Origin of the sequence: Streptomyces sp. NPDC058051 (assembly GCF_042885475.1) — a bacterium.
Classification (GTDB): domain Bacteria; phylum Actinomycetota; class Actinomycetes; order Streptomycetales; family Streptomycetaceae; genus Streptomyces.
On sequence record NZ_JBHVRW010000039.1, the window covers coordinates 1 to 49,111 of the forward strand.

Annotated in this window: 29 protein-coding genes and 3 pseudogenes; 17 read left to right on the top strand and 15 right to left on the bottom strand. The window is 70.9% G+C overall.

Translation table 11 applies throughout. From position 1 onward, the window contains the following. From ACFVUT_RS35200 to ACFVUT_RS35245, 10 genes are all read right to left on the bottom strand, one after another. Positions 1-1,745, bottom strand: a 1,745-nt coding sequence (locus ACFVUT_RS35200; protein WP_389671115.1) for a type I polyketide synthase, incomplete at its 3' end; no start/stop codon positions are given. A gap of 7 nt (positions 1,746-1,752) precedes the next feature. Next, positions 1,753-18,375, bottom strand: coding sequence for a type I polyketide synthase (locus tag ACFVUT_RS35205; protein WP_389659959.1), 16,623 nt, complete (start codon positions 18,373-18,375; stop codon positions 1,753-1,755). Positions 18,376-18,485: 110 nt separating this feature from the next. Then, entirely contained in the window at positions 18,486-19,874 is a 1,389-nt protein-coding gene (locus ACFVUT_RS35210; protein ID WP_389659956.1) for a methylaspartate mutase, read from the bottom strand. Beyond that, complete coding sequence (locus tag ACFVUT_RS35215) at positions 19,871-20,377, bottom strand: cobalamin B12-binding domain-containing protein (protein WP_389659953.1); 507 nt, start codon at positions 20,375-20,377, stop codon at positions 19,871-19,873. The genes ACFVUT_RS35210 and ACFVUT_RS35215 overlap by 4 nt, the downstream gene beginning before the upstream one ends. Further along, positions 20,374-21,633 (bottom strand): type III PLP-dependent enzyme, encoded by a 1,260-nt coding sequence (locus ACFVUT_RS35220; RefSeq protein WP_389659950.1) that lies wholly within the window; start codon positions 21,631-21,633, stop codon positions 20,374-20,376. The genes ACFVUT_RS35215 and ACFVUT_RS35220 overlap by 4 nt, the downstream gene beginning before the upstream one ends. Next, positions 21,630-23,165 (bottom strand): AMP-binding protein, encoded by a 1,536-nt coding sequence (locus tag ACFVUT_RS35225; protein ID WP_389659947.1) that lies wholly within the window; start codon positions 23,163-23,165, stop codon positions 21,630-21,632. The genes ACFVUT_RS35220 and ACFVUT_RS35225 overlap by 4 nt, the downstream gene beginning before the upstream one ends. A 179-nt stretch (positions 23,166-23,344) precedes the next feature. Further along, positions 23,345-23,539, bottom strand: a complete 195-nt coding sequence (locus ACFVUT_RS35230) for a ferredoxin (protein ID WP_266354939.1) — start codon at positions 23,537-23,539, stop codon at positions 23,345-23,347. 11 nt (positions 23,540-23,550) lie between these two features. Next, positions 23,551-24,780: a cytochrome P450 gene (locus ACFVUT_RS35235; protein ID WP_389659944.1), complete on the bottom strand. Its 1,230-nt coding sequence runs from the start codon at positions 24,778-24,780 to the stop codon at positions 23,551-23,553. Between the two features lie 59 nt (positions 24,781-24,839). Next, positions 24,840-25,703: a sugar phosphate isomerase/epimerase family protein gene (locus ACFVUT_RS35240; RefSeq protein ID WP_389659942.1), complete on the bottom strand. Its 864-nt coding sequence runs from the start codon at positions 25,701-25,703 to the stop codon at positions 24,840-24,842. Between the two features lie 117 nt (positions 25,704-25,820). Continuing rightward, complete coding sequence (locus tag ACFVUT_RS35245; RefSeq protein WP_389659965.1) at positions 25,821-26,687, bottom strand: ACP S-malonyltransferase; 867 nt, start codon at positions 26,685-26,687, stop codon at positions 25,821-25,823. Positions 26,688-27,277: 590 nt separating this feature from the next. Here ACFVUT_RS35245 and ACFVUT_RS35250 point away from each other — a divergent pair. From ACFVUT_RS35250 to ACFVUT_RS35265, 4 genes are all read left to right on the top strand, one after another. After that, positions 27,278-28,888 (top strand): acyl-CoA carboxylase subunit beta, encoded by a 1,611-nt coding sequence (locus ACFVUT_RS35250; RefSeq protein ID WP_389659939.1) that lies wholly within the window; start codon positions 27,278-27,280, stop codon positions 28,886-28,888. A gap of 140 nt (positions 28,889-29,028) precedes the next feature. After that, positions 29,029-29,259 carry an acyl-CoA carboxylase epsilon subunit gene (locus ACFVUT_RS35255; RefSeq protein WP_389659936.1) on the top strand — a complete coding sequence of 77 codons (231 nt, stop codon included), beginning with the start codon at positions 29,029-29,031 and terminating at the stop codon, positions 29,257-29,259. A gap of 118 nt (positions 29,260-29,377) precedes the next feature. Then, a complete protein-coding gene (locus ACFVUT_RS35260; protein WP_389659933.1) occupies positions 29,378-30,142 on the top strand; it encodes a thioesterase II family protein in 765 nt (254 codons plus the stop codon). A 389-nt stretch (positions 30,143-30,531) separates the two neighbouring features. Further along, positions 30,532-30,801 (top strand): PqqD family protein, encoded by a 270-nt coding sequence (locus ACFVUT_RS35265; RefSeq protein ID WP_389659930.1) that lies wholly within the window; start codon positions 30,532-30,534, stop codon positions 30,799-30,801. Between the two features lie 17 nt (positions 30,802-30,818). Here the strand turns inward: ACFVUT_RS35265 and ACFVUT_RS35270 are convergent, their stop codons facing one another. Next, positions 30,819-31,433 carry a TetR/AcrR family transcriptional regulator gene (locus tag ACFVUT_RS35270; RefSeq protein ID WP_389659927.1) on the bottom strand — a complete coding sequence of 205 codons (615 nt, stop codon included), beginning with the start codon at positions 31,431-31,433 and terminating at the stop codon, positions 30,819-30,821. Positions 31,434-31,921: 488 nt separating this feature from the next. Between ACFVUT_RS35270 and ACFVUT_RS35275 the strand changes: the two genes are divergently transcribed. Continuing rightward, complete coding sequence (locus tag ACFVUT_RS35275; protein WP_389671117.1) at positions 31,922-34,855, top strand: AAA family ATPase; 2,934 nt, start codon at positions 31,922-31,924, stop codon at positions 34,853-34,855. Positions 34,856-35,586: 731 nt separating this feature from the next. Continuing rightward, positions 35,587-36,264 carry a LuxR C-terminal-related transcriptional regulator gene (locus ACFVUT_RS35280; protein ID WP_389659921.1) on the top strand — a complete coding sequence of 226 codons (678 nt, stop codon included), beginning with the start codon at positions 35,587-35,589 and terminating at the stop codon, positions 36,262-36,264. Positions 36,265-36,480: 216 nt separating this feature from the next. Here ACFVUT_RS35280 and ACFVUT_RS35285 read toward each other — a convergent pair whose 3' ends face one another. Then, positions 36,481-37,440 carry an SDR family NAD(P)-dependent oxidoreductase gene (locus ACFVUT_RS35285; RefSeq protein ID WP_389659918.1) on the bottom strand — a complete coding sequence of 320 codons (960 nt, stop codon included), beginning with the start codon at positions 37,438-37,440 and terminating at the stop codon, positions 36,481-36,483. Positions 37,441-37,989: 549 nt separating this feature from the next. Here ACFVUT_RS35285 and ACFVUT_RS35290 point away from each other — a divergent pair. The 8 genes from ACFVUT_RS35290 to ACFVUT_RS35325 all read left to right on the top strand — a co-directional run bounded on the left by ACFVUT_RS35290 (position 37,990) and on the right by ACFVUT_RS35325 (position 44,274). Beyond that, entirely contained in the window at positions 37,990-38,607 is a 618-nt protein-coding gene (locus ACFVUT_RS35290; protein WP_389659916.1) for a hypothetical protein, read from the top strand. Next, entirely contained in the window at positions 38,604-39,293 is a 690-nt protein-coding gene (locus tag ACFVUT_RS35295) for a cupin domain-containing protein (RefSeq protein ID WP_389659914.1), read from the top strand. Before ACFVUT_RS35290 ends, ACFVUT_RS35295 begins: the two co-directional genes overlap by 4 nt. Next, positions 39,290-40,057, top strand: a complete 768-nt coding sequence (locus tag ACFVUT_RS35300) for an SDR family oxidoreductase (RefSeq protein WP_389659911.1) — start codon at positions 39,290-39,292, stop codon at positions 40,055-40,057. Before ACFVUT_RS35295 ends, ACFVUT_RS35300 begins: the two co-directional genes overlap by 4 nt. A 144-nt stretch (positions 40,058-40,201) precedes the next feature. Beyond that, positions 40,202-40,951, top strand: coding sequence for an SDR family NAD(P)-dependent oxidoreductase (locus ACFVUT_RS35305; protein ID WP_389659908.1), 750 nt, complete (start codon positions 40,202-40,204; stop codon positions 40,949-40,951). A gap of 166 nt (positions 40,952-41,117) precedes the next feature. After that, entirely contained in the window at positions 41,118-42,404 is a 1,287-nt protein-coding gene (locus ACFVUT_RS35310; protein WP_389659904.1) for an MFS transporter, read from the top strand. Beyond that, positions 42,401-43,561: an aminotransferase class I/II-fold pyridoxal phosphate-dependent enzyme gene (locus ACFVUT_RS35315; protein WP_389659901.1), complete on the top strand. Its 1,161-nt coding sequence runs from the start codon at positions 42,401-42,403 to the stop codon at positions 43,559-43,561. Before ACFVUT_RS35310 ends, ACFVUT_RS35315 begins: the two co-directional genes overlap by 4 nt. Before the next feature lie 129 nt (positions 43,562-43,690). After that, entirely contained in the window at positions 43,691-43,984 is a 294-nt protein-coding gene (locus ACFVUT_RS35320; protein ID WP_389659898.1) for a chorismate mutase, read from the top strand. Continuing rightward, positions 43,981-44,274, top strand: a complete 294-nt coding sequence (locus ACFVUT_RS35325) for a Dabb family protein (protein ID WP_389659895.1) — start codon at positions 43,981-43,983, stop codon at positions 44,272-44,274. Before ACFVUT_RS35320 ends, ACFVUT_RS35325 begins: the two co-directional genes overlap by 4 nt. 115 nt (positions 44,275-44,389) lie before the next feature. Here ACFVUT_RS35325 and ACFVUT_RS35330 read toward each other — a convergent pair whose 3' ends face one another. After that, complete coding sequence (locus ACFVUT_RS35330) at positions 44,390-45,019, bottom strand: TetR/AcrR family transcriptional regulator (RefSeq protein WP_389659893.1); 630 nt, start codon at positions 45,017-45,019, stop codon at positions 44,390-44,392. Positions 45,020-45,095: 76 nt separating this feature from the next. Here ACFVUT_RS35330 and ACFVUT_RS35335 point away from each other — a divergent pair, with 76 nt between their 5' ends. Then, entirely contained in the window at positions 45,096-45,788 is a 693-nt protein-coding gene (locus tag ACFVUT_RS35335; protein ID WP_389659890.1) for an NAD(P)-dependent oxidoreductase, read from the top strand. Beyond that, positions 45,785-46,180: pseudogene (locus tag ACFVUT_RS35340) on the top strand (pyridoxamine 5'-phosphate oxidase family protein); the annotation flags it as partial. The gene ACFVUT_RS35335 and the pseudogene ACFVUT_RS35340, both read left to right, overlap by 4 nt. 240 nt (positions 46,181-46,420) lie before the next feature. Here the strand turns inward: ACFVUT_RS35340 and ACFVUT_RS35345 are convergent. Then, a complete protein-coding gene (locus ACFVUT_RS35345) occupies positions 46,421-46,909 on the bottom strand; it encodes a hypothetical protein (protein WP_389659887.1) in 489 nt (162 codons plus the stop codon). A 207-nt stretch (positions 46,910-47,116) separates the two neighbouring features. Next, positions 47,117-47,706 (bottom strand): annotated as a pseudogene (locus ACFVUT_RS35350) (RHS repeat-associated core domain-containing protein); the annotation flags it as partial. 853 nt (positions 47,707-48,559) lie between these two features. Between ACFVUT_RS35350 and ACFVUT_RS35355 the strand changes: the two are divergent. Beyond that, positions 48,560-48,928 (top strand): annotated as a pseudogene (locus ACFVUT_RS35355) (IS5/IS1182 family transposase); the annotation flags it as partial. Positions 48,929-49,111: the final 183 nt, after the last annotated feature.

A 49,111-nucleotide genomic window follows, 5' to 3' on the forward strand; every position in this document is an offset into this window, starting at 1 on the left:
GCCTCCGCAAACACCGGAAAAGCCTCATACAACCCACGCCCCATACCCAACCGCTGCGCACCCTGACCCGTAAACACAAACGCCGTACCACCCACCGGACCCGCCACACCACTCACCACACACGAAGGCTCCTCACCCGCAACCAGCCCCTCCAGCCCCCGCACCAACTCCTCACGATCCTCCGCCACAACCACCGCACGATGTTCCAGCACCGCACGCGACACCACCGACGAAAACCCCACATCCACCAACGACAACCCCGAACCCGCCGCCACACGCTCCAACAACCGCGCAGCCTGCCCCCGCAACGCCCCCTCACCACGACCCGACACCACCACCGGCACCACCACCGGCACCACCGGCAGCCCCGCCTCGATCGAAGCCTCCGGCTCCTCCACCACCGGAGCCTGCTCCACAATCACATGCGCATTCGTCCCACTCAGCCCGAACGACGACACACCCACCCGACGCGGACGCTCCCGCACCGGCCACACCCGCGCCTCAGTCAACAACTCCACCGCACCCACAGACCAGTCCACATGAGGCGAACGCGCCTCCGCATGAAGGGACTTCGGCAGCACACCGTGACGGATCGACTGAATCGCCTTGATCACCCCGCCCACACCCGCAGCCGCCTGCGTATGAGCCAGATTCGACTTCAACGACCCCAACCACAAAGGATCACCCTCCGGCCGCCCCTGACCGTACGTCGCCAGCAACGCCTGCGCCTCGATCGGATCACCCAACCGCGTCCCCGTCCCATGCGCCTCCACCGCGTCCACGTCAGCGGTCGACAGACCGGCGTTCTCCAACGCCGCCCGGATCACCCGCTGCTGCGACGGACCGTTCGGAGTGGTCAGGCCGCTCGACGCGCCGTCCTGGTTGATGGCGCTGCCCCGGATCACGGCCAGGACCGGGTGCCCGTTCCTCCGGGCATCCGCGAGACGTTCCACCATGAGGACGCCGACGCCTTCCGAGCAGCCGGTGCCGTCCGCGTCGGCCGCGAAGGACTTGCACCGCCCGTCCTTCGCCATACCGCGCTGGTGGCTGAAGTACAGGAACATGTCCGGCGTGGTCATCACCGTCACACCGCCGACCAGCGCCATCGAGCAGTCGCCGCGGCGCAGCGCCTCGCCGGCGAGGTGCAGGGCGACCAGCGACGACGAGCACGCCGTGTCCACGGTGATGGCGGGCCCTTCCAGGCCCAGGGTGAAGGCGACCCGGCCGGTCACCAGGCTGCCGTCGCTGGTTCCGGGGCCGTAGTCGTGGTACATGACGCCGGCGAAGACGCCGGTGCGGCTGCCCTTCAGCGACAGCGGATCGATCCCCGCACTCTCCACAGCCTCCCACGACGTCTCCAGCAACAACCGCTGCTGCGGATCCATCCCCAACGCCTCACGCGGAGAGATACCGAACACCCCGGCATCAAAATCCGCCGCCCCGTACAGAAAACCACCCTCACGCGTCACCGTACGATTCGGCTTCCCCGGCTCCGGATCGTACAGACCCTCCACATCCCACCCACGATCCACCGGAAAAGCCGACACACCGTCCCGGCCCTCCACCAACAGATCCCACAGATCATCCGGAGAACCCACCCCACCCGGATAACGGCACGCCATCCCCACCACCGCGATCGGCTCGGTGGCGTCGCTGGTGAGCTGGTCGTTGCGGGAGCGGAGCCGTTCGTTCTCCAGCATGGACGCGCGAAGTGCGGCGACCAACTGCTCAACTGATGCTTCCATGATGTCCTCAGCCCTCGCTACGGTTCCGGTTCGGGTCGGCGGACGCGAGTGCGGCGCGCACCAGGTCGTCGACATCCATGGTCCTGATCGCTTCGCCGGTCCGGGCCGCCTCGCCCTGAGCCGCCGGTGTCCCGGAGTCGGTGGGGTGTGCCGTCCCGGTGGGGCCGGCGAGCTTCAGCAGCGCGTCCAACAGCCCGGCCTCGCGGAGCGCGGCGACGGGAATGGCTGCCAGTGTCTGCCGGATCTCCGTGTCGTCCGGCTCCTGCGGTGTCCCGGGGCTGCTCGGTGCGGCGCCGGTCGTGTCCGGGGTGGTCTCGTCGATGCCGGGCGGCAGTTCGTCGAGGAGGAAGTCCGCCAGTACCTGCGGGCTGGGGTAGTCGAACATGAGCGTGGCCGGCAGCCGCAGTCCGGTGGCCTTCTGCAGGCGGTTGCGGAGGTCGATCGCGGCGAGCGAGTCGAGGCCCAGCTCGGTGAAGCCCTTGGACACATCGATCGTGGCCGCGACGCCGTGGCTGACTCCGGCGACCTCGGCGCGGACGACATCGAGGACGGTGCGCTTGCGTTCCGCCGCCTTCATTCCGGACAGCCTTTGTTCCAGGGGCAGTTCGGTGGCGGGGGCGGCTTTCGCGGTGACGGCGGGTGCGCGCACCTCCTTGCGCGGAGCCGGCCGGGCCGGGGCGCCGAGAATGTCCTTGAGGAGCAGCGGTGGTTCGGCCGTGGTGTGCTCGGTCGGCTCCACCCGGATCGGAACGAGGACCGTTTCGTCGAGGGTGAGTGCCTCGTCGAAGAGGGCGAGTCCGTCGGCGGTGGGCAGGGCCGGCATGCCCAGGGTACGCATCCGTCGCAGGTCGGCGTGGGTGACGCCGCCACCGAGGCCGGTCCGGGTCTCCCACAGTCCGAACGCCAGGGACGTGGCGGGCAGTCCGGCTGCGCGGCGGTGGGCGGCGAGCGCGTCGAGGAACCGGTTGGCCGCCGCGTAGTTGCCCTGTCCGACCCCGACCACGAGGCCGGCGCAGGAGGAGAAGAGGATGAACGCCTTCAGGTCCAGGTCACGGGTGGCTCGGTGCAGGTGCCACGCCGCGTCCGCCTTGGAGCGCAGCACGGTGTCGAACTGCGCGGGGGTGAGGGAGCCCACCAGGGCGTTGTCCATGGTGGCTGCCGCGTGGACGACGGCCGTCAGGGGGTGTCCGGCGGGCACCTTGCCGAGCAGTTCCTCCACGGCTGCCCGGTCGGCCACGTCGCAGGCGGCGAGGGTGATGTGGGCGCCGAGCGCGTGCAGTTCGTCCCGGAGCGCGGTGGCGCCGGGGGCGTCCTGACCTCTTCGGCCGACCAGCAGGAGGTGGCGTACGCCGTGCTGTTCGACGAGGTGGCGGGCGACGACGGCACCGAGCCCGCTGGTGCCGCCGGTGATCAGCACGGTCCCGGTCGGATCCCAGGGCAGGGGCTGTGTGGGTGCCGCGGCGGCCATACGGGCGAGACGGAGTACGCGTACTTCGGCGCCGCGGAGTACGGCTTCGGGTTCACCGGAGGCGACCACGGCGGGCAGGGAGTCGCGGGCCGTCGTCGATCCGTCGGAGTCGACGAGGACGAACCTGCCCGGGTACTCCTCCTGGGCCGCGCGCAGCAGCCCCCACACCGGTGCCTGGGCGAGGTCCACAGCTTCGGCGTCGGCGTCGGCGTCCGTGACGGTGACGGCGTTGCGGGTCACCACGAGGAGGCGGGCGGACGCGTACCGTGCGTCGGCGAGCCAGGTCTGCACCGTGTCCAGGACGTATCCCGTCACGGCACGGACGGCGGCCGGGAGGTCGGCACCGTCGGCGAACGGAAGGCCGGTGTCCTCGGCTGTCGGGAGGTCGGCGCCGGCGGCAGCCGGGAGACCGGCACCCCCCGCAGCCCGCAGCCCGGCCCCCTCGGCGGTCGGGACGGGCAGCAGGACCACGTCGGGAACCGGGGCGCCGTCCGCGACGGCCGCGCCGAGCGCGGCGAGGTCCGGGTAGGTGGTGAACGAGGTGCCGGCTCCGGCGGTGAGGGTGCCGTGGGGGTCGCTGCCGAGGACAGCCCAGTGGTCCGTGGACGCGGTGGCCGCGGCGCCGAGCGGCAGTTGCTGGGAGACCAGGTGGAACATGGCTTCGCGTTCGCCGCCCCCGGCGGCAGCGGCGGCGTTGACCTTCGCCGCGGTGACGGGGCGCACCACGAGGGATTCGACGGTGGCGACCGGTGTGCCCTGCGGGTCGGCGAGTTCGAGCCGCACCGCGTCGGAGCCCTGGGAGCGGTGGGTCTCGACGGCGGTGATGCGGACGCGCAGTCGGGAGGAGCCCGCTGCGTGCAGGGTCACTCCGGACCAGGCGAAGGGCAGTTGGGTTCCTCCGACGTCCTGCGGGCGTCGCCCGTCCATGAAGTCGGTGGCGCTCAGGGCCGCGTCGAGGATGGACGGGTGGAGCCGGAAGTCGGCGCCGACGGCGAGGGAGTCCTCGGGCAGGGAGACCTCGGCGAACGTCTCCTTGCCGCGGGACCAGATGCCGCGCAGGCCGCGGAACATGGGCCCGTATCCGTAGCCCTGGCCGGTGAGGTAGTCGTAGACCCCGTCGATGTCGACCGGCGTGGCTCCTTCGGGCGGCCAGACAGTGGTGTCGAGTCCGAACGGAGCGGTGCTCGCGGACTCCTTGTCACCGGTGGCGAGTACGCCGCTGGCGTGCTTGCTCCAGGGGGCGTCGGCGGGGGCGTCGGCGTCCCGGGAGTACACGTTGAGCGAGCAGCGGCCGCCTGCGTCCGGTGCGTCGACGACGACCTGGACGGCGAGTCCGCCGTGCGGCGGGAGCGGCATCAGGGCCTCGATGGTGAGTTCCTCGACCACGTCGCAGCCGACCTCCTCACCGGCCCTGATCGCCAGCTCCACATACCCGGTGCCGGGCAGGAGGACGGTGCCGAGGACGTCGTGGTCGGCGAGCCAGGGGTGGGTGCGGACCGAGAGGCGTCCGGTGAGTACCACGCCGCCCGCCTCCGGGGAGGCGACGACAGCGCTCAGGAGCGGGTGTGCGGCGGCGGTCTGGCCGAGGCTCGTCACGTCACCGGTGTCGGCGAGGGGTGCGTCGAGCCAGTACGTGGTGCGGTCGAAGGCGTACGTCGGCAGGTGGACGCGCCGTCCGCCGCGGCCGTCGAGGATGTCGCCCCAGCGGGGCGCCGAGCCGGCGACGTGCAGCCGGGCGACGGCGGCGAGCAGGGAGGCGGCCTCCGGGTGGCCCTTGCGCAGGGCCGGTACGGCGAGCGCTTCCGCGGGCAGGAAGGAGGACGACTCGGCGAGCGCGGTGAGGACGGCGTCGGGGCCCAGTTCCAGGAACCGGTTGACGCCCTCGGCGGCCAGGTGGCGGACACCGTCGGCGAAGCGGACGGCCTCACGGACATGGGTCACCCAGTACTCGGGTGAGGTGAGCTGTTCGGCGGTCGCTGCGGTGCCGGTCACGTGGGAGACCACACGTCGGGTCGGAACGCTGTACGAGAGGCGCTCCGCAACCGCGCGGAATTCGGCGAGCATGGGGTCCATCAGCGGGGAGTGGAACGCGTGCGACACGGCCAGCCGCTTCGTCCTGCGCCCCAGCCCGGCGAAGTGATCCGCGACCCGGAACACCCCCTCCTCCGCACCCGACACCACCACCGACGACGGACCGTTCACCGCCGCGATCCCCACACGCACACCCACACCCACACCCGCACCCTCGCCCTCGCCCTCGCCCTCGCCCTCGCCCTCGCCCAGCAACGCCGCGACCTCCACCTCCGACGCCGCCACCGCCACCATCACCCCACCCACCGGCAACGCCTGCATCAACCGACCACGCGCCACCACCAACTCCGCCGCATCCCCCAACGACAACACCCCCACCACATGCGCGGCCACGATCTCCCCGATCGAATGACCCGCCACCACATCAGCCCGCACCCCCCACGACTCCACCAACCGGAACAACGCCGTCTCCACCGCGAACAACCCCGCCTGAGCGAACATCGTCCCGTTCAACACACCCGCATCCTCACCCCACACCACCTCACGCAACGAACAACCCAACCGCGCATCCAACTCCACCAACACCGCATCAAAAGCCTCCGCGAACACCGGAAAAGCCTCATACAACCCACGCCCCATACCCAACCGCTGCGCACCCTGCCCCGTGAACAGGAACGCCGTCAGGCCCTCCGGAAGGATCCCGGAGCCGGTGACGGCATCGGTGCTCGCACGGCCCGCGGCCAGTTCGGTGAGGGTGTGGACGGCTGCGTCGCGGTCGGCCGGAAGAAGGACGGCCCGGTGGTCCAGGGCGGCGCGGGTCGTGGCGAGGGAGAAACCGATGTCGATGAGGGACTGCTCCGGCTCGGTCTCCAGGTGGGTCAGGAGCCGGTCGGCCTGTGCGGTGAGCGCCGTGGCGCTCCGGGCCGACAGCAGCAGGGGCACGACGGGCAGGTGCTCCGGGTGGCCGGCCGCGCCGGTCTCGTCCGGGGTTCCGGTCCCGGTGGCCGGTCCGGTGGCCCGGGGCGCTTCCTCGATGATGACGTGGGCGTTGGTGCCGCTGAGACCGAAGGAGGAGACGCCCGCCCGGCGCGGCCGGTCCTGAGGTGCCCAGGTGACCGGCTCCGTCAGCAGACGTACGCCGCCGGTCTCCCAGTCCACCTGGGGGCTCGGCTCGTCCACGTGCAGGGTCCTGGGCAGCAGGCCGTTGCGCAGGGCCATCACCATCTTGATGACGCCGCTGACACCGGCCGCAGCCTGGGCGTGCCCGATGTTCGACTTGACCGAGCCGAGCCACAGCGGCTGGTCGGCGGGCCGGTCCTGGCCGTAGGTGGCGAGCAGGGCCTGCGCCTCGATCGGGTCGCCGAGCCGGGTTCCGGTGCCGTGGCCCTCCACCGCGTCGACATCGGCCGGTGCGAGTCCGGCGGCGGCCAGTGCCTTGCGGATGACGCGTTGCTGGGAGGGGCCGTTGGGGGCGGTCAGACCGTTGGACGCGCCGTCCTGGTTGATGGCGCTGCCCCGCACCAGGGCGAGGACCGGGTGGCCGTTGCGCCGGGCGTCGGAGAGACGCTCGACCAGCAGCAGTCCGACGCCCTCGGCCCAGCTGGTGCCGTCGGCCGCACCCGCGAACGCCTTGGAGCGGCCGTCGGCGGCGAGGCCCCGCTGCCTGCTGAAGTCGACGAAGATCTCGGGGGTCGGCATGACCGTGACCCCGCCTGCCAGTGCGAGGTCGATCTCGCCGGTGCGCAGGGCCTGGCAGGCCATGTGGAGGCTGACGAGGGAGGAGGAGCAGGCGGTGTCGACGGTGACGGCCGGGCCTTCGAGGCCGAGCGCGTAGGCGACGCGGCCGGAGGCGATACTGCCCGCGCTGCCGTTTCCGAGATAGCCGGCCAGGTCGTCGGGGACGTCGGTGACGCGACTGCCGTACTCGTGGTACATCACCCCGGCGTAGACACCGGTCTGGGTGCCGCGCAGGGTCTCCGGGTCGATCCCGGCACGCTCGAACGCCTCCCACGCGGACTGGAGCAGCAGCCGCTGCTGCGGGTCCATGGCCAGGGCCTCGCGGGGCATGATGCCGAAGAACTCGGGGTCGAACTCGGCTGCGTCGTAGAGGAATCCGCCTTCGCGGACGTAGGTGCGGCCGGGCAGGCCGGGCTCGGGGTCGTAGAGGGCGTCCGCGTCCCAGCCCCGGTCGGCGGGGAAGTCGCCGATGGCGTCGACGCCGTCGGCGACCAGGTTCCACAGGTCCTCGGGCGAGCGGACTCCGCCGGGGAAGCGGCAGCTGATGGCGACGACGGCGATGGGTTCGTCGTCGAGGGGGGCAAAGGGGGCGGTGGTGGTCGGTGAGGAGGGTGCCGCGCCGGTGAACAGGGTGTCGAGGTACCCGGCCACGGCACGGGAGTTGGGGTAGTCGAAGACGAGGGTGGCGGGCAGCCGCAGCCCGGTCGTGCCGGCCAGCAGGTTGCGCAGTTCCACGGCGGCGAGGGAGTCGAAGCCCTGCTCACGGAAGGCGGTGTCGGGGCCGACCGCCTCGGGCGACGGCTGGCCGAGGACCGCGGCGACCTGGGTGCGCACCGCGTCGAGCAGGACCCGGGCGCGCTCCTCGGGTGTCGCGCCTGCGAGGCGTCGTTCCAGCGCGGAACCGGACGCCCCCGGCTGCACGGTGCGGCGCACGGGCGTGCGGACCCGGCCACGGAGCAGCGCGGGCAGTTCGTCGGTGCGGGCGGCGAGTGCCTTCGCGTCGACGGTGAGGGGGACGACGACGCTCTCGCCGGTGGCGACGGCGGCGTCGAAGAGGGCGAGCCCCCGGTCGGCGGGCAGGGCGGGCAGGCCGAGCCGCTTCATCCGTTCCAGATCGGCCGAGGTGAGATCGCCGCCGAGGCCGGTGCTGACGTCCCACATGCCGAACGCGAGGGAGGTCGCGGGCAGTCCGGCGGCCGCGCGGTGGGCGGCCAGCGCGTCCAGGAAGACGTTCGCCGCGGCGTAGTCCGCCTGGCCGGCGGCGAGGACGAGGCCGCCCGCGGAGGAGAACATCACGAAGGCGGTGAGGTCGGTGTCCCGGGTCAGTTCGTGCAGGGTCCAGGCCCCGTGGGCCTTGGGGCGCAGGACGGTGTCGAATCCCTCGGGGGTCAGGGTGCCGACGAGTCCGCCGTCGGCGACCGCGGCGGCGTGCACGACGCCGCGCAGCGGGTGCTCGGGTGCGATGCCGTCGAGGAGTTCGGCGAGCCGGTCGCGGTCGGCGACATCGCACGCGGCGACGGTGACGTCGGCCCCGAGGCCGGTGAGTCCGGCGACGAGGAGATCGGCGCCCGGTGTGTCCGTGCCGCGTCGGCCGACGAGCAGCAGATGCCGGACACCGTGCTCGGTGACCAGGTGGCGGGCGACGAGTGCGCCGAGACCGCTGGTGCCTCCGGTGACGAGCACGGTGCCGTCCGCGTCCCACGGGGTCGGGCGCACCGTGGCGGGCGGGGTGGCCCGGCTCAGCCGGGGTACCCACGACTCCCCTTGCCGGACGGCGGTTTCGGGCTCGTCGCTGGAGACGGCGGCGACGAGCGCCGTGGCTGTCCCGGGTGCGTCGCCGTCGTCCTCGGGGCCGAGGTCGACGAGGTGGAAGCGGCCCGGGTTCTCGGCCTGCGCGGCCCGTACCAGGCCCCACGCGGTGGCCTGGACCGGGTCGGGGTCCTCGCCGGGGTGCACGGCCATCGCGCGCCGGGTGACCACGACCAGGCGGCGGGTGGCCGACGCGGGGTCGGCGAGCCACGCCTGGACCTCGGCGAGGACGTGGCGGGTCAGCGCGCTCACGGCTGCCGGGACGTCCGGGCCGGCGGGTGTGGCCGGGCAGGGGAGGACCGTGTACGCGGCGGAGTCGGCGGTTGCCGGCTGCCCGGCGGTGGGTGCGGTCCGCTGCCACGCGATGCGGTGGAGCGAGGCGGACAGGGCTCCGGAGGCCGCTGCGATCTGCTCCGGCGAGACCTCCCGGGAGACCAGGGACTCGACGGTGGCCACCGGGGCGCCGCTGTCGTCGGCGACCATGATGGCGGACACCTCGTCGCCGCGGATGCGCTGGATGTGGACCCGGAGCGAGGGGGTACCGGCGGCGTGCAGGGTGACGCCGTTCCAGGAGAACGGGAGCAGCGTCGCCGCGTCGTCGGCCGGGTCGGTCAGCAGGTCGGCATGCATGGCGGCGTCGAGCAGCGCGGGGTGCAGGCCGAAGGCCGCGGCCTCGTCGCGGGCCGGTCCGTCGAGTGACACCTCGGCGAAGACGTCGTCCCCGCGCCGCCATGCCGCGCGCAGCCCCTGGAAGGCGGGCCCGTAGGCGTAGCCGCGTGCGGCCAGCCGCTCGTACGCGGACGTGACGTCCACCGGGTCGGCACCGGCCGGGGGCCACTGCGTCAGTTCGAAGGCGGGCGCCGGGGCTTCGCGGGTCAGGGTGCCGTGGGCGTGGCGCGTCCAGGGGCTGTCCGGGTCGGTGCCGGTGCGGGAGTGGATGCTGACCGGGCGGGCGTCGGACCCGTCGGGCGCGCCGACGACGACGCGCAGGGAGACACCACCGCGGGCCGGGAGGGTCAGGGGCGCTTCGAGGAGCAGTTCCTCGACACGGCCGCAGCCGACGTGGTCGCCGGCCCGGATCGCCAGCTCGACGAAGCCGGTGCCCGGGAGGAGGACGCTGCCCAGCACTCCGTGGTCGGCGAGCCACGGCTGGGTACCGGTGGCAAGCCGTCCGGTCAGGACGACGCCGCCGGTGTCCGGGGTCGTGACGGCGGCACTGAGCAGGGGGTGGGTGACGGGTTCGAGACCGGCCGCGTCCAGGTCGCCGGCTCCGGCGACCTGGTCGAGCCAGTACCGCTGGTGCTGGAAGGCGTAGGTGGGCAGGTCGGGGCCCTGTCCGGGACCGCTGAGGCCGAGGAGGGCGTCCCAGTCGACGGGGACGCCGCGGGCGTGGAGCCGGCCGGCGGCGGTGAGCAGTTCCCGCGCCTCGGGCCGTTCCCGGCGCAGCGTGGCGGCGAACGCCACGGCGTCCGTGTCCTCGACGCAGTCCTGGCCCATGCCGCTGAGCACGGCGTCCGGTCCGATCTCGACGTACGTGGTGACACCACGGCTCTCGGCGAACCGTACGGCGTCGGCGAACCGGACCGTGTCCCGCACGTGCCGGACCCAGTAGTCGGCGCTTCCCCAGTCCTCCGCCAGGTCGCCCGTGACGCCGGACACGACCGGAAGCGACGGGCGGCCGGGTTCCAGTCCGGCCACGACGGCGCGGAACTCGGCGAGCATCGGCTCCATGAGCGGCGAGTGGAAGGCGTGGGACACCCGCAGTGCGGTGGTCCTGCGGCCCTGACCGGTGAAGGTCGCGGCGAGCTCCCGGACCGCCGCCTCCGTGCCGGAGACGACGACGGCGCGCGGCCCGTTGACGGCGGCGATGCCCACCGCGTCGGTCAGCAGCGGCAGCACCTCCTCCTCGGTCGCCTCGACGGCGACCATCGCGCCGCCGGTGGGCAGCGCCGCCATGAGCCGTCCCCGCGCGACGACGAGCCGGGCGGCGTCCGGCAGGGACAGTGCCCCCGCCACGTGTGCGGCGGCGATCTCGCCGACCGAGTGCCCGATGAGGAGGGCGGGGCGTATCGCCCACGACTCCAGCAGCCGGAACAGCGCGGTCTCCACGGCGAACAGACCCGCCTGCGCGTACATCGTCCCGTTCAGGACATCGGCGTCGTCGCCCCACATCACGTCGCGCAGCGAACTCCCCAGCTGTGCGTCCAGCTCGGCCAGCACCGCGTCGAACGACTCCGCGAACACCGGGAAGGACCGGTACAGCTCCTGTCCCATGCCGAGGCGCTGAGCGCCCTGGCCGGTGAACAGGAAGGCGGCCTTGCCCTCACTGACCGTGTCCCGCACGGGCCCGGCGCCGGAGGCGACCGCCAGGAGGCCGGCCGCCAGTTCGGTACGGTCGGCGCCCAGGACGACGGCCCGGTGGTCGAACGCGGCGCGCGTGGTCGCGAGCGCGTGCCCGGTGGCGGCGAGGGCGTCGTCGGAGACGGTGTCGAGGTGCGTGAGCAGGCGCGTGGCCTGCGCGTCCAGAGCTTCCGGGGTCTTCGCCGACAGCGGCCACGCCACCGGGCCGGCCGGGGCGGCGGGCGGGGCCGGGGGTGTGCTGTCGGCCGGGCGGGCGGGCGGCTCCTCGATGATGACGTGCGCGTTGGTCCCGCTGATGCCGAACGACGACACCCCGGCCCGGCGCGGGCGGCCGTGCGCGGGCCACGGAGTGGCCCCGGTCAGGAGTTCCACGGCACCCGACGCCCAGTCCACCTGGGGGGAGGGTTCCCCGGCGTGGAGCGTCGCGGGCAGGACGCCGTGCCGCATCGCCTGCACCATCTTGATGACGCCCGCGACTCCGGCGGCTGCCTGGGTGTGGCCCATGTTCGACTTGATGGAGCCGAGCAGGAGCGGGCTGTCGTCCCCGGGACGTTCCTGGCCGTAGGTGTCGAGCAGGGCCTGTGCCTCGATCGGGTCGCCGAGGGTGGTGCCCGTGCCGTGCCCCTCGACCGCGTCGATGTCGGCGGGCGTGAGGCCGGCGTCGCCGAGAGCGCGGCGGATGACGCGCTGCTGGGCGGGGCCGTTGGGGGCGGTCAGGCCGTTGGACGCGCCGTCGGAGTTGACCGCGGAGCCGCGGAGCAGGCCGAGTACCCGGTGGCCGTTGCGTTCGGCGTCGGACAGCCGCTCCAGCAGGAGCATGCCGACGCCCTCGCCCCAGCCGGTGCCGTCGGCGCCGCTGCCGAAGGACTTGCAGCGGCCGTCGGTGGCGAGACCGCGCTGCCGGCTCATGTCGACGAAGGTGTCGGGGGTGGACATGACCGTGACCCCGCCGGCGAGGGCGAGCCCGCAGTCCCCCCTGCGCAGGGCCTGGGCGGCCCAGTGCATCGCGACCAGGGAGGACGAGCAGGCGGTGTCGACGGTGACGGCCGGGCCCTCGGTGCCCAGCGTGTAGGCGACGCGTCCGGACACCACGCTGGCGAGGCTGCCGTTGCCGTGGTAACCGGCCACGTGCTCGGGCAGGGGGCCCAGGCGCAGGCCCCAGTCGTGGTACATCACGCCGGCGAAGACACCGGTGTCGCTGCCGCGCAGCGTGTGCGGGTCGATGCCCGCGCGCTCGACGGTCTCCCAGGCGATCTCCAGCAGCAGTCGCTGCTGGGGGTCCATGGCCTGGGCCTCGCGGGGGCTGATGCCGAAGAACTCGGCGTCGAAGTCCGCGGCGTCGTAAAGGAATCCGCCCTGGTCGGTGAGGCTCTTGCCGGGTGCGGTGGGGTCGGGGTCGTGGACGTCTGCGGCCCAGCCGCGGTCGGTGGGGAAGGCGGAGACGACGTCGCGTCCCTCGTCGACCAGTTGCCACAGCTCCTCGGGCGAGGTCACGCCCCCGGGGTAGCGGCAGGCCATGGCGACGATGGCGATGGGTTCGTCGTCGGCCGTGACGGTGACCGCGGGGGTGTGCGGGTGGCCGGTGCGGTCGGTGTCGCCGCCGAGGCGTCCGGCGAGGTGGTCGGCCAGCGAGCCGGGGGACGGGTAGTCGAAGACGAGGGTGGCGGTCAGCGGCAGTCCGGTGGCGGAGCCGAGCCGGTTGCGGAGTTCGACGGCGGCGAGGGAGTCGAAGCCCATCTCGTTGAAGGCCCGGGTCGGGCTGACGCGTTCGGGGCCCTCGTGGCCGAGGACGGCGGCGACCTGGGTGCGGACCAGGTCGAGGAGGACGTCACCCCGTTCGGCGCGGGTCAGGCCGGTGAGCCGGCGGGCGAGCGACTGCTCGACGCTGACCCCGCCGGCGCCCGCGGGGCGGCGCGGCGGACGGACCAGGCCGCGCAGGACGGCCGGGACGTCGGCGGCGCGCGCGTTCAGGGCGCGCAGGTTCAGGCGTACGGGGACGACGGCCGGCCCGGCGTCGGTGGTGACGGCGCGGTCGAGCAGGGCGAGGTTCTCCGCGGCGGACAGGGGTTGCAGGCCGAGTCGTTCGATGCGCCGGAGCGCGGCCTCGTCGAGGGAGCCGCCCATGCCGCCGGTGCCGGTCCACAGCCCCCAGGCGAGCGAGGTGGCCGGCAGGCCGAGGGCGGCGCGGTGCGCGGCGAGGGCGTCGAGGAAGACGTTGGCGGCGGCGTAGTTGCCCTGTCCGGCACCGTCCAGCAGGGTCGCCGTCGAGGAGAACAGGACGAAGGCCGAGAGGTCGTGGTCCCGGGTGAGTTCGTGCAGGTTCCAGGCTCCGTCGGCCTTGGGCCGCAGAACGGTGTCGAGCCGTGCGGTGTCGAGCGCGTCGACGAGGCCGTCGTCCAGGACGCCTGCCGCGTGGATCACCGCGGTCAGCGGCAGCCGGTCCGGGACGGCGGCGAGCAGGGCGGCCGTCGCCTCGCGGTCGGCGATGTCGCACGCGGCGATCGTGACCTCGGCGCCCAGGGCGGTGAGTTCCGCCCGGAGTTCTTCGGCGCCGGGGGCCGACAGTCCATGACGGCTCGTCAGTACGAGGCCGCGTACGCCGTGTTCGCCGGCCAGGTGGCGGGCCAGGGTGGCGCCGACGCCGCCGGTGCCGCCGGTGATCAGGACGGTGCCGTCGCTCCGCCAGGGGGTGGCGGCGGGCTGCGGGTCGTGGGGGGCCTTGGTCAGACGGGGCACGTACACCTGGCCCGCGCGTACGGCGAGTTCGGGCTCGGTCGCATCGACGACGAGGCGCAGCAGCTCGTCCGGGGTGAGGGAGCCGTCGGTGTCGACGAGGACGAAGCGGCCCGGATGCTCGGCCTGGGCGGAGCGCACGAGTCCCCAGACGGGTGCCTGGGCCAGGTCGGGCCGCTCCCCCGGCGTGACGGTGACGGCGTCCTGGGTCACGACGGCCAGCCGGCCGTGTGCGGGCCGTTCGTCGTCGAGCCGGGTCCGCACGGCCGTGAGGGTGTCGGCGAGTGCGGCGCGGACGCCGGAGACCGGGTCGTTCCCGGTCTGGGCAGGCACGGTGTGCACTGTGGTTCCGGCGGTGTCGGTGGTGCCCGTGGTGCCGGTGCTGCCCGTGGTGCCCGTAGTGCCCGTGGTGCCCGTGCTGCCCGTGGTGCCCGTGCTGCCCGTGCTGCCCGTGCTGCCCGTGCTGCCCGTGCTGCCCGCGAGGACGGTCAGCGGGGTCCACCGGACGTGGAAGAGGGCGTCGTGGTGCGCGGTGGCCGCCAGCCCGTCGGCGGCCACCGGGCGGACGAGGAAGGAGTCGACGGAGGCGACGGGCGCGCCGGTGGGGTCGGCGAGTTCGAGGGCGACCTCGTCGGTGCCGGTCGCGGTGACGCGTACCCGCAACGCGGTGGCACCGGTGGTGTGGAGTGTGACGCCGGTCCAGGCGAACGGGAGGAGGACGCGGTCGTCCGTCTGCCGGGTGCCGGTGGCGAAGTCGGTCGCGTGCAGGACCGCGTCCAGGAGTGCGGGGTGCAGGCCGAAGGCGGCCGACCGGTCACCGGCCGGTTCGGGGAGCCGGACCTCGGCGAAGACTTCGCCGGGCGCGCCGCGCCACACCGCGCGCAGGCCGTGGAAGGCGGGGCCGTATCCATAGCCCTGGGCGGCCAGGTCGTCGTAGAGGTGGGTGACGTCGACGGGTTCGGCGCCGGGCGGCGGCCAGGTGCCTGCGGCGAAGTCCGCCGTGCCGGGACCGGGTTCCTCGTGCGGCACGAGGCGGCCTGTCGCGTGCCGGGTCCACGGTGCGTCGTCGGCGGCGTCCTCGTCGCGGGAGTAGAAGGCGAGGGTGCGGTGTCCGGCCGTGTCGGCCGGGTCGACGACGATCTGGAGGGCGACACCGCCGGTGGTGGGCAGGAGCAGCGGGGCCGCCATCACGAGTTCGTCGAGGCGTTCGGCGCCGGTCCGGGCGCCCGCCGCGACCGCCAGGTCGACGAGGGCGGTGCCGGGCAGCAGGGCGTGGCCGGCGATGACGTGGTCGGCGAGCCAGGGGTGCGAGCGGAGCGAGATCCGTCCGGTGAGGACGGCGCCGCCGGTGTCGGCGAGGCCGACGACCGCGCCCAGCAGCGGATGGCCGGCGGCGACCTGGCCGAGCGCGGTCGCGTCCTGGGCGGCGTGCGGGGCGTTCAGCCAGTACCTGCTGTGCTGGAAGGCGTAGGTGGGCAGTTCGACCTGGTGCGCGCCGGTGCCCGCGAAGAACGCGTGCCAGTCGGCGCGGGCGCCGCGGGTGTGGGCGGTGGCCAGCGCGGCGAGCAACTGCCGGGGTTCGTCGCGGCCGTCGCGCAGCACGGAGGTGAACACGGCCGCCGGGTCGGCGCTCTCGCGGCCCATCGCGCAGAGCACCGGGTCGGGGCCCAGTTCGAGGAAGGTGGTGACGCCCCGGTCGTTCAGGAGGCGGACGACGTCGTGGAAGCGGACGGCTTCGCGGACGTGCCGGACCCAGTGTTCCGGGTCGCCGAGTTCCTCGGCGGTGGCGATGCGGCCGGTGAGGGCCGAGACCACGGGCAGCTTCGGCGGCGCGTAGGTGAGGATCTGCGCGACCTGGCGGAAGTCGTCGAGTACGGGGGCCATCAGCGGTGAGTGGAAGGCGTGGCTGACCCTGAGCCGCTTGGTCCGGTGCCCGGCGGCCTCCAGGCGCGCGGCCAGCGCGGTCACCGCTTCCTCGTCCCCGGACAGCACGACGGAGTCCGGGCCGTTGACCGCGGCGATGCCGACGCTGTCGCGGCAGTGCGCGAGGAGCGGTTCCACGGTCTCCTCGGACGCCCGGACCGCGATCATCGCGCCGCCCTCGGGCAGTGCCTGCATCAGGCGCCCGCGGGCGGCGACGAGGGTGGCCGCGTCGTCGAGCGAGAGGACACCGGCCACGTGGGCGGCGGTCAGCTCGCCGATCGAGTGCCCGGCCACGTAGTCGGGAACCGTCCCCCAGGACTCCAGGAGCCTGAACAGGGCGACCTCGACGGCGAAGAGGGCCGCCTGCGCGTACATGGTGCGGTCCAGCAGCGCGGCCTGGGGGGAGCCCTCGTCGGCGAACAGGACGTCCCACAGCGACTGGTCGAGCTGGAGGTCGAGATAGCCGATGGCGTTGTCGAGGGCCTTGGCGTAGACGGGATAGGTGTCGTACAGCCGGCGGCCCATGGCGAGCCGCTGGCTGCCCTGTCCGGTGAAGAGGAAGGCGGTGGCGCCGCCGGTGACGGACGTGATCACGCCCGGGGCGTCCTGGCCGTCCGCGATCGCGCGCACTCCGGCGAGCAGGCCGTCGCGGTCGTCGGCGAGCACCACGGCGCGGTGGGGCAGGGCGGCGCGGGTCGTCGCGAGGGAGTGGGCGAGGTCCAGCGGGCGCAGGGCGGGGTCTGCCCCGACGCGGCCGAGCAGGCGCCGCGCCTGGTCGCGCAGGGCCTCCTCGCTCCTGGCGGAGATCATCACGGGCAGCGGCCGGCCGGTTCCGGCCCCGCCGCCGTCGCCCTCACCGGCCGCGGACCGGGTCTCGGCGGCGGGTGGTTCCTCGACGATGAGGTGGGCGTTGGTGCCGCTGACACCGAAGGAGGAGACGCCGGCCCGGCGCGGGCGGGCGGACGGGGCCCAGGGCACGGGCTCGGTCAGCAGGCGGACGTCACCGGCCGTCCAGTCGACGTGGGGTGAGGGGGCGTCGACGTGCAGGGTCGCCGGGAGCAGGCCGTTGCGCATCGCCATGATCATCTTGATCAGTCCGGCCGATCCGGCCGCTGCCTGGGTGTGCCCGATGTTGGACTTCACCGATCCGAGCCAGACCGGTCCGTCGGCCCGCTCCTGACCGTAGGTGGCCAGGAGCGCCTGGGCCTCGATCGGGTCGCCGAGGGTGGTGCCGGTGCCGTGTGCCTCGACGGCGTCGACGTCCCCGGGGGTGAGCCCGGCGTCGGCGAGTGCCTGCCGGATGACGTGTCGCTGGGCCCGTCCGCTGGGTGCGGTGAGGCCGTTGGACGCGCCGTCCTGGTTGATGGCCGAGCCGCGGATGACGGCAACTACGGGGTGGCCGTTGGCCCGGGCGTCCGACAGCCGCTCCAGGACGAAGACGCCGACGCCCTCGGCGAAGGCGGTGCCGTCCGCGGCGGCGGCGAAGGCCTTGACGGTCCCGTCGGGTGCGAGGCCGCGCTGCCTGCTGAACGCGGTGAACGTGCCGGGACTGCCCATGACCGCGACGCCGCCCGCGAGGGCGAGGCCGCACTCACCGCGGCGCAGCGCCTGGACGGCCAGATGCAGACCGACCAGCGATCCGGAGCAGGCGGTGTCGACGGTCAGCGCCGGACCTTCGAGGCCGAGGGTGTAGGAGACCCGTCCGGAGACGACGCTGGGGGCATTGCCGCTGAGGAGGTAGCCGTCCAGGCCGTCCGGTGCCTCGTGGAGCCGCATGGCGTACTCCTGCGGCTCGGCGGCGACGAACACACCGGTGCGGCTGCCGTGCAGGGTCGCCGCGTCGATACCGGCGCGCTCGACGGCTTCCCAGACGGCCTCCAGTACGAGCCGCTGCTGCGGGTCCATCGCGAGGGCTTCGCGGGGGCTGATGCCGAAGAAATCGGCGTCGAACCCGGCGGCGTCGGTCAGGAATCCGCCGTGGCGGGCGTAGGTGGTGCCCGGGGTGGTGGGGTCGTCGTCGAAGAGCCGGTCGAGGTCCCAGCCGCGGTCGGTGGGGAACTCGTCCCGGATGTGGGTGCCTTCGGCGACCAGCCGCCACAGGTCTTCCGGCGAGGCGACGTCGCCCGGGTAGCGGCAGCCGATGCCGACAATGGCGATCGGGTCGTCGGTGGCGGTGGCCGGTGTGACGGGGGGCTCGGGCCGGTCGAGCAGACCGAGTGCCTCCGTACGCAGATGGGACGCCAGGGCGGCGGGTGAGGGGTGGTCGAAGACGACGGTAGGGGGCAGGGTCAGGCCCGTCGCCTCGATGAGACGGGCGTGCAGCGCGACGAGGGCGACGGAGTCGAGCCCCACTTCGCGGAAGGCGCGGTCCGCCGCCACGGCCGTCGGCGCGTCGGGACGGGCCTGCCGCAGCACGGCGAGGGCGTTCTCGCGCACCAGGTCGAGCAGCACCCGCGTCTGTTCGGCGGTGGGGAGGGACTCCAGCTCACGCACGAGTGCCGCCTGCCGCAGCGTGTTCCCGGCCGGCACACCGTCGGTGCCGGAGACGAAGTTTCCGGACTCGGTCATCTGCACTCCACACAATTGTCGCCCGTCACCGGACGGAAATCACCAAGGAACCGCACCACTGCGGGTCACGCTATGAAGGCGAGGGGCCGGGCACATCCCCTAGGGGCCCCCTAAGCTTTTCGCGGTAATTCATGACGGGAAGGGGCCCCGGTATGTTCGGGGAAAATCCCCGAATCCGTCCAGTGCTCCGGCGCGTCGGATTCCAGCGCCGCCAGGTCGAATGTCCGCTGTACGTACGAGAGATCGGCGAGCAGGCCGGCCGAGGTGGCCTTCCGGGCACTGGCGCGCCCGACGAGACCGCCGAGCGGGAGCCGCCCGGTACCGGCCCACCGCAGCCGCCCGTCGCCGTCGATATAGCTCCGGGCGCGCCCGTGATTGTCCGGGTGGAGGCAGTACGGGATGTCCAGAGCACCCTGCTTGAAGGCGAGTTCCAGGGCCCGCCCGATGTCCGGAGCCAGGTCGAGAACACCCTCGATCAGCGCTCTGGCCTCGGCATACGTCTCCGAGTCCGGCTCGGAACCTGCGGCGGTGGGCCCGGCCGTCTCCTCCCGGGCGACCCGGCCCGCCGACTCCAGCGCCGCCACGTTCTCCTTGATCGTCGGGATGCGGCGCGACTCGGCGACCGTCTTCACGATGAGCCGTTCCGAGCCGGAGCGCACGGCGAGGCGGGTCGCCTCGTCCAGCAGCCGGTAGGCGCCCTCGGCCGTGGTCGGATACATCCCCATGTACGCGTAGATGACGACGTGCCAGTTCCGCGTGGGCAGTAATTCGCGGCTCAGCCGACGCAATGCGGCGACCGCTTCGAGGTCCTGCCCGGCATGGGTCTGCTGGGCGTAACTGAGGGAGACGCTGCGTATTCCGTGCCGGCAGAAGAAAAGCGCTTCGAGGACACTGAGCGCCACCAGTTGGCTCGGCGGACACAATTGTCCGAGCATGCAGCCGCCGAACGTCTCCAGGTGTGGTTCGACACCCGATTCCCGCAGTTGCGCGAAGTCCTCGGTGCAGCGCGCCCAGTTCCGCACGGAGTCGCCCAGCGGGGTACGGCTGTACGGGAGGCAGTACGAGACGGGTCCGCCCTCGGTGGCGTTGATCAGCGAGGTGCGCAGTGCGGCGAAGATGTCGTCCGGCACCGCCGATCCGTGCCGGACCTGGACGGGGAACTCCTCGGACCGTATGCCGGCGAGGACCTGCTCGGTGACGGCCGGGGCGTAGCTGACGATGGGGTAGCCGTTGAGGTCGGTCCCGGACCGCAGTGCGCTGTCGACGGAGGCCAGTTCACCGACCCTGGTGTAGCTGTCGAGGGTGACGGTGCCCACCGTCACGGCGTCGGCGTCCCGGGTCGCGGCGAGCCCCGCGCGCATGGCGGCAGGGTCGCTGAACCCCATGCGGGGCTGGACCACGAGCGCTCCGGAGGCGCTTCTCGCGCGGACGAAGGCTCCGAAGTCGACCGGGCGCGCCCCCTCGGCCGTCCGCACCGGCGGGCGCGCACCCGGTCTCACGCCACGGCCTCGGTACGGGCCACGGGGCGGGGCGAGGCCGCGGGAAGCGCGGTGACGAACCGGCTGAACTCCAGCTTGCCGGTCGCGGCGTCGTCGAAGACCGCGTCGAATCCGGCGGCGATCAGCGCGTCGACCGACCCGGTGCTCTGCTTCCCGGAGACGCCGAGCTTGCCCCCGATGACCACGGGCGTGGCGGCGAGTTCACCGCAGGAGCGAAGGGCACCGATGACGCGCAGGCCGTCCTGGTGTCCGTGCCCGTTGACGGTGCTGATCACCACGAGGTCGGGGGCCAGGTCGCGGCAGGCGTCCACCAGGACCCGGTCCGGAACGCAGGCGCCGAGGTTGACCACCTCGTAGCCCAGTTCCTCGATGAGCAGCTGGAGGTAGACGAGGTTCCAGGTGTGGGAGTCGGAGGCCACGGTCGTCACGACGACGGTGCCCCGCCGCTGCGTCGTCGCGGGCGCCGCGGAACTCCCGCGGTCGGGGGTGCGGTCACTGGTCACCGGGTGGCTCCCGCGGTGCTCGCCGGGGTGTTGTCCAGGGCCCGGTAGGCGCGGTGGTGCTCGATCCTGGAGACGGACAGCACCTCCTCACCCCGGACGACGACCTCGGTGGGCGCCGGCCGCCCGAGGAACATCAGGAGACTGGCCGTGGGGCCGTACGCCCCGGCGTTGGGGATCGTCACCAGGTCTCCGGGGGCGAGTGCCGGAAGGTCGATCTCGCGCCCGAGGATGTCGCCCGGTGTGCACAACGGGCCGACCAGGCTGGCGGATTCGACCGTCTCCCCCGGCTCGACGCCCACGGCGACGGGAAGCAGCCGGCCGAGGCCCGACATGCCGCCGAAGGTGTTGATCCCTGCGTCGAGGATGACGAATTTCCGGCCGCGGCTCACCTTGACGTTGCTGACACGGGCGACCAGTGTGCCGCTCGCGCCGACCAGGTAGCGGCCCGATTCGCACGCGATCTCGGGCCCTTCGGTGCGCCACCGGGGGAAGTGGGTGTCGAGCGCGGCCTCCAGCTCGCCGCGCAGCTTGGGGTAGACGCCCCGGGCGCCGGGGACGGCGTAGGGGACGGTGAACCCGCCGCCGATGTCCAGGAAGCGCAGCGGGAGGTCCAGTTCGTGCCGGAGGCGGGCGGCGAGCGCGATGGTGTGCTGGAACTCGCCGATCAGACTCGCTTCGTCCTTGGCGTTGCTCAGCGGGAAGAAGTGCAGGCCGGCGATGGTGATCCCGTCGGTCTCCCGCAGGGCGGGCAGCATCTCGGCCAGGGTCTCGCTGTCGAAGCCGAACTGCGAGGGGGTGCCGGTCATCCGGATGCTGCTGGTGGCGCTCGCCGACACGCTGTTGACGCGCAGCAGGCAGTCCGCCGTCACCCCGTGCGCCCGGGCGGCCTCGGCCACGTGGCGTACGTCGGAGACGGAGTCGGTGGAGAAGAGCCGTACCCCGAGGCCGATCGCCTCGTGCAGTTCGTCCGGTGTCTTGCCGGGGCCGGTGTAGAGGCAGTCCTCTCCCCGGAACCCGGCGGCGAGGGCGGCGGCCAGTTCGCCGGTCGAGCTGATCTCGGGCCGGCAGTGGCGTCCCTCGCCCTCCCGGAGCGCCCGGACCAGGCCGGGGTGCGGGTTGGCCTTGAGGGCGTAGAAGAGGGTGAACTCCTCGGGGAGCGCGTCGAAGAGTTCCCGCCGGGCCGCTTCGAGCTCGTCGAGGTCGTACACGTACAGCGGTGTGCCGAACCGTTCGGCCAGTGCCTGGTAGCGGCTCATCGTCCTTCCCCGTCGATCATCTCGATCAGCGCCTGGCGGGCGTTCTTCCCGTGCAGGCTCAGCGGCAGCTCGGCCAGGACCCGGCAGTGCGCGGGGACCTTTGCGGTCTCCAGGCGTTCGGCCAGCTCCTTCAGCACGGTGTGCGGGGCCAGTTCGGTCTCGGCGAAGAGGACCAGGTCGCGGCTGTCGGTGGGGGGCAGCGCGGTGGCGGTGCGCACCCCGGGGATGTCCATCGCGGCGGCCTCGATCTCGACCGTGCTCATCCGGATGCCCTTGCGTTTGAACATGTCGTCGCGGCGGCCCTCGAAGTACACGTAGCCGTCCTCGTCCAGCCGGCCGTAGTCCCCCGTGTGCAGTCTCGGTGCGCCGGTGTCCGGGTCGCGGCGGAAGGTGCGGGCCGTCAGCTCGGGCCGGCGCCAGTAGCCGGGCATGACGTGCGGGCCCACGGCGACGATCTCGCCGGTCTCGCCGACCGGGACGGGCTCTCCGTCGGGGTCGAGGATGAGCACGGACGTACCGGGCAGCGGCAGGCCGACGGAGAGGGGCCTGTCGTGTTCCTCGTCGGGCGGCATGATGGTGATGCGCTTGCACTCGGTCTGGCCGAACTGCCGGACGACCCGCACCCCGGGGAACGCGTCCCGCAGGGCGGCGACGGCGTGGGCGGGCAGCGCGGCACCGGTGTTGGTGAACATCCGGACCGGGGGCGGTGCCTCGCGGTCACGCCGGGCCATGGTGCCGATCATCGCGGCAAGCGAGGGGACGATCGGCACGACGGTGGCCCCGGTCTCGCGCATCCTGCGCAGCAGGACGAGGTCGGACTCGCCGCCGTCCAGGACCAGTTCGGACCGGCCGAGTGCGGTGAGCAGCACCTTGTACAGGCCGTAGTCCCAGGAGATCGGGAAGCGGCAGAAGACGACGTCGTCCGGGCCGTAGCGCAGGACCTCCTGAATCGCGCGGGAGGCGAAGGTGACCTGTGCGTGCGGGCAGATCACGGCCTTGGGCGCCGCGGTGCTGCCCGAGGTGTAGACGAGGAAGGCCGTCTCGTCGGGCTGTACGTCGACGGGCGCGGGTGCGTCCTCCCGTGCCGCTGCCTCGATCTCGGGCCAGATCGCGGCGAGGTCGTGCACGGGGACCTCGGCGAGGCCGTCCAGGACGGCGGTGCCGGGGCCGTCGCCGATCATCAGGGAGGGCTGCGCGTCCTCGATGACGGACCGGAGGTGGTACTTCTTCATCGCGGGGTTGAGCGGGACCAGGATCACACCGGCGCGTGAGGCTCCGTAGACCATGGCGACCAGTTCGCGGCGGCTGGGCAGCTGGACGAGCAGCCGGTCGCCGCGGCCGGCGCCCTGCCGGGTCAGCCAGGTCGCGAAGCCGTGGCTGAGGGCGGTCATCCGGTCGTAGGTGACCTGGCCGAACGAGTCGGTCAGGCAGGGGCGTTCGGGGGCGTCGGCGGTCGCGTCGTCGAGCAGGGAATGGACCGTCCCGCCGTTCCCGTGCGGCGTCCGCGCGTAGCTGGTGTTCGGATTCTCCACGGTTCCAACGTCGCTTTCGGGTGAGGGCGGGAGCGGGACGGCCGTCGTGGCCGACGGGTCCGGGCTCTTCGGGGAAGGACGGGGCGCCCGGCACAGCGGGGGTGCGGGCCGTCCCGCCCGGAAGTGCGGGACGGCCCGCACGGAACCCGTGAGGGGCCGAGTCGCGTGCCGACAGGCTCTCAGTCGGCGACGCTCAGCGCCGCGACCGGACACACGTTGACGGACTCCAGGACTTCCTCGCGGAGCTTCTCGTCCGGGGTCTCGATGAGGAGCACCACCTTGCCGTCCTCGTCGTTCTGGTCGAACACGGCGGGAGAGGTGATCACACAGGAACCTGCGGCGACACAGCGCTCTCGGTCGACGATCACACGCATGGAAATCTCCTTTACCAGGTAACCGGCAGCTCGTGGAGGCCGTCGATGAGTGCGTTGGCCTTGAAGGGAAGTTCGTCCAGGGCCGCGTCGAGGCGCAGTCCGGGGATGCGGCGCAGCAGGGTCGTGAAGACGACCTCCAGCTGCATGCGGACGAGCATCTGCCCGGCGCACTGGTGCCGTCCGAAGCCGAAGGCGACGTTGTGGCGTGCCTCGCGGCGCGTCAGGTCCAGGGTGTTGGGGTCCTTGAAGACCGCCGGGTCGTGGTTGGACGCGGAGAGCGAGCAGATGACCCCCTCGCCGGCCCGGATGAGCTGGCCGCCGATCTCGACGTCCTCCAGGGCGACCCGGACGGTGCCGTGGTCGGAGATGCTGGAGTAGCGGGAGAGTTCGTCCACGGCCTGGCCCGAGAGTTCGGGGTGGGCGCGCAGCCAGTCGGCCTGCTCCGGGTGCTGGAGAAGTACCAGGACGCCGACGGAGATGCCGTTGACGGTGCTTTCGTGACCGGCGGCGATCATGGCCCGGACCAGGGCGCTGATGTCGGCGGGTTCCAGTTCGTTCTCTGTGGCGTTGCGCTGGAGCAGGCTGCTGATCAGGTCGTCGCCGGGGTTCTTCTGGCGCTCGGCGATGAGCTGGTAGAGCAGCATCTCGACCTCGGCGTTGGCCGAGGCGTGCTCCTCGGCGCTGCCCTGGGTGACGAGGAGGGTGACCCAGCGGTGGAACAGGCCGGCCGACTCCTTGGGAACGCCGACGAGTTCGCACATCCCGATCGACGGCACGGGCATCGAGAGCATGGACACCAGGTCCACGGGGCCGCCCTGCGCCAGCATCGCGTCGATGCATTCGTCGACGATCTCCTGGGTACGCGGTCGCATGGCCTCGACGCGCTTCACACTGAGCTCCGGCATCAGCATCATGCGGTGCGCGGTGTGATCCGGCGGGTCCATGTGCAGCAGGGCGGGCTTGACCTTGCCGAGGAGTTCCATGGGGAACGCGAACTGGAGCGGGTAACCGGGGTCGGCCATGTTGGAGCTGAAGCGGGGGTCGACCAGCATCTGCCGGACGTCCTCGTAGCGGGTGAGCAGCCAGGCCTCACGGCCGTTGAACTTCAGCTTGACCCGGGAGACCGGCTCCGTCTCCCGCAGGACGGCGTACTCGGGGGCGGGGTCCAGCGGGCAGCCGGTGCGCTCCAGCGGGAACGGGCGGGGCTGGGCATGGGGGCATGTGTCGACGAGATCCGACATGGTTCCTTCTCTCGATGTGTCTGCGCTCGGGGATGGGGTGCCGGCCGGAACGGGACCGGTCAGCCGCGGGCCTTCTCAAGGGACTGGCGAACGGCGGCGAGGGTGCGGCCGACGTTCTCGCTCAGCGGCAGGGCGCGCAGTTCGGTCGAGAGGACCTCCACCGACGGGGTGAGGTCGACGCCCTTGGCGTCGAGCGTGCGCAGCAGTCCGGTGATGCCGAAGTCGCCGTCGCCGGGCAGCAGCCGGGCGTTCAGCACCTCGTTCATCACGTCGGCGGACGGGGTGCTGGGGCCGTCGCTGAACTCCACGGCCGCGATCTGCGCACCGGTGAGCTGCTCGATCGCGCCGAGGCCGGTCGGGTCGCGGAACAGGTGCCACATGTCGATCATCAGGCCGGCGTTGGGGCGGTCGGCGCCGACGACGACGTCGGAGGCGACCTGGTACGTGAAGCCGGGCATGACGGCCATCGCTTCGAGGGAGATGGTCAGCCCGCGCTCCGCGGCACGGTCGCACAGGGCTGCGAAGCGCTCGGTGAGGACTTCGGTCGGCGGCATCTCGACGCCGGGCGGGTAGACCGCGCAGGACTTGACGGACGGGATGCCCGCCGCCTCGGCGAGTTCGAAGAGGTGGGTCTCACCGGCACGGGCGGCTTCGCCCTCCTCCCCTCCGGCGTTCCAGCCGAAGAGGACCTCCAGCTCGTGCAGGCGCACTCCGTACTCGGTCATCAGACCGCGCAGCTTGTCCGCGGAGTGCTCGGCCAGGTACTTCTCCAGCTCCTCGACGCTCATCCCCATCGAGGTACAGCCGTGCTCGGCCAGCGCGGCGAAGCGCTCCTCCAGGGTGTGGCGTACCGGCTCCTGCCAGGCCGAGCCGGTCAGCTGCAGGTAGCCGAAACTCAGGTCGGTCCCGTTCAGAAGGGTCATGGGATGCCTCTCGCTGCGAAGTTCGCGGCCGGTCCGTGTGCCGGTGACCGGGACGCGGCGCCGGCCTGGGCGCGTCCCACCGGAAACCCTGGGTGGTGCGGGGTGTCGGTGCCGCGGTCAGGCGGCGAAGCTCCTGCGGACGGGCCGGAGCGCCGACCTCGGGTCCACGGCGACGACGTCGAAGTTCCTGGTCGTGACGGGGACGCGGCCGAAGAGACTGTCGGAGCCGGAGACGTACAGCTTTCCCACGCCGTGCCGGCGCAGCGCCGCGACGGCGTCGGGCCAGCGGACCGGGCGGACGAATCCGTCCAGGAGCATGGTGCGTACCTCGTCGCCCGTGGTCAGCAGGGTGCCGTCCTGGTCGGCGACGACCGGGATGCGCGGGTCGCGGAAGGTCAGTCCGTCGAACAGTTCGTCCTCGGCCCGCTGCCGGAGCGGGCCGAAGACGCTCGCGTGCATGGGCGGACGCATGGTGTAGAGGGGGAGGCCGCCGACGGAGCGCAGCCGCTTGCCGAGCCATTCGAGTACGGCGGCGCGGAGCGAGACCATGTAGAAGTCGTCGTCGACGTGGCAGGAGATCTCGTACCACTCGCCCTGCGCGTCGAGTTCGGCGAGCACCCGGTCCAGTTCCGCGCGGGGTACGCGGGTGAAGGAGTGGGTGACCACGTCGCGGTGGTGCTCCGCGAACCATGCGTCGAGCAGCCGGGCCCAGCGTGCGGTCAGTCGGACCGCTTCGGCGAAGTCCAGGACGCCGGTGTAGGCCGCCACCGTCTTCCCGCCGAAGCTGGGGCCCACGCAGAGCGTGGGCTCCGGGTCGAACCGGTCCTGGGCCCATTCGGCGAGCGCCAGGCAGTTGACGAGGAACGCGACCTGCGCGTATTCGCTGTAGTCGCCCTCGGCCCGCCGGTATTGGTCGAGGAGCGAATAGCCGAGTACGTCGTCGGCCTGGGCGACCAGGCGGCGGGCCACCGGGTTGACGAGCATGAACTTGGCCGAGTCCTGGAAACGTGTGGGGCTCATACCAGGGAAGACCAGGGCTCCGTCGGCACGGGTGTCGTTCGTCATGGTGTTCCTGCCCTTCAGCACGTCGTCCTGGCACGGCCGACCTTGCGGGACTTCGTGTCGGGCCGGTTCGGCACCCAGGCTGAGGTCTGCCGCGGCAATGCCAAAACCCCTAAGGTTGCGGGTTCCAATTCCGTTGACGGCTGCCACGGCCGGTGGTGCCGGGCTCCCATGTACGGGTGGCGGAAAGGGACTTCGGGTCCGGACGCCCGGTCCCTCGCAGGGCCCCTAAGGGTGCGGGCGGACGGATGCGGACCTTGTGGTGCGAACCGGGGAGCGGCCCGGGGGGAGCGGCAGTCACCGGTTCCGGGGAGCGTTTCGTGAGGATCGGACAGCGGGGCGCCGCGGTCCGGCCCGGCCCCCGTGCGGGGGCGTAGGGGTGGTTCGCACAACTTAGGGGAGGCGGCGGCCCCCCTTCCGCGGCTTCAATGAGGGCAGTTTCGCATTTTCCCGGATTCCGGCGCTGGTGGACGAAGCCACCGCGCACTGCCGGCCCATGGACGGGTGGGACCATGACCGCAATTCAGGACACCTCTTCGGACAGTGGCGCGGAGACTGCCGCGTCCCTTCGGCCGGACATCCGCTCCCTGGTGGCGCAGACGCGGGAACTGAAGCGCACCGCGCGTGAGGGGCTCGGACCACGATCGACGCAGCAGCAGCACGCGCGCGGCAAGTTGACCGCGCCGGAGCGGCTGGAGCTGCTCTTCGACGCGGGGACGTTCCAGGAGGTGGAGCCGTTGCGCAGGCATCGCTCCACCGGCTTCGGTCTGGAGAACCGACGGCCCGGCGGGGACGGGGTGATCACCGGGTGGGGACAGGTCCACGGCAGGACCGTCTTCGCGTACGCGCACGACTTCCGGGTCTTCGGCGGATCGTTGGGCGAGGCCCACGCGCAGAAGATCCACAAGGTGATGGATCTGGCGATCGCGGCGGGAGCGCCGCTGGTGGGGCTGAGTGACGGCGCAGGGGCGCGGATCCAGGAGGGCGTGACCGCGCTGGCCGGGTACGGCGGGATCTTCCGGCGCAACGTGCGGGCGTCCGGAGTCATTCCGCAGATCAGTGTCATTCTCGGACCGTGTGCGGGCGGTGCCACCTACTCACCGGCGCTGACCGACTTCGTCTTCATGGTGCGGGACATCTCCCAGATGTACATCACCGGTCCCGACGTGGTGCAGGCCGTCACCAACGAGCGGGTCACCCACGACGAGCTCGGCGGGGCCGAGGTGCACGCGACGGTGTCGGGGGCGGCGGGCTTCCTCCACGACGACGAGACGGAGTGCCTGGAGGAGGTCCGGCACCTGCTGTCGCTGCTGCCGTCGAACAACCGGGAGCTGCCGCCCGCCGCCGCGACCGACGATCCGCCCGACCGGCGCTGCGAACGCCTGCTGGACCTGGTGCCGCAGCATCCGAACCGTTCGTACGACATGCGGGCCGTGATCCGGGAGATCGTCGACGACGAGGATTTCTTCGAGGTGCACGCGCAGTGGGCCACCAACATCATCTGCGCGCTGGCCCGGCTGGACGGTCACACCGTGGGCATCGTGGCGAACCAGCCGGCCGCGCAGGCGGGTGTCCTGGACATCCACGCGTCGGAGAAGGCGGCGCGGTTCGTGCAGACCTGCGACGCGTTCAGCATTCCGCTGGTCACCCTGGTCGACGTGCCGGGATTCCTGCCCGGCACGGATCAGGAACACCGCGGCATCATCCGGCACGGCGCGAAGCTGCTGTACGCCTACTGTGACGCCACCGTGCCGCGGGTCCAGGTGATCCTGCGCAAGGCGTACGGCGGTGCGTACATCGTGATGGACTCCCGTTCGATCGGGGCCGATCTGTCCTTCGCCTGGCCGACGAACGAGATCGCGGTGATGGGCGCGGAAGGCGCGGCGAACATCGTCTTCCGACGGGAGATCGCCGCGGCCCCGGACCCGGAGGCGGCCCGTGAGCAACGGATCAAGGAATACCAGCAGGAGCTGATGCACCCCTACTACGCGGCGGAACGCGGCCTGGTCGACGACGTGATCGATCCCGCGGAGACCCGCGCGGTGCTGGTGCGTTCGCTGGCGATGCTGAGGTCCAAGGACGCCCCCGTTCCGGCACGCAAGCACGGCAATCCCCCGACCTGATCCGGCCCCGGGCCCCGTGTCGCGTGCGCGGTGCCCCGGCCGGGCCCGCGGCACGGCGTGGGCCCGCGCCACCTGGCCGGAGTCGTCCGCGAACGTCCCGCGTGGCCTTGCCGGCCGCGACGCATGGAGTGAGGAAACCGATGACCGCATCCCTCGACCCGGCCCCGGAAGTCCGGCGGCCGGTACCGCACGGACCGGCGCTGCGCTTCGTGAGCGGCGCTCCCTCCGCGGAGGAGATCGCCGCCGTGACCGCCGCCCTGATGAGCCTGCGCCGGGTTTCGGCGGCGGGCGCGCAGGACCGGCCGGCCGCGGCACCGGGCTGGACCGCGCCGGTCCACTACCGGCCGCCCGGCAGTTGGGCCGCCCGATGAGACGGCCGGCCACCGCAAGGCTCGCGGCCCGGGCGGCACCCACCGCGCTCGGCGCCCGCACCCTCTCCTGCCCGATCCCCCACCGACCGACGACCCGACCGAAGGACGCTGAGCAGTGATGACGGACGACTCCCGCGAGACAGGGGCCTGGATCCGGCGGTTCCACCCGGCGCCGGAAGCCCGCAACCGGCTGGTCTGCTTCCCGCACGCCGGCGGTTCGGCCACCTACTACTTCCCGGTGTCACGCGCGCTGTCACCCGCGATGGACGTCCTGGCGGTGCAGTACCCGGGCCGCCAGGACCGCAGGAACGAACCGTGCGTCGAGGACATCGAGACGCTGGCCGTCCGCGCCGTCGAGGAACTGGCACCGTGGGGCGATGTGCCGTTGACACTGTTCGGCCACAGCATGGGCGCCACGGTCGCCTTCGAGGTGGCCCGCAGGCTGGAGGCCGCGGGAACGCCTCCGCGGTGCGTCTACGCCTCCGGGCGGCGGGCGCCGTCGCGGGTCCGGGACGAAACGGTGCATCTGGCGGACGACGACCGGCTCATCGCCGACATCACCCGGCTGAGCGGTACCGACTCGGCGGTGCTCGGCGACCCGGAGATCCTGCGCATGATCCTCCCCGCGATCCGCAGCGACTACAAGGCGGCGGAGACCTACCGCTACCGCCCCGGTCCGCCGCTCGGCTCGCCGGTCGTCGCGCTGGTCGGCGACAGCGATCCGCAGGTGACCGTCGACGAGGCGGAGTCCTGGCGCGACCACACCACCGGCCCGTTCGACCTGAAGGTGTTCCCGGGCGGGCACTTCTTCCTGGACGAGCACGTCCCGGCAATTCTCGACCTCATCCGAGGTCGCCTCGGGGCGCCGTCGACCGTGTCCTGAGCCGGTCCGGGCACCGGGCGCGCGATTCCCCTCGCATCCGGTGCCCCAAGAGCGCACACCGGCGCCCGCACACGCCGGTATCGAAGCCGCCGACCGCCATATCTCCCCGCATGCCCCGGAGTTCGCTCCGGGGCATGCGCGGCTCAGGCCCGGGGACGATGGATTCCGGACAGAGTTCCGATACCCGCACCAGAATCTAGACGACCGTACTAGACTAACGTCTAAATCGGTGCCGGGCCCGCCCGCTCTCCGCTGTCGGCGTACGAGGCAGACCCGGCCGGTGCCCGCAGAATTGCGCGGACCGAAGCCGCCACCCCGCCCCGCGTACACGGTCACGCGCTCCCTCGCGGTCGGCCGTCATCGAGCGGCTGTCGAGTACGGAGGCCAGAGTGCCGGTACGACCCGAGTACGGCGTCACCTCACGCGTGGCGGAGGACGGATCGCTCGAACTGCTCACCGAGGCGGACGGGACCAGCTTCCGGTGCAGCCCGGTCGGGGCCGCCATGTGGATCGCGCTGCGCCAGCACGACGGACAGGTCGGCCCGGCGGCCGAGATGCTGGCCCAGCTGTGGTGCACGGATCCGGACAACACCCGCAGCGACATGGACATCTGGGTGAGCGAACTGCGGGACGCCGGGCTGGTCCGCGAAGAGCCCTGACCCGCGACCGCCCCGGTTCAGACCGCCGGGCCCGCGCCCGCGGTGGTGCCCTGGTGGAGCACCAGGATGGCCCGCATCGCCTCGGCCAGGTCCCGCCCGGAGGGAGCGGTGTCCGGCGAGAAGAGCCAGAGGGACATCACGCCGTTGAGCAGCGCGGCGTAGAAACGGCCGAGAGTGCCGGCCATGTGCTCGTCGACCTCGCTCTCGTCCACGCCGTGGAACAGCGCCACCAGCGCCGACCAGCCGAAGGGCTGCGCCTTGGACAGCCCCTCGCGCATCTGGGGAAGGTCCTCCGCGTGCACGGCGACCTCCACGCTCAGCGCCCACAGGGACTTGCGCGTGGGGAAGAGTTCGATGATGCGGTTCCAGACCATCTCGAAACGCTCGATCGTCGAGGAGGAGGATTCCAGGTCGGCACCGATCGCCGTGCCCGGCTCGAACTCGTCGCCCCACTCCTGGATCGCCTGGACGTAGGCCTCGACCAGCAAGGCGTCCTTGGAGCCGTAGTGGTAACCGATCGACGCCAGGTTGGTTCCCGACGCCGCCACGATGTCCCGTGCGCTCGTGCGCGCGAACCCCTTCTCCAGCAAGCAACGCTTGGCGCCCTGCAGCAGATCTTCACGATGACCCACAGCACCCCCTCGTCTCGAAGCCGTTCGGGGCATCTTAGACTCCCGCCCGCCCGGCCCCGTTCCGGTGCGCGGCCAGAGCGCCCTCCGCATGAATGGCCGGTGAACTCCCTTGCGCCGGTGGAGCGTTGCTCCACCCTAAGGGCTGCCCCGCAATCCCTCACGGATGAGCGCGCGCCTCGGACGCGGTGCACCGCACGGCGGAGGAACGCCCACACACCGGACGCCTCCGGGCGATCCGGCAACGCGGCGAGGTGCCGCAGCTGTCATCGCGCGCCCGCCAGGGACCGCGGGACAGCCCCTGTCGAGCGCGTCGCACCCGTCCTGGCGCGTGCAGCTTGTGACCACTAGAGGTTCGGTTGTGCGTGCGCCACACTCATGGGCGTGTGGCGTACGCACACGCGTTCTACATACGCCATGCACGTTCCGCCGGGCCTCCACCCGAGGTGGGAGCGCTCGGAGTTGCTGCGTGACGTACGGGGGAGACATCTATGGGATTGATCGAACGCGAGACGGAAGTCCAGGCCCTGCGCGCCGCCCTCACGGACTGTCAGGCCGGTCCGGCCCGCATCGTCCTCATCGAGGGGGCCGCAGGATGCGGCAAGAGTGAGCTCGTCGACACCCTCGACGAGTGGGCCGATTCCGGTGGCGTCGTGACGCTGCGGGCGTTCGGCTCCCTGGCCGAGCGGGACCTGCCGCTCGGGGTGATGCGGCAGTTGGCCGGCGACGCACCGGCCGGATCCCTCCCCGAGGTCTCCGTGGCCGCTGACGGCCAGCCGCAGGTCAGCGCCGTCCGCGAGTTCCAGGCAGCGCTGGAGCGGCTCAGCTCCTCGATCCCCCTCGTCATCTCCGTCGACGATCTGCACCACGCCGACAGCGCCTCCCTGCGCTACCTCCAGCACATCGTCCGCCACAGCCGCTCCACCAGGATGCTGCTGGTCCTCACCACACCGCTGCACCAGGACGGCCAGGACGCCGCCTTCGGTACGGAGTTGCTGCGCAGCCGTCACGTGCGGCGCATCCGGTTACGACGGCTGTCCCCCGAGGGATCCAGGCTGGTCACGGCCGGCTTCCTCGCGCCGGCACCGCGCGAGGACCTCTCCGCCGAACTGCACGCGATCAGCGGCGGCAATCCCCTGCTGCTGCGCGCCCTGCTGGAGGAGTACCGTTCCGCACCGTCCGGCGCCGAGCCCTTCCGTCCCGAACCCGGCGGACTCTTCGGCCAGGCGGTGCTCACCTGCCTGCGCCACAGCGGGCCGCACGCCCTGGATCTCGGCGCGGCGCTCACCGTACTGGGCGACTCGTACACGCCGGAGCGCGCCGGCCGTCTCCTGTCCGTCCCCGCCCTCACGGCCGCGCAGTCGGTCGCCTCGCTCCAGGCTTCCGGCATCCTCGACGGGCACCGCTTCCCGCACCCCTGCACCGAGTCGGCCGTGCTGGACCAGATCCCCTCCGAGCTGCTGGCCGACCTGCATCTGCGCGCCGCCGAACTGCTGTACCCGGGAGGGGAGTCCCGCACCACCGTCGCAGGCCACCTCCTCGCCACCGCCCGGCACGGCGTCTCCCCCGTCGCCACTCCCTGGGCCGTGGACGTCCTGCGCGAGGCGGCCGAACACCTGCTGATGGACAACGAGGGCACCCGGGCCACCGACGCGCTCGAACTGGCCCACGAGCTGAGCCAGGACGAACAGCAGCGAGCCGACATCAAGACCCGGCTCGCGGCCATCACCTGGCGGGTCAATCCGGGCAGGGCGGAGAAGCACCTGTCCGCCCCCCTGGCCGTCCTGCGCTCCGGCCGCCTCGCGTCCGAGCGCATGGCCCCGCTGGCCGAACTCCTCGCCGGCCAGGGACGGATCGCCGAGGCCGCGGAGGTCAGATCGATCATTCTCCGGGAATCCGGCGCGAACGGGGCCCAGGACAACAGCGGCAGGACCGGATACGGAACCGTCACGGACGAGGTGCCGGGGCCTGCGGCCCCCCGTCCCGAGGAGCGCGGCAGCGGGGCGGACGCGGAGACGGCCGCCCAGTTCTTCCTGCGGACCACGGTGCTCACGGACGAGACGCTGGAGCCGGTCGTACGGGCGCTGCGGGTCCTGACCTACTCCGGGCATCCGGAGCGCGCCGCCCAGTGCTGCCGTGAGCTGATCACCGAGGCGGAGCGGCAGAACGCCCCGGCCTGGCAGTCCCTGTTCTCCTCCCTGCTCGCTGCGGTGCTGTTGCGCCTGAGCGACCTGCACGCCGCCGAGGAGTACGCCCGCCGCGCTCTCGACTGCCTTCCCGACCAGAGCAGCAGCGCGTTCGTGGGCGCGCCGACGGCCACCCTGATCAGGGCGCGCACCCTGATGGGCGACCATGCCGCGGTGGCCCGGCAGCTCCATCAACCGGTGGCCGACACCCTGTTCAAGAGCATTCACGGCCTGTCCTATCTGCGGGCCCGGGGGCTCTACCTCATGGCGACGCATCAGCTCGACTCCGCACTGGGCGACTTCCTCGAAGCCGGCCGGCTCGCCAGGAGCTGGGGCGTGGACCGTCCCTCGATGCTGCCCTGGCGGACGGACGCGGCCGAGGCCCTGTTCCGCCTCGGTGAAACCGATCGGGCGGAGGCGCTCGTCGAGCAGCAACTGGCCGATCCGGATGCCCGAAGACCGTGGGTCCGCGGCATCTCCCTGCGTCTACGCGCGGTGACATCCGATCGTCGGCAGCAACTGTCCCTGCTCAACCAGTCGGTGGACGAACTGAGCCGCTCCGGTGACCGCGTGGAACTGGCACGTTCCCTCGCCGATCTCGGGCGCTCGCTGCGGGCCGCGGCCGAGCCCATCCGCGCGGACGCGATGATCCGCAGGGCCTGGAATCTGGCTTGGGAGTGCGGGGCCGAGGCGCTGTGCGCCGAGATCTCCCCCGAACTGGAGCCCGAGGAACGGATGCGGCAGCGGTCCACCGCACAGCCTCAGTTCCGCTCGGGCACCGACACGAAGCTCAGCGACTCCGAACGCCGGGTGGCCACGCTCGCCGCGAGCGGCTCCACCAACCGGGAGATCTCGCTGCGGCTGCACATCACCGTGAGCACGGTCGAGCAGCACCTCACCCGCGTCTACCGCAAGCTCAGCATCACCCGCCGCCAGGACCTGCCGGTGGACCTCCAGCTCACCGTGTCCACGGCCGTTCCGGCATGCGGCCCCTGCGCGCCGGATGTCCCTTCAGCCACCCGACCCGTCGAACCAGGCAGTCCGTTTCCGTGTGGCCACGGTGCGCCCGGGAGCGGGAAAGCCCATGGATCCCCACCCCTCCGTGACGTACGGATGGACACGAGGGAACACCGAAAGCCATTGCGAATTAAACATCCTGCCCCGTTCCGGCGCGCCGAAACAGACCCGGACGGCATGCGCTCTCGCGAGAGTAAAGGAATAGTATGCGAAAAGTATTAATTGAGCAAACGTTCGCCCGCGCCCAATAACCCCGGTTACCCTCGTGGTCGACCAGGTGTCACTTAGTTTCCTCGTGCAGTCAAATGCCGCCGCAAGAGATTTCTGCATCATGGACGACACTTCGGCCAAACTATCGCACATCAGTGAAATGGATACTCAATAAAGGCTTCCGTGATTCCCATGCTTACTTCCCCCGCCACTTGACGCAGAACCGCCTCATTCGTGAATGAATGCACCCATGGCATCAGTTCACGAAATCCGGATGCTTTAGAGTTGGCGCCCAAAGACCCGCGGGCAAAAGGGGGTAGCGAAGAATGTCGGCAGCCAGAGGATTCAACTCCACCGAGGAATGCTCACCACTGGAACGCGGCACATCGACGCATGGATTCACTGCGGAAGGAAGCCGGGTCCGGCGCGAGGACGTGGCCGAGGTACTGAGCCTCAGCCCCGAGCAGTCGGTGGGCGCCGAGCGAGTCCTACGCCTCCTCGGACTGATGCAGCCGGCCCTCACCGGCTCGGATCCCGTACCGCTGACGGGTTCCGAGGAGACCGCCGCCCGACTGGCACGGGCCCTGGGTGAGCAAAACGGCGGCCCTTGCGCCCCCGAGCCCCCTCACCCCCGAGCACACCTCCCCGATTCCTCCGGGCCACTGCCCCACCGACAAGACGCTCCCCCGTCGCAGGACTCCCCCGACCCCGCCACGACGACTCTTCAGAAACTGCTCGCCGACGTGGGCACCCACTGCCACCGGGAACTGCTGGTCGTACTGCCCAGTGGCGCCCGGCCCTGCCACACGCTCCCCTCGGCACGCGGGATCGTGCTGCGCCTGCTCGACCGCGGGGTGCGCGTCAGGCTGATCTACCAGCACGCGGCCCGGGGCGACCTGGTCACCCGGTCACTGGTCCGCGAGCTGACGCACCGCGGCGCGGAGATCCGCACCAGCGCCGAACTCATCGACCCGCTCATCGCTTACGACCGCCAAACCGTGATCCTGCCGGATTCCTCGGTCCAGGCCCCCGGCACCCGAATAACCGAAGCGGTGACCGTGGACGATCCCGCGATGGTCTCGTTCACCTGCGGCGCCTTTGAGAACCTGTGGAACACCGCGACCCCGTTCAGCCCCGGTGCCAAAGACCTCCCACACTCGTTCGACGATCTCAAGATGTCGATCGTGCAGCTCATGGCAATGGGACACAAAGATGAAATGGTCGCCCGTCGACTCGGAATATCGGTTCGCACCTGCCGCCGCCACGTCGCTGAAATAATGGATGAAATCAAAGCCACCAGCCGATTTCAGGCGGGCGTCAACCTGACGCGTGCCGGACTTGTCGACGACCCATTTCCGACATCCCCCAGCACTTCGGCCCGGACAAACCCCGAGCCGCCGTCCGCGCCGGCAGACGGCTGATCCGGGATACATCGCCCCGACGGGGACGAACGTGTCCGTGGACGATGAACAACCCGCGACACACCGGGCCGAAACCGACCGGAGGGTCCGTACGCCATCGCCTCCGGGTGATCCGCCGCCCGGTCGTGGGTGTCTGTCCATCGCGCCCCGGCAGCGCCCCGAGCCGCCACCGGGGCGCGCGGCCGTCGCCGCTGAGCGACGGGCCGTACCAACCCCTTACGTTGCCGTCGCGAAGGCGTCGACGCCCGTGAGGCGGGCCGATAGCGCCCACAGGCGCGCGGCCTCCTCGGGGTCGGTCGCGTGTGCGTGCACGCCGCCTTCCGAGCCGTCGCCCGCCGGCTCGGCTATGTCGCAGTCCTCGCAGTACACGCCGCCCATGCCCGCCAGCTGGGGGGAGGTCGCCGCCCATACCTGCGTCGCCGCGCCCTGCCCGGGCGTCTTGAAGGTGGGATCGGTCGGGTTGCCGTTCTCGTCGATCCAGCCCGCGTCGACCATCTCCGCCTTCGGGAGGTGGCGCTGCAGCGGGGTGAGGATGCTGCCCGGATGCACCGCGAACGCCCTGACTCCGGCGTCGCGTCCGAGCGCATCGAGCCGCACGGCGAACAGCACGTTCGCCGCCTTCGCCTGCCCGTACGCCTGCCATCTGTCGTAGCCACGCTCGAAGTGCACGTCGTCCCAACGCACGCCGGTGATGCCATGGGCGCCGGAGGACACGGCGACCACACGCGCGCCGCGGGCGATCGCCGGCCAGAGACGGTTGATCAGCGCGTAGTGGCCGAGGTGGTTGATGGCGAACTGCGCCTCCCACCCCGGGCCGATCCGCGTCTCGGGGCAGGCCATGACCCCGGCGCTGTTGATCACGATGTCGGCCTTGCGGCCCGAGGCCAGGAACCGCTCGGCGAAACCGCGGACGCTTTCGAGGTCGGACAGGTCGAGGTCGTCGGTCTCGACGCCGTCGATACCCTCAACCGCTTCCTGAGCGGCCGTACGTCGCCGGGCGGGGACCACGACGCGGGCTCCGGCACCCGCCAGGGCGCGGGTCGCCTCCAGGCCGAGTCCCGAGTAGCCACCGGTGACGATCGCGGTGCTGCCGGACAGGTCGATCCCCTTCAGGACGTCGTCCGCGGTGCTCCGGGCACCGAAGCCCGATCCGATCTTGTGCTGAGGTGTCGTCATGAAGGGGACGCTAGATGCTGGACCGCACTCCAGGTCAAGAACGATTTACGGGACAGCCCGCAACGCCGGCCTTCGACCGGGCTTCTCCGGCGGCGTGTTCACCCCCATCGACATCGACCAGCCGCGCCGGGTTAAATTCCGGTTACCTGTCGTCGCAAACTGGACGGCCCACCCCTTTTCGACGAGCGGCCGCCTTGACGGCCGCGACATCCAGATAACAATAGCGATACACGATTCGATCGAACGTCGAACTGTCACGCAAAGGGCCAGGCGACCGCGATGGAACTGGAATATCAAATTCCCGTTCGGTCGCCACTCCGGGCAGTCGCGTCACGTCGTATCGATAAAGGTTCCACCGGGTCGGTCAAGGATCTAAGGGCTGCCCCGTGATCCGCCACGGATCACGGCACAGCCTCCAGGAGAAGCGGGCCGACCCGAACAGTGAACCACCGGAACATTGAGGCTCGGTGCGATCCATACGATCAATTCCGCCTCTCGCAGTCGAGTCCGTGATTTCTGCGAGCGTACAGCCCAAAAAGAGGGTAGGGCGTGGAGATACTCCGGATCCCTGACATTGAAAGACAAGCGCTCGAAGCGCTCATTCCCGTCGATTCCGCCGACTCCGTAAGCCTCGGCACTCTGGGGCCGGAAGGGACCAGCAGTGAGTACGTCGCGCAACTGATGTCGAGCGCCCTCGGCGACCGCGGAGACTTCCGGATCGTCCTGGCGGACACGTACGAGCAGTGCATGGACGCACTCACCGCGGCACGGGTCGACCTCGCGCTGGTGGCCCACGCCTATCCCAGCATCAACTCCTACTACATGAACCCGGAGTTGGAGCCTGCGATCGTGTTCCGCGGCAGCACACCGGAGTACGGCCTGGCCACCCGCTCCGACTTCGTGTTCCACGAGGAGCTGCTCTACAGCGACACCGTCGTGTCGCATCCGGCGCCCGTTCCGCTGCTGGGGTACCACTTCGACCGCCCCGTGAAGCTGGCGTCCGCGACCTCGACGAGCCAGGCCGCGGGTGAGGTCGCCGACGGGCTGTACAACATCGCCATCACGAACGAGCAGGCGGCCAGGCGGCACAACCTGAAATTCGTCTACACGTTCTCGCGCATTCCCATGACATGGACCGTCTTCTCTCGGCGAAAGGACCGTACGTGACCGCGCAGACGTTCGAGCGACTTTATTTTCCGGCACCCGACCTGGTGCTGCACGACGACGGGATCCGGTATGAATCCTATCGTCGTGACGACACAGAAATAAGGATCTCCCACCTCCCGCCGGGCACCTCCCTCACGCGGCACGATCACCCCGGGGCGCGGGTCGGAATGGTCATTCGCGGTGAACTCACCACGACCGTGGGAGACGTGACGAAGCGGATGCGACCCGAGTACGACGTCTATGTCGCCCCGCCGCACATCCCGCTCTCGGCGGTGAACACATCTTCGGCGGAGACCGTCCTGCTGGAGATCGATCGTGCGAAGCCGGGAGAGAACTACACCGCACCGGACGGCTACTTCCTGGAGCCCCTCGAATCACGCAAGTTCGTCAAGATGGACGTCACGTTCTTCCTGGTCGACTGGATCGAGCTCATGATCGCCGATATTCCGGGCGGGGGTGAAATGCCCTACCACAAGCACTCCCACGAGCAGATCGGGATATGCCTGGAAGGACGCTACGACATGACGGTCGAAGAGACGAAGCACGAGCTGCGTTTCGGCGCCACGTACTTCTGCGCCGGCCAGGAGGGGCACGGTGCGGCGAATCCCCACGAGGACGTGGCGCGCTCGCTCAACATCTTCGTTCCGCCCCGCTACCACCGGGTGCCCAAGCAGGAAGCGCAGTGACACGGGTGGCGATGGTCCTGGGCGCCGGTCAGGGCATCGGACGCGCCACCGCACTGCGCCTGAGTTCTCAGGGATACGCGACCGTCCTGTGCGCCCGTGGCCGGGACGCGCTGCGGAAGGTCGCGTCGGAGTCCGTCGGCGGTCCGGCGCCCCACATCGTCCCCGGTGACATCACCTCGCGGTCCTTCCGCGCGGAACTGGTCGCCGGCGTCGAGAGCCGGTTCGGCAGGATCGACGTACTGATCAACAACGCGCCCGGTCCACCGCCGGGTTCGTTCGACGACGTGCGTGTCGACGACGTGCGTACGGCGATGGAGCAGAAGCTGGTGCCCTGCCTGGACCTGATCAAGTCCGTGGCGCCGCTGATGGTCCGGGACGGCTTCGGCCGGATCGTCAACGTGGTCGGCAACATCGGGAAGGAACCCGCCCCGGGCATGTTCCTGTCCGGGCTGGTCAACGCCGCCGTCGCCAACGCCAGCAAATACCTGGCGAGTCAGTACGCCAGGCAGCACGTGACGGTGAACTGCGTGCACCCCGGCACCATCCGCACCCAGCGCTACGACCGGGCCGTGGAACACCTGAGCCGGGTCGGCGGGACCTCGCGCAAGGATGCGGAGGAGGCCCTGAGAGGGGCGATTCCCATGCACCGGCCGGGCACCGCCGAGGAGGTCGCGGCCGTCATCGGATTCCTGGCGTCCGACGAGGCGTCGTACCTGACGGGACAGCAGATCTCTGTGGATGGAGGTCAGTTGACGTGCGTCTGAGCGGGCGAGCCAGCATTGGGCGCATGCATCGCGCCGTTGGCGTTGTGCCGATGCAACGAACAGTTGGCATTGGGCGCATGCATCGCGCCGTTGGCGTTGTGCCGATGCAACGAACAGTTGACCCCGGGTGAGAGGAGAGGGCTCGTGTTCAAGGACAGAGTGGCCGTGGTCACCGGTGCGGCGTCCGGGATCGGCCGGCAGACCGCCATCGAGTTCGCCAGGCAGTCCGCGTCAGTCGTCGTCGCGGACATCGACGAGAAGCGCGGCACCGAGGTCGTCGACGCGCTGCGGGACGAAGGGCTCACCGCGGTCTTCGTGCGGACCGACCTCACCGTCGAGGCGGACTGCGAGAACCTCATGGCCACCGCGGCCGACACGTACGGCCGCGTGGACGTCCTGGTCAACAACGCCGGCATCGAGATCACCACCCCGCTCCACGAGATGCCGGAGCACGAGTGGGACAGGCTCGTCGACACCAATCTGAAGAGCATGTACCTGTGCTCGAAGCACGCGTTGCGCCGGATGATCGAGGCGTCCGACGGCTCGATCGTGAACGTCTGCTCGGTGAGCGGTCTCGTGGCCTGGCCCGGTATCGCCGCCTACAACGCCACCAAGGGCGGCGTGATGATGCTGACAAAGTCGCTCGCGGTCGACTACGCGCGGTACGGCATCCGGGCCAACTGTGTCTGTCCCAGCATCATCGACACCCCGATGACGGACACGTCCATCGCCCACGACCCGTCCGTCAAGGAACAGAAGGCCAAACTGAACCCGATCGGCCGGCTGGGCACCCCCGAGGACGTCGCCCACGCGATCCTGTTCCTCGCCTCGGACAAGTCGTCGTTCATCACGGGCACGGCCCTCACCGTCGACGGCGGATACACGGCCATCTGAGGGCTGTACCGTTCGGAACTCCGCGGACTCACCCAGATCCGGACGAAACACCCACTCCACGTTCCCCCACCCGCGCACCACAACGCACCCACGTACGACAACGCCCCCACACACGCACTGGATACCCACGCCCCACAGCGAGAGGTTGGCACGAGTGTCGGACCGAATGACCGACGACGAGCAGGAGAGCGACGAGCAGGAGAGCGCGGCCGGGTTCCCCCTGGTGACCATCCTCGCGCTGGTGGCGGGGATCTTCGCCGTCGGCTCGGAAGAGCTGGTGGTCTCACCGCTGCTCGTGGACATGTCCGAGTCGTTCGACACCTCGGTGGCCGTGATGGCGCTGTCGGTGAGCGTCTACGGCATCGGCACAGCGGTCGGCGCCCTGATCTTCGCCCCGCTCGGGGACCGGGTGTCCCGCCGGCTGAGCCTCTCGGTCGGGATGACGGTGTTCGTCCTCGGAACCCTGCTGTGCGCGTTCGCCGCCGGGCCGGGCCTGCTCTTCACCGGACGGGCGCTGGCCGGCCTGGCCACGGGCGCCTTCGTACCGACCGCCTACGCCTTCGTCGGCGACCAGATCCCCTACCGGTACCGGGCGAGGGCCATGGGCGTGATCGTGTCGAGCTGGTCGCTCTCGCTGGTGCTGGGCGTGCCCCTGGGATCGTTCGTCGGACAGTGGGCGAACTGGCGGTGGACCTTCGGCCTGCTGTCGGTCCTGGGCGCCTTCGCGGGCTGTGTGCTGTTCCGGGCCGGCAGCGAGGACCCCGGTCGCCCGCGCCCGGCCGCCGAGGACGCCCCGGCGGCGTCCGCGAAGGACTGGAGCCGTTCGGCCGCCCGCGCCTTCCTGGCGCCGAAGGTGCCGACGTACGTGCTGGCGACCTTCCTGAACATGCTGGGCTTCTACGGGATGTACACCTACCTCGGCAGCGCCCTGCAGTACCGGTTCGGTCCCGGGAGCCTTCTGACGGGCCTCATGATCCTCGTCTACGGGCTCGGGTTCTCCACCAGCTTCCTCACCGGCAGGTGGGCCGACGAACTCGGCAAGGAGCGGGTCCTCGTCGGCCTGTTCGCCGGCCTGGTCCCGGCCCTTGCGATCATCCCGCAGGTCTCCCGGTGGACGGTGCCGCTGGTCGTCTGCCTGTTCCTGTGGGGCTCGATGCAGAGCCTGGTCGTCACACTGCTCAGCACGCTGCTCAGCGAGTGCTCGCAGCACTACCGCGGAACCGTCCTCGCCTTCTACAGCCTCGCCACCAACCTCGCCGTCGCCCTGGGGGCCGCCCTGCTCGGGCCCCTGTTCACCGCGCACGGACTGTCCGCGGTGGGCTGGGTCTGCGCCGGGATCACCCTCGTGGCGTTCGGCCTGACCGGATGGGCATTCCTGCGTGACGGCGCGAGGACACCGTCCGCGGGGGACGAGCCGGACACGAGCCGGGAGGCCAAGGTGATCGGGACGTGAGGAGCGAGTTCGCCCAGCGGCTCCTCGCCCTTCCCAGGAGCCGCTTCGCAACGACCGTCGCCAGGATCGACCGGCTCGTCACGGCCGGCGAGGACGTCGTCAACCTCTGCCAGGGCAATCCCGACCTGCCCACCCCGCCGCACATCGTCGAGGCGCTGCGCCGGGAGGTCCTGGACCCGGCGACGCACCGGTACACCTCCTTCTCCGGACTGTACGAACTCAAGCTCGCCGTGGCCGAGTGGTACGCGAAGAACCACCGGGTCCGGCTGGACCCGGAGACCGAGGTCGCGATCCTGTTCGGCGCCAAGACCGGCCTGGTGGAGATCAGCCAGTGCTTCCTGAACCCGGGGGACGTGTGCCTGATGCCGGATCCGGCGTTCCCCGACTACTGGGCGGGTGTGGTCCTCGCCGGGGCCCGCATGCATCCCCTCCCGCTCCTTCGGGAGAACGGCTTCCTGCCCGACTACGGCGCACTCGATCCGGGCGTGTGCGAGCGGGCCCGGCTGATGTTCCTCAACTACCCGAACAACCCGACATCGGTGACGGCTCCCCTGGAGTTCTACGAGGAGACGGTCGCGTTCGCGGCGGCGCACGAGGTGATCGTCGCCGCCGACTTCGCCTACGGGGCCCTCGGCTTCGACGGGGAGGCACCGGTTTCGTTCCTGCGCGCGGACGGCGCCAAGGAGGTGGGTGTCGAGTTCGTCTCGCTGTCCAAGATGTTCAACATGGCCGGCTGGCGGGTCGGCGCGGTCGTCGGCAACGCGCACGCCGTCGCCGCGATCAACCTCATCCAGGAGCACTACTTCGTCTCGCTCCCGCCGTTCATCCAACGGGCTGCGGTCACGGCTCTGACCGGCCCCCAGGACTGCGTCGACGAACTGGCTGCGACGTACGAGCGCCGGCGGGACGTCTTCGTGGCCGGGCTGCAGGATGCCGGCTGGAGCGTCGACGTCCCCCGGTCGATCTTCGTGTGGCTGCCGGTACCCGACGGCGGAGGCAGCTCCGAGGCATTCGCCGACGAGCTGCTGAACCGGGCCAACGTGGCTGTGGCGCCGGGCAGTTGGTTCGGCAGTCACGGTGAGGGGTACGTACGCGTGAGCCTGCTGGCACCGGAGGAACGGCTGCGGGAGGCCGTGAAAAGACTTGCGGATTTCTGACCGCACGTGAAGTCACGCACGACAGGACCCACCTCAGTCGTGTGAAATCACGCGCGGCAGAACACGACTCCGTCGCGTGAAGTCACGCGCGGCAGAACACAACTCCGTCGCATGAGGGGAAGTTCGCGCATGACCGAAACAACCGCGGCCGATGTGGCAGCCGGTATCGAAGAGGACCGGGCGGTGATCGATTCGCTCGACGCGCAGGTCGTCGAACTGCTGGCCCAACGGGCCCGGGTGTCCGCCCGTATCCAGCGCCGTCGCGTCCGGTCCGGCGGCCCGCGCACGGTGTTCTCCCGGGAGATGGACGTCCTGGCGCGCTACCGGGACGCACTTGGCACGGACGGCACCCGGATCGCCATGGACGTCCTCAGACTGTGCCGCGGCACGGCGTCCGCCGACTCCCCGGGAGCCGCTTCGTGATCCGCCACGTCGTACTCTTCAAGTTCAAGCCGGGCATCGGCTGGGACGACCCGCGCGCCCTCGCGGCGGAGGGCACCGCCGCCAAGGTGGGCGCCGAGGTGCCGGAACTCCACGAGTGGCGCTACGGGCGCAACGTGTCCCCCCGGAAGGTCGCCTACGACTTCCTCGTCGAGGGGCTCCTGGACGACATGGCCGCCGTCGACCGCTATCTCGTCCACCCCTTCCACCAGGACGCGATCCGCCAGTGGCAGGAGATCAGCGACTGGGTCATCGCCGACGTCGAGGTGTGACGGACACACCCCTGCCGACTGGGTCATCGCCGACGCAGAGGCGTGACGGACACACCCCTGCCGCCCCGGCCCGAGGACCGGGTTCGGGCCGGACGGCTCCTCCACCGGAGGCCGGTCAGCCACGGCGGCCCGCACGGGTGGTTGCCGCGGTGCGCGACCTCGGGGCCAGCGCCGCGCGCAGCGCCGGAGTGAGGATGCGGCGGGTCTCGGACGGGGTGAGGGCGGCGGGGGTGGGGAGGGGGTTGAGGTAGCGGGTGTAGATGAGGCCGCCGAGGATCGTCACCACGGCTGTGGCGCGTGCGGTCGCGTCCCGGCCGCCGAGAAATTCAACAAGCCGGGCCAGCAGCTCGCGTTCCAGGTATTCGCGGATCACTTCGGCGGCCTCGTCGCCCCGGGCGGTGAGCTGCCGGAAGTCGGCGTCCTCCCACAGGTCGGTCACCGCGTCGATCAGCCGGTCGGGGAGGGTGGCCGGGTCGCCGCCGAGGACATCGTCCACCGCCAGCGCGTTGGCGCACTGGAACTGCATCACGTCCGCGAACAGGCCCTTCTTCGAGCCGAAGTGGTACGCGATCAGCGCCGGGTCGACCCCGGCGACCCCGGCCACCGCGCGCAGGGTGGTACGCCGGTAGCCGTGCTCCAGGAACAGCGCACGGGCCGCCGAGACGATCGACTCGCGGGTCGGCGGGTTGCCGCGGGGGCGGCCCCGGGTGCGGGCGGAGGCGGGGGCGGGTGCGGCGTTATTCATCAGCGTTGAGCCTGCGTTCGGTGATCGGGACAGTCAAGGTCATTCCGCGAACCACACGAAGGGATGACCCGACACCATGCGTATCGCAGTCTTCGGCGCCAACGGACCGACCGGCCGCCACCTCACCGACCAAGCCCTCGCCGCCGGCCACGAGGTCGTCGCCGTGACCCGCCGCCCCGGCTCCCTCGCCGGACGCCCCGGCCTCGCCGTAGCCGTCGCCGACGCCACCGAACCGGCGGCCGTCGACGCCGCGATCGACGGTACCGACGCCGTCCTCTCCGCGCTGGGCGCGCGCTTCAGCAAGGAGGCCATCACCACGTACTCGGCGAGCGCCACGGCCATCACCGGGGCCATGGCCCGCCACGGCGTCAAGCGGCTGCTCGCCGTCAGCTCCAGCATCGCCGACCCCAACTGGCGTCCCACCGGCGCGCACTTCTTCAACCATGTGCTCGACCCGTTGGTGAACCGACGCCTCGGCCGTTCCCTCCACGAGGACATGCGCCGCATGGAGGCCGTGATCCGCCGGACGGACCTCGACTGGACCCTCGTGCGGCCCTCGGGTCTCTTCGAGCACCCCGTCGTCACGGACCACCACACCGCCGAGAACAGCGCCGACGGCGTCTTCACCGCCCGCGCCGACCTGGCCGCGAGCATGCTGCGCGAGCTGGCGGAGCGGCGGTACGTCCGCGCGCCCATGGGCGTCATCACCACGGCCGTGAAGCCGAACATCATCAGGCTGATCTGGAACGAGGGAGTGAAGAAGAAGTGAGCCGGGCGGCCACCGAACTCCCGGCTGGCACAAGGGCGTTCCTCACCCACCCAGGCACGGCCACCCTCACCACCCTGCGCTCCGACGGCACCCCGCACGTCACCCCTGTCCGCTTCACCTTCGACGCGGCCACCGGCCTGGCCCGGGTGACCACCCGGGCGGGGGCGCGCAAGGCCCGGAACGTGGCGGCGGGCGGCCCGTCAGCCCGGGTCGCGCTCTGCCAGGCGGACGGCTTCCGCTGGGTCACCCTCGAAGGCCGGGCCACCGTCACCGACGACCCCGCACGCCTGGCCGAGGCGGTCCGCCGCTACACCGCCCGCTACCGCGCGGCCCCGCCCGCCCCTGTGGACCTGGCCGTCATCGAGATCGCCGTCGACCGCGTCCTGTGCTTGCCACCGACCTCATCGGCATGGGCGACTCCGGCAAACCCCACCTCGCCTGCTCCTTCGACGACCACGCCCGCTACCTCGACGCCTGATTAGAGGCCCTCGGTCTCGCCGAGGCCGTCCTCGTCGGCCACGACTGGGGCGGCGCGCTCGCCTCGACCGCGCCGCCCATCTCCCGGCCGTGTCCGTGGCCTCCTTCAGAAGCGCGGCAAGCCGTCTCCAGCCGATGGGCCGCCGGCGTTGCATTCAGCCGAGGCTGACGCTCCATACGTCTCCATGCCCCAGCCATTCATCGCGTTCCTCGTGGTCATTGTTGACCAGGACGGATACCTTTGTTGCAGATGCGCGGTACTCTAGAAAATCACCTTGATCGATAACTCGAAGTACGGGCGGATTCGGTAGTTCGGAAAGCTCGTTGCGCAATTCATCCCATGCAAGATACCGAGGAAACCCATCGAACATGGCGGTGCGCCATCGATTGGCCATATCGCTGCGGGTCGCCAACCTGTGCAACTCGATGGCACCCCCGGATACGCTCCACTCTCTGCCGGAATTCAGATAGAATTCGATGAACCCGTAATCACGCCTCATTGAATCACCGTCTTCGTCGACAACATCCACGAAATCGCAGTTAATTTTCTGCTGAAGATCGACGAGAGTGGAACCGATGCCAACCCCGTACAGTCGGCCCGATGCGATGAACGAGGCGATCAGCTCAGCGGCACTCACGGCCATCCCTCCAATTTTCCCATGAGTGCTTTCATTTCATCCGCCCGGTTCTTTCCAGCCGTGTTCGAGTCTGATCGGCGCACCCGCAATGTTTCCGTTGTCGTCCACGAACACGTGCACTTCGTCCTCAAGGCCCAGCATTTTCTTCAGCGGGATGTGGATGTGAGCGCCTTTGGTAGCCCAATCCGACGCCACGGGAGACACGCGTATCTTGCAGGGCCTCAGTCCCAACGGGTCGGCCCATGTGTGCGGGTTCTCCACGTATGTCAGGGCATTGGGGCAGGATCGAGACCCAGGGGATCGGCAGTCACGTATCGGGCCGTTTCCGGGTCGCAGTACCTGTGGACGTTGCAATGGAGGCCGGTCTCGGGGTCGAAACACTGGCCAGGGAATCGAAGCGGCGTGTACGCCGTACTCGTTGTCGCCCAGGTTGTCGTACCCCACAGTGTGGTACGTGTGTTCCAGGCCAATCCCCCCGACTCGTCGATGGGTTCGCCAGGAGTTCCGATCAGGTCGGTGACAATGGTGAAGAATCTTTCATCAACGGCCTCTTGAGGCGAACCGCGTGTGAAGATGCGTTCCACTTGCACCAGTGGACGCACTCCATCGTGGTCCCACGTGAGCGTGACAGGGGTGGGCCGGCCCTCCCCGGTAGCCCGTTGTTCGCAGAGTTGAGCGTCGTCCCAGGTGAAGAATGTCTGCTCCAGGACAGTGTCGCCGTCCTCGGCAAGACGCTGCTTGGCTGTGCGACGGCCCAGCGGATCGCACTGGTAGCGCCAGACTGTTCCGTCCGGCATCCCCACGAGCCCCCGCGAACCGGGCCAACGCCTCCTCGTCCGAGAACGCACAAATCCAACGCACACCGTTCTGCTCCGCCGACCACAAATCCCCGTCGGCGTCCAGAGGCACCAACACCGCCGAACGCCGGAACTCACCCGGCAACACAGCGAACTCACGCCGAGCCACCGCCATCGGATCACTCTCCGGCGTCACGGCAAGGGCCGGCTCCAGCACCTCAGGCGGTTTCGGCCGCACCTCGGGAGCAGGCCAATCGGCCAAGTCCGCAATCTTCGAACGCCTGACAGGCCGCTCCGCTATGTCATCCCCGTCATCGAACACGCGCCGAATGCTGTCACGGCACACTTCCCAAGAGCAACGAGCAAAAACAGCCAACCAGTCACCGTCCGGACCCGGCCCAGCTCCACACCCACAGAGACGGGCCTGTGGGCGCCCCTCGAAAAGGCTCCGCTGAACCCCTCTGCCCACTTTCGCCCCAAAACCGGACAGAGAGGAGCGGGCCGAACGCCGACCGTGTCCACCTCACTGATCCCAGCGGCCTGTCTACCGAAGACCCCAACAATCAAATTGAGAGGCAAGCGGACTGAACCCCGGCGTTGCGCAAGGGTCGCAGAAACCCTTCGAGTGCCATGGCGACGTCCGCGACGCCAACACCGGCCAGATCGGCAGCGCCTTCATGGCAAATGACTCCCCTCCATCCGTCCCGCCTACCGCCACCACAGAGCGCACCAACACCAACAGTCAGGAGCCCGCCTCTGCCCGCGAATCAGCCCGCTGACTGCCCGACCCAAGCACATCAAGAGCTCCGGAAACTGGCGAGTTGGTGCGTGGTGGCGTGTGAGGGCGTGGTGGCGGGCGGCCACACTGATTCATCTGCGGCACAACCTCCCGCACTCGGCGCTGGTGCCGCTGTTCGCTGCCGACCGCTCCACCATCACCCGCGCCATCAAAGAGATCCGCGCTCTTCCGGCTGAGCGCGGGTGTGCGGTACCTGAACGTCCCGGCCTGCGCCTGCGAACGATGGCGGATGTGTTCACCTACGCCCAGGGCGAAGACGCCGCGCCCTGTCTGGATGCCGCTGTGGTCCGGGGCCGTCGGCTTGCGGTCGGCCGTGGCGGTCGGCGTGCATTCGTCTCCGGCAAGAAGAAGCAGAACGCCATGAAGGCCACGGTGATCGCCGACCCCGAGGGCCGCACGTTATGGACTGATGCCCTGCGGCCTGGACGGCCTCGTCTCCGACCGCCCAGCGACAGTCTGAACACCAGTCCGCGGGCAGATCGCCACGCCGTCACTCGCTATCACGCACCAACTCGGAAGGGCTCGCAGAGAATCAACATGCGGGTTTGATGTTGTCCGGGGGCTCGGTGCCGTAGGCGTCGAGGTAGGCGGCTACGTCGGTAGGGGTGGTGA

Excerpts from the sequence above, each read along its gene's own strand:
- ACFVUT_RS35205 (WP_389659959.1), bottom strand. The coding sequence starts at position 18,375 with ATGACCGAGTCCGGAAACTTCGTCTCCGGCACCGACGGTGTGCCGGCC.
- ACFVUT_RS35220 (WP_389659950.1), bottom strand. The coding sequence starts at position 21,633 with ATGAGCCGCTACCAGGCACTGGCCGAACGGTTCGGCACACCGCTGTAC.
- ACFVUT_RS35230 (WP_266354939.1), bottom strand. The coding sequence starts at position 23,539 with ATGCGTGTGATCGTCGACCGAGAGCGCTGTGTCGCCGCAGGTTCCTGT.
- ACFVUT_RS35235 (WP_389659944.1), bottom strand. The coding sequence starts at position 24,780 with ATGTCGGATCTCGTCGACACATGCCCCCATGCCCAGCCCCGCCCGTTC.
- ACFVUT_RS35240 (WP_389659942.1), bottom strand. The coding sequence starts at position 25,703 with ATGACCCTTCTGAACGGGACCGACCTGAGTTTCGGCTACCTGCAGCTG.
- ACFVUT_RS35245 (WP_389659965.1), bottom strand. The coding sequence starts at position 26,687 with ATGCTCGTCAACCCGGTGGCCCGCCGCCTGGTCGCCCAGGCCGACGAC.
- ACFVUT_RS35250 (WP_389659939.1), top strand. The coding sequence starts at position 27,278 with ATGACCGCAATTCAGGACACCTCTTCGGACAGTGGCGCGGAGACTGCC.
- ACFVUT_RS35255 (WP_389659936.1), top strand. The coding sequence starts at position 29,029 with ATGACCGCATCCCTCGACCCGGCCCCGGAAGTCCGGCGGCCGGTACCG.
- ACFVUT_RS35260 (WP_389659933.1), top strand. The coding sequence starts at position 29,378 with ATGACGGACGACTCCCGCGAGACAGGGGCCTGGATCCGGCGGTTCCAC.
- ACFVUT_RS35275 (WP_389671117.1), top strand. The coding sequence starts at position 31,922 with ATGGGATTGATCGAACGCGAGACGGAAGTCCAGGCCCTGCGCGCCGCC.
- ACFVUT_RS35285 (WP_389659918.1), bottom strand. The coding sequence starts at position 37,440 with ATGACGACACCTCAGCACAAGATCGGATCGGGCTTCGGTGCCCGGAGC.
- ACFVUT_RS35310 (WP_389659904.1), top strand. The coding sequence starts at position 41,118 with ATGACCGACGACGAGCAGGAGAGCGACGAGCAGGAGAGCGCGGCCGGG.
- ACFVUT_RS35320 (WP_389659898.1), top strand. The coding sequence starts at position 43,691 with ATGACCGAAACAACCGCGGCCGATGTGGCAGCCGGTATCGAAGAGGAC.
- ACFVUT_RS35330 (WP_389659893.1), bottom strand. The coding sequence starts at position 45,019 with ATGAATAACGCCGCACCCGCCCCCGCCTCCGCCCGCACCCGGGGCCGC.
- ACFVUT_RS35335 (WP_389659890.1), top strand. The coding sequence starts at position 45,096 with ATGCGTATCGCAGTCTTCGGCGCCAACGGACCGACCGGCCGCCACCTC.
- ACFVUT_RS35345 (WP_389659887.1), bottom strand. The coding sequence starts at position 46,909 with ATGGCCGTGAGTGCCGCTGAGCTGATCGCCTCGTTCATCGCATCGGGC.